Origin of the sequence: Lysinibacillus sp. PWR01 (assembly GCF_043359455.1) — a bacterium.
GTDB lineage: Bacteria > Bacillota > Bacilli > Bacillales_A > Planococcaceae > Lysinibacillus > Lysinibacillus fusiformis_F.
The window spans coordinates 57,672-99,313 of the sequence record NZ_JBHERJ010000033.1 but is presented as its reverse complement, the minus strand read 5'-3'; the positions used below and the strand labels follow the sequence as shown (position 1 = coordinate 99,313).

The following is a 41,642-nucleotide window of genomic DNA, read 5'->3' as shown; positions in this document are numbered from 1 at the left end:
AATTGACTGTTTTGTTTTTCAACACTAAGAAAACTTTACTGACGGAGAATGTCAGTAAAGTTTTTTTATACTAAGGATAGTTTCATTTAAAGGAGTGTTTATTATGCAGACAAGAAAAGTATATCTTTATGTATTTGATACGATGGCAGATTGGGAGATAGGGTATTTAATGGCCGAATTAAATACAGGTAGGTATTTTAAAAAGGGGTTAGAGCCTTTAGAGGTGATGACTGTAGGGATTGATAGAAATCCTGTTACGACGATGGGTGGCATCACCATACTTCCGACGCTGGCCGTTGCTGAATGTCACTTGAATAGCATGGATGTCTTGATTCTTCCAGGAGGCAATACATGGCTAGAATCTATTCATGAGCCTGTATTGAATATAGTCTCAAAAGCGTTGAACGAAAATGTTTTCGTAGCTGCAATTTGTGGTGCAACGTTTGGTCTCGCAAAGGTTGGTTTGCTTGATACAAGACAACATACGAGCAACGATCTCGAATACTTGAAGATGCTTTGTCCACATTATATTGGGGATGAACATTTTAAACAGAAGCCAGCCGTAACTGAAAGGAATTTAGTAACGGCATCTGGCATTGCACCGTTGGGATTTGCCTACCATGTTTTGAGGCTACTCGATGTTTTTACACCAGAAACATTACATGCTTGGTTTAAGCTTTATGAGACGCAGGAGAAAAAATATTTTTATGAATTAATGTCATCCATTGAATAATAATTAGTCTAAGAAGAGCATGTTCATTGTTAAAACATGCTCTCTTTTTTTACATTAACTTTTTTTATTCAACAAAATGCCTCGCACAATCCCCATCATGAAGATGCCACATAACAGCAGCAAAAATAGGTAAGCATGCCATTGCTGTAAAATACGTTCACGTCCTAGAGCCACAGTGAGATCATTGAACAGGGAGTAGGTGAAATACAATAGAATACTATTTTTGATGAGACAAAAGGTAAGGATGCCATTTTGTCGTTGTCTATGGGACAGTGGGGCTTTATTTTTGCGCATCACAGGATAAGCGGCTTTTATCTCTAAATAGTGTAAAAGTAAAAAGAGCATGAGTGCGACAAAGGGTAAATAAAAAATAGCGATTTTTGGTCCGAACTGGGCTTGGTCACTTGTGAAGCTTTGTAAGACAGGAATCGTGGCAGGGAGCTTGCCATATTGAATGAGTGTTGCTGTAATACCAGCTAGAAAAATAGTAGACACGATAACAGTTAGCTGGTGACAAAAGCGTGGTGTGGGTGTTTTTTGTTGTATATGCATCCTTGCTCCTCATTTCCATCATCATTGATAATAACAATCTGTTATACTGTATCATAGAATGATTGCTTTTTGTGTTAGAGAAAGAAGGATATTATGGAATACTTGTTGTTTTTACTAATTGGCATCATAGGGAATGTCATTGGCACGTTAGTTGGGGGCGGTGGTTTAATTACCTTGCCAACGATGATGCTTATGGGTGTACCCGTCCATTCGGCTATTGGCGCGAATAAAGTGTCCAATATGGTAAGTGCTTTTTCAAGCTTTTATACGATTTATCAACGTAAGGAATTAGCCTGGACCGAAATGCGTTCGGTGTTACTTGTCTCTTTGATTGGTGGTACATTGGGGGGACTTTTCGCTTCATTCATGAGCAGTCAAACATTGACGTTCATTGCGATTATTTTACTTGGCTTTGCGCTTGTCATGTCCTTTATGGGTGGTGCTGATTTTGGCGACAAGGAACGCTTTACGATGAATCGAAAAAACGGTCCTATCCTTCTTGGGGTAGGCTTTTATGACGGCATGTTTGGCCCTGGCAGTAGTACATTGGCGCTTTATACATATGCACATGAGAAGATTTCCTATATTAAAGCAGTGGGGCTATCACGGGTAGGGGTATTTGCAATGTGCTCAGGAGCAGCGATTACCTATATTGCTACGGGGAAAATTGAATGGCCATTAACGCTTATTTTAATGATTGGCTCGACGATTGGTGCACAAATTGGGCTCGTGCTCGCGAGAAAAGTGAAAGCAAATCAGGTAAAGCTTTTACTGCGTATTGTAACGATTGTGCTGATCGTACAGCTTGTTTATGATTTCATCCATCAGCTTTAGGAGGTGATTGTCCTGTTTGAAATTTCACCCTATCCAACCTTTTCCTGGTCGCTCTCGCGTCATAAAACATTGACAAGCTGCGCCCGCAAATATGGCTTTGAATATTACTTTTCACATAACGGGTGGCTCAGCTACAATGTGGAGCCCTATCATCAACAGGTGTATCGCTTAAAAAAGCTGCAATCGATGCCTATTTTATTTGGGCAAATTGTCCATCGATACATTGAGCAGGCCATTAATGATTATCTACAAACAGGTAAAGCTCCTACTGTAGAGGAGTTGATTCAATTGGCACGCGGGCAGCTTAATGCAGCCTTTATTGACTCCACTCGTCGTCTTGAATTTTGGAGACAAAAACCGAATAAATACTATATGATGCAGGAAATTTATTATCAAGGCACACTTTCTCCTGAGCTTGTGCAGGACTATAAAGAACGTTTACGACTTGTTTTTAACCATTTTTTGATGAGCGAAACATTCCAGCAAATCACCTCGCAAAAAGGCTCTCTCCGTATAGGGGAACCAGAGCAATTCCGCTCCATGAAAGTGGATGACGTCCAGGTATTCGTTGTTATGGACTTTCATTATTATGATGAAGTTGCGGATAAATGGATTATTGTAGACTGGAAAACGGGCGGAGAGTCTGATGATGACCGTCAACAATTAGCGCTCTACGCTTACTATGTTCAGCAGAAATACCGTGTGTCTCTGGCACAAATCGAGGTATATAATGAATATTTATTAACAGGAAAACGCAAGAAATATAGTTTTACTGACTTCGATATGGAGAATATTTTGTATACATTTCAGCGCAGTGTCTTAGAAATGAAAAAGTATCAGGCAGATATTTTCTCCAACGAGCCCGTAGACATCGAGGATTTTGAACAAACACAGGAAAAATGGCATTGTCGCGGCTGTAATTTCAGGGAGTTATGCGCGCCAATGTGAGTTCGAAAAAGAAGCGATTGCTAAAATAGCCACTCGCTTCTTTTTAAGTGATTTTAGTTAAATGAGCTTTGTGCTTTTTTAATAAAGTAAAGAAAAATTAATTGCACAAGTACAACTATTAGAAACATGAGGCCCAAAATAACGAATGAAACCATTTTACTTTCAGGTGTTTGCGCAATCCCTGCACCATCAACATTTATTGCCCCAATAAATACGGCGATGCCAGAAAAAATCAATAACCATACAATATTTACAGCCCACCAAATTATTTTCATACCCGACATAAACATCCTCTTTCTTCTTGTAATTCCCTCTTATTTCTTTATTATATCAATTTACCTTAATTTCGTAAATTTTCCACATCCTTCAGACGGATTGACGATAAAATAGATGTTTTTCACAGGCTTCATTCCTTCTTCAGGGGATATATGGTAAATTTGGTATGTACATATTTTTGTATGTCACCTAGCCATTTTCTAGAAAGGAGGCAGCATATGATTAACAATAAAAAGGCGTTTATTGGGTCAATCGTTATTTTGGGTATATGTATGTGTCTATTTTTTCCGTATCCCTACAATGAAGCGATGATTGCACATACTACATTCATGTCAATTCCCATCGAAACACAGGATGGATACGTGTTACTCGGCATTTTTTGCTCGATTTTATTTATAATCGCCATGATTATACTACTTAGGAGCATAAACAAATATCTTTTTCGAACATTTGTCATCGTAGTATTACTCTATTCATTTTTACCCCATTTGCTCATTATGGCATATCAAGAAACCTTTGCTAGTGGCATTATGGCCATTTCATATAAAGGAGACGGTAACTGTCATTTTGATATGGTGAGAAAAGACTTAATGAATGGGGAATGTACCCTTGTATTACATAATCGAAGCAATGAAGCAGTGTCCTTTGATTTACAATTTATCGATACGAGTTTTTTTAAAGATGATGAGCGTATGAATTCGCTTATGAATATTGCAGGGCCATATCATGTGACAATCGAGGCCAATCGTGAAAAATCTATTCATCTAAAGGAATTACTCGATGTAACAAATGTTCCTAATCATATATATAGTGGGGGCTCCTCCAAGGTGCATGTTCAATTAAGGGACGGAGACAATGAAAGAACCTTATAGATAGGCGATGAGGGGAAAACATTTTGCGTCTCCTACATCGTTTCAACGTTGGATTTGCTTTTATGGGAGACTTGTATTAAATTATAATAAGCTATGAATTGATTTTGAGAGAGGAGGCAAAAAGTCATGGAAACGATTTTTAGAAGAACGGCGATTGAGGTAAAGACATTCTTACAATTAGATGATTTATGCTCAAAGGGACCAGTCTGTGGTTTTTTAAGGAAACAGCATATTGAGATTAGTAACCGGAAGCTTTTTGCCTTTGTCAGTCATGTGTGAAAAATGACTTTTTAACGATACAAAGTAATTTCTAGACGCCGGTTTTATGGCGTCTTTTTTGTTGTGATTCAACTGAGAGAGGGTGAGCTAATTGCTAAAAAAACTAAGGCAATTAAGGAATGTTGCAGTGTTCCTAGCGCTTCTAATTTAGAAAAAACAATTAGAAGCGAGGAATTATACGATGAAAAAACAACCAATTTTTACTTCATCATTTCTTTTTCTATTTATAAGTAATTTTTTTATTTTTATAGGATTTGAAATGCTACTGCCTATTTTACCAGCCTATTTATTAAGCATAAACGCCAATCCGATGCAAGTAGGCTTGGTGACGACGGTATTTACACTAGGCGCCATTACGATAAGACCTTTTATAGGATACTATTTAATCGATCATAAGCGAAAAAAACTAGCCATTGTTGCAAGTATCATGTTACTAATCATTACAATGCTGTATCCACTGCTTAATACGATTTGGATTTTCCTGTTGTTGCGACTTTTCCATGGAACGGCGTGGGGGGTATCGACGACAGCCAATAGTACAATGGCTGTAGATAGTATTCCTAAAGCTCGATTAGGAGAGGGAATGGGTTATTTCTCGGTGTCAACAACAGTCGGAGCGATTGTTGCACCAAGTCTCGGGATCCTTATTTATAGTTCCTTTTCTTTTCATACTTTGATTTGGTCATCTGCCTTACTAAGTTTATTTGCGATCCTAATGCTTTCATTTGTGCATTCTACGGCACCTACTCAAAATGACAAGCAGCCATTTCGATTTATGGAAGCGTTATTTGAAAAAGAGGTAAGGTTTCAGGCATTATTGACAGTCGTGACGACGCTTGGTTTTGGCGCCATCATTACATTTTTAGTTCTTTTTGGTGAACAAAAGGGATTAGCACATATTTTTCTATTCTTTCTGATCAACGCAATTGTTTCCACTTTAATACGTCCATTTACAGGGAAATGGTTTGATAAGCATGGACCATGGTCGATCATCATTGTGTCAGCCATCTTCGGTTTCCTATCATTAATCGTGTTGTCCTATATGACAAATAGTCTCACACTGATTATCGCAGCGATTTTATTCGGTGCAGGCTATGGCACCGTTATGCCGTGCTTACAAACATGGGCTGTTCAAAAAGTAAGTGAAGCCAAAAGTGGTGCAGCCAATGCCACTTTCCTTTCCAGTTTTGATGTTGGAGTTGGTTTGAGCGCATTCATCTTGGGGATGTTAGCTGAATGGATAAGTATAGAAATGATTTTCCGACTTGTTAGCCTAAGCTTTCTTCTTGTCGCCCTGTTAGTCTACCGAGATTATATTGTTAATAAGAAAACAAACCATTAATCCAGTAAGAAGGACCCGTATCCGTTAATTGCCCCTTAAAGAAGGACTTTAATTTTACACGTCTTATTTAAAGGGGATTTTTATATGAACAACATCATTAGACTTCTTCACTCAGTACAACCAAAAAATACCATCAATAGCACTTAGATAGGATTGGAAGCCACTTGCGTGATAACAAATAGTTGGAAAATTCAATCCAAATTATTTAGGTTTGAGGTATGATAGGGAGTAGGCAAGCTTTGGAGGATTTTAAATGGGAAATGAACAATTATTAAAGCATGTTAGAACCTTATTGGAGATGTATGAAGAAGGAGACCTTGGTGGGGAAGTAATGCCTGAAGATGTGTTAAAGGGTGTTGTAGAAGATGCAGATTTACTTCAGGTGCTAACGCTAGCAATGGCTTTGAATTATCAACGAAATTCTTATGCGTTGTGGGAATCTGTTGTCAAGGCTTATCAAGATGAAAAAACAGCATGGATTTTTCAGCCTGAAATCGTCTCAAATTGTGATATTCATGATTTACGCGAGGCATTATTGCTTCATCGTGTTGCTTTACAACCTAATCGACATCCTGAGATTTGGCAACGGGTAGCGAAAGGTATTGTAAATTCCTCTGCAAATGGAGATGTACAGGGGCTGATAGCATCTACTCACTTTGATATTGCTATCTTAAAAGAGCTGATGCAACATACTCGCAAAGCGGAATTCCCCTATTTATCTGGACCTAAAATTTTCAATTACTGGCTATATGTTTTGGAGAGCTACGCATCTATTAAGTGGCGTTCTCGCGAGCTTATAACAATCGCTCCAGATACACATATAATGAAAGCAACTGTTAAATTAGGGTTATGTATGGAAGAGGTGTTAGATGGGGGAGCGAATGATCGTAAAGTTGTAGCGAATGCCTGGGAGCGAGCGCTCAAAGGAACTGGAATAGCCCCAATCGATATCCATACGCCATTATGGTTGTGGTCTCGAGCTGGATTCCCTTCGCTCCAAGAGAAAAGGCAAAGGGTGTAGCCGTGCAGCTTTTAAAACCTAAAGAGCATGTTTTGATTATATGTTTTCAAAACATGCTCTTACTTATTGTGGGTGTATTTAGTAAAGATTAAAAACTATTTCTCCCAAAGCTCGATCAGTCGACCTTCTGGATCTTTAATCCAAATAAACTTTCCGAATTCGCTACTTTCTTGAGGCTTTGCAAGGGGAACAGCAAGATGTTCAAGATGCTTTATCATCTCGTTTAAATCATGTACTTGGAAATTCAACATTACTTGTTGTTCTGTGGGAAAATAACTGTCCTGTTCAGTGAAGAAAGAAAAGATCGTTTCATTGCCTTCTTGGGGTTTCATGATTGTCCCATTCCAATCGTCTATTTCCAACATCAAGACTTCGTTGTACCATTTTTTTACAGAATCTAGATTCTTTGTTCGCCAAAAAATGCCACCAAAACCTTTTATCATCGTATCGAACTCCTGTCTATTTAAAGTTTCCTCATCTTTACCATTAATATAGCATGACAAGTTGGGCATAAGAAAGAGACCATGCCAATTTGAATGGTCTCTACCTATTATTCGGTAACCGTCTCTGCAAATGTTTTACGGCCAGGGCTTACTTTATTAATATGAATATCGATTTTACTAATGGAGTCTTTGCTTAATGGAATTTTGCCATCCTTCTCTAATTTTTTCCACGTTTTTACATTACCACGATAAAGATATTCGGATAGGCGAAAGACATCTGCATCCAGCTTTAGCCCTTCCTCAAAGGTAGTCATGATTTCTTCTCTGACTGCTTTTTCTACTTTTTTTCTTACCTGATTGGGTGTGAGCTTCCCTTTAAATCCATTTAAAATCGTATCGAATTTTAAATAGACCTCAAATGTTACGTCATTCCCTTTGACAATTGGTTTGACCTTAACATCTAGCTTTTTAATATCAACGGTTAAGTAATCACTTTTTTCATTATTTTCTAATTCAACGGTGATTTCACCTTGCTTTGTTTCATCATTCATCCACTCGATTCCACGAGCCGTTTTGCCTTTAATATAGCCTTTGAAACTATCCTTTGACAGAATACCAACACCAGCAAAAACGGTTTCTGTTTTGGATCCATCTGTTGTTTCCCAGTTTTCGTTGACGGTTACGTAAGGAATTTTCATTTCGTGGTTTGGCTCATTTAAGCCAATGACTAGCTGTCTTAAATTGACAGGCTCTACAAATGACTCCTGCTTAGCTGTATTTTTAGGATTACTTAATTTGGCTGCAGTTGGTGATTTCTCTAACAATGGAGAAACTAATAAAACATCCTTAATAGGATCTTGGGTACAGTAAACCCAAATATGATATCTGGTCTCGCGAAAGCGTAAAAAAGTATCAATAACCGCAATAGCACGCTCATCTTTCATAGCACTCTCGGAGAAGAGAAGAAAGGTCATATGTCCCCAAAATACTTCTTGGTCCATTGAACGATACAATTTGTAAATGGCTTCTTCTATTGTTTTTCCCTTCGCTTGGCCAATTTCGGTAGGTGCCGCTTCTGGATTAGCGGATTCTGTTTTCGCTACATTAGCAAAGTTGATAATTTGTAAGTATGCTGTATATTCATTATCCTTATAGTCAACCCCTACACCTTGTACGTAATACATTCGTTGTGGCTCTGTGACATCCCAACAGCCTGACATCAGTAGTGTAGTCGTAAGCATGACAATAATAATCGCAATCTTTTTTTGGCTCATATGTCTCCCTACTTTTTAAAGTTCGTGTATATTAGTTTGTACAAGAACGCAAGGTATTATAAGTAGAGACCATTTAGTATGTAGAAAAGTGCTGCTCTTGTCAAAAATGACATGGAGACAGCACTAGTGGTTTTAGTGGAAATATTTTTGGACGCGTTGAACGACCTCGTTTGCCGAAAGTCCATCTGCATCAATGACAGGGCCTGCCATGACTGGATCACTAATTCCCATAACATCGCGGTCCTGACCTGTAATGATACAAGCATCACATTTTTTCGCATCCTCTTCATTGCGAAGCTGGATGACTTCATAGCCTTGTGCCTTTAAAGCATCCTCAATATTTGATAATGATTGTTCAACACCAATAATTCTAGACATTTCTTGTCCACCTCCTACAAATAATGTGCCATTTCAGGTAGCTCATTATTCATATTATTTTTTTAGAGGAGATGGATAATTTTTAGAGATCTGTCCGTAATAGTGGTTGTGTACTACATCTAAAAGAACCGCCAAAGCTTCGAGAGATTGTAAAATCAACATATTCTACTGTGATACCTCTCTGTGCTAGTTGCTCGCCAATCCATGTAAATTCTTTATCTGTAATATAGACTTCTTCATTAATTGGTAAACCGTTAGTAGCCAGTCTTGCGGCATCCTCTAGAGAAACGTGAATTTTATCCCAATCCTGTAGCTGTTCGGGAATGCCGTCTACGAGCGCTTCCTCACAAACAATCATCAGACCCTCTCTAACCAAGCTTAGCGCACAGTCGAGATGGAGAATAGTTGGATGAAGCGGCACTTCGACCACCTTATAATCAACGTTACTTGCCAGATTACGCAGCCATTGCACTCCGTTTTTATTGGAGGCTAATCCTGAATTTCCGACGAAAATCGTTTTATCTAACACTAACACATCGCCACCCTCTAAAAATGGGCCAGCCTCAGAATCCAAACCATCTGCCATATCAGGCTTTGGAATGGAGACATAGAAACATTGATTTTCGTTTGCTTCCTGTGCTAAAAGATTGCGCACTGGCAAAACTTCGTTGCGTCTATGTGGGAATCGAAGGGAACCCTCGATTAAGAAATGGCCGATGGTGAAAAAGGGATCGCGAACGAAGAAATTGCTATAGCCATCTTCTTTTCCTGTCTGTTTTTCATAGTCTGTTAAACGTCTTGGTACTTGTACTTCTACATCGTATTTTTCTAATACCTTCTTTAAATTGGCTCTTTCCAATTCCCATTGCTGCTGTCTTTCTGGAAAGACGTCTTTGAAATTTTTACCGAGTGTATCTGCGTTTGCGTAAAGTGCTAATGTTTCTTCTGTTAAAAATGCATCATCTGTTAGATCATCCTTCGCTGGAAAAGCAAATTCCGATTGCGCCATGACAACTCGTTTTAAAGGAGCAAACTCACTTTTTACAAAAATATTCGTCATCGTACTTCCTCCTGTTGTATGATTTAGAAAAAATAGTGAAAACTTTTCCTTCGATGTTCCTTATCGTAAGGTATATAGTTACTATATAGTCAAGAATGGGTTGTAAGGTGGTGAAAAGATGGGCATTGAAGAAGTGTTGACCATTGTCTTTGTCGTATTAAAGCTAACAGATGTCATTACATGGTCGTGGTGGCTGGTATTATTACCAGCGATTCTTTCATTTAGTCTGTATGCCATGATTGGGCTGGTGAAGCTCGGGATGGTATTGATTACTGTGGTAGCAGTGAAAAGGAGGCGGGTTGATAAAATCGATTGAAAAATGAAGTGTATGATTTCCTACATAAAAATCAGGAGAGGATCGAGCAAATTCGAATCCCTCCTGATTAGTTTAAGAAACTTTGAACAAATAAAAATAAATCAGCATTGTCCGCAAGAATGTATTGCTTCATATTTTTAGGATGCACGTTAATACCGATGACATTTCTGTCATAATCCACTTGAATTGTATACGATTCTTCTGCATTGGCAGAATTGAAAATTATATAAGCATCCGTATTAAATGCGGGTATATTCGGTATGAATTTCTTTTTCATCACTAGATTATCTAGTATCGAGATCAGTTGCTCTGTTTCCTCTGCGTCCAGATAATACGATTTTTCTCTCGTATCTGAAATCAAAACAAGTTGGATATTAGCTGTATTTAATTCAGGTACAGCATCATGAAAGGAAATGAGCGGTTTGCGAAAAAATACGAGTAGCAAAATGATCGCTAGTAATCCGAACGACCAGATCCATCTTTTGTTTCGCATAGTCATCGCCTCCTAGCTCTTCGACCAAATTTTGGATATTGAAAAAGGTGAGGTTAGTCCAACTAGGTCCAACCTCATCACTTGATTATTTGCTTAATTCATAGGTTTTCACAGCTGGAGGAACAAAGCTTTCGCATTTATCTAATAGGGCTGCTGCGTCCTCATCGACAATAAGTGCCTCACGATATTGGGCTTTTAAAAATTGTTCATTTTGCATATGGTCAAAGAATGAAATTAATAAATCAAAATAGCGTTCCATATTGAAAATAGCACAGGGTTTTTGAAGCAGACCGATTTGATTCCACGTAAATACTTCAAAAAATTCCTCTAATGTTCCAGGTCCACCAGGAAGGGCGATAAAGCCATCTGCTAATTCCATCATTTTACTTTTACGTTCATGCATCGTGTTCACAACAATTAGCTCTGTCAGCTGTTGATGCGCAATTTCACGTTCTTCTAATAATGTCGGAATCACCCCAATGACCTTGCCGCCTTCTTCTAGCACTGTATTCGCTACTGTTGCCATGATGCCTACAGAAGCACCACCATAAATAAGGGTAATTTGTCTTTTGGCTAATTCTTTTCCTAGTAAAATGGCTCCTTGACGATAAGCGTCAGAAGCGCCTAGACTGGATCCGCAAAATACGGCAATACTTTTCATAGTTGATTTCCTCCATATCTGATCAAATTCTTTTATAGTATAATTTATTTTGAAGAGGAAGGAAATGGAGGAAACGGAATTGCAACTAAATGAATTTCAACGCTGGGTAAAGGATTATTATGAAGCACGTGGCTGGTCAGAGCTCAATATTTTTACACGTATTGGCTTTTTGGCAGAGGAAACAGGTGAGGTAGCAAGGGCGATTCGAGCAATCGAGATTGGTAGAGATCGACCAGATGAAAAAACACAATCCTTTGAGGAAAATAAACAGGAGCTGATTGAAGAGCTAGGGGATGTCCTAGGGAATCTTATAGTCATTGCCAATCAATATGATATTCCACTAGAAGAGATATTTGCGGCTCATCAAGACAAGCTTATAAAACGCTACCAAGAGTAGGAGGAGCAGGATGGAGTATCAAGTAGAGGTTGTACGTGAACAGCATAAGGATTTTACGAATTTTTTAAGCGAAAAAATTCGTGCCTACAATAATGAGCATTCCTCTTATCATCGTGAAAGTAGACAGAAGGGGGCGGTTCGTCCTTTACAGTTGATTGTCACAGATCAACAGCAGCAATGGATAGGTGGTCTAACGGCTGAGATCTACTGGGGATGGGTGGAAATACATAAATTTTGGTTCAGTGAAGAATATCGTGGAAAGGGTATTGGCAAAAAGCTCTTAGCACAAGCAGAGTTGGTGGCGAAGGACATGGGGGCAACAAAAGCCTTGCTGACAACCTACGCGTTTCAAGCGCGTACATTTTACGAGGCACATGGCTATCAAGTAGTGGGAGAAATTCAAGATTACCCTCCAGGCAGTAGCTACTATACGATGGTGAAAGTGTTAGCTTAAGAATTGACAGAACTCGATTATTTTGAAAAATAGCAAAAATGGATATTAATTTTTCTGCCTCACTGAGTTAAATACTCCTTCCTAAATCAAAAAAATACTAGACTGAATGTATCTTGGTCTAGTATTTTTTCTTTTTGTCCCAGCCTCTGTTTTTAATTGACATCGCCCAAATAAATAGCTGTTTGTTGTCCTTGAATAAATTGTTGTAGGGGTTGGATAAGCGCTTTAGGGTAAAGTCTATAAGTATGAAGCTTTTCAATGGGAATCCATTGTGTCCCGACTTGATGACTATCTGGATTTGTTGGCTGAATGGTTTGCTCCTGTACCTGACATAGGAAATAATATTCTACTTGATGTACATCTGCGTCGAAGGCGGCATGCTCATGATTTTGTCCGATGTATTCTCGGATAAATTGTAGCTCTCCAATCTGAACGGAGGAGCCAATTTCTTCAAGGCATTCTCTTTGTAGCGTTTTGTGGAAGGTCTCTCCATGCTCCTGTCCGCCACCTGGGCAAAGATAAAAGTAGCCCTCGTCATCTTGATTTTTTGTTAGCAATAGCTTCCCATCCACGATGATGATTGCTTTGACAGAATTTCTAATCATCGACTTCTCCTTTTAATTGTTATTTTTTGTGATTATGACTAAAACGCATCATGAATGTCTACCTTAGTAAAAAGGGGAGATGAAGCGTGTATTCAATGTCCAATTTTAAATTACTTGTAGACAAACAGACTGAAATTGATACCATTTATCAGAATTGTAATGATTTAATTCAATCCAATGTTACACCGAAACTAGATGCAGAGGTGGAGCAGTTTTTAAAGCTAGTTGAACAGCATTTGACACAACAAGGCTTTACGATTACGAATACCTCAACGGGGTTAATCGCCAATTATCAAGAGGCTGTTATTAATGTAGATAAACATTCAAAGCATTTGGAAGAATGCTTTTTTATCAATTTAAATAGTTACGCCGAGGATCAAGTCTCTATTGTACTCGATATCTCACCAACGATGCTACCGAAAATTTCAAATCAGCTTGATGGCTATACAGATATTATCGAGCAAATGACGGATAAGCTAAAGCAAGCAAAAAGTCTGGAGAAAGCCTGTACGAATCCCAAATTTCTTTATAAAACGCAAAGCAATAAAGTTTTCCATTCCGCTCAGGAAGTTTTGGATTATTATTTTCAAGGATAGGAGAAGCACCTGGGACAAAACTAGCTGATATTCAAGAAAAGAGGAAACTTGATTCTGAGGACTGATTTCAACAGTATAGACAAATAAAAAATGCATCTTCGATTGAATAGGAGTTTAGAAACCTAAATTTCAATTGGGATGAGCGAATATAAGAGTGAGTTATCCATATGAAAAAATGAAAGCCTTTGAGACAGGTTTTAAATGAATTAATTGATACCTTGTGCGGAATATAAATACGAAAAGGATGATGATTCAATTACAATCACCATCTTTTTTAGTGTATAAAATAACTAAAAAATACTTAATCGGTAAATGAAATCATTCTTTAATCCGTTTCAAAGGGCTTTTCTTTATACTTGGAAACATCATAACGCCCAATTACTTGATAATTACTAGACGTTTCATCGTCAGCCTTGAATTTATTGAAATCAGGTACATCCAGTGCATCTGTCATCATCTTCAATAAATATTGTGGTTCCGAAGCTTCTTCTACTGCGGCAAGGACTAGTGCATTTCGTAAATATCCTGCATGCTGTGAGAGCAATTGAGCATTGAAGTCTAGCCTATTTGCTTCAGCAAAAAGCTTCATGAAAATCGATACTGTTCGTGTATTTCCTTCTCGGAAAGGATGAACACGCCAAAGCTTTGTCATAAATGAAGAAAAGTCCTCCACAAGGCGAGGATTAGAATACTTCCATTGCTTAGATTTAGACCAACTGAAAATAGTTTTTAAATCAGATACAATGTGATCTTTATCACTATAAGCAACAGATAATCCATTTAAAACATGTTCACTTTTATAAATATTGACTGTGCGGAATTCTCCTGCCCATGAATATAGCTCATGAAAAAGGAAGTGATGAATCTTTTGGAGACTTTCATATTTTTGAAAGTCAATCTCATACGTAATAGAAGAAATATCTATAATCCCAGCGATTAACAGTTGTGCTTCAACGTCAATCAATTGTTGTCCATCTCGAATATTTAATTTGTTGATTAAGACGTTTGTATTAGGATAAATATATGGGTCCATAAACTACTGTGAAGCCCTTGTATATTTTTCAACAATCGCTTGTTTCAATTGGCTGGATGATACTTGACCATTTTCATATTGGTTTAAGAGGTTTTGTGTAAATGCGCTCGGTTTTCCACCGTCAATGGCAGCCATACCCACTGCGAATTGCACTTGCTTTTTACGTTCCAAGGATGAATTTTCTTTCATAAATAACACCCCTCACTTTAATGGTATATCTATTATATCAGTTTTATGCATCAGGAGATAGTTAGATCACTACACGATTCCTACTGATATAGTTCAATCTTTGTCATTAGCATTTACAGTTTGAGTGAAAAAATTTAGAGCTAGGCAAGCCTATAATCAAAGTGGGTGAAATTTTACGAAGAGTAAAATTTCACCCACTTTTTCTATTCGGAGAAGAGGTTTTGTTCTTAGTCTTTCATCAATCTAAAAGCCATAGGATTGGAAGCCCGCTTTCTTCCATTATCGAATAAACTTTCTCCCAAAAAGCCACATCATGAAGGATAGACCTAAGAAATAAAGTGGCATTGTTAGTAAAGAACCGTTGTGTAGCAAGCTCATACCAGATGTGATGGCACTGACAAGTAAGTAATAGCCGAGACTAAAGATAGCGCCTGCTGTACCAATGACATCCTGAAAGTCTACTAATGCTAGACTTAGACAGTTCGGAAGTGCAATGCCTGAACCTAACAGCATGATAAAAACAGTAATCATCATACCGATGGCCATCATGTTCGCATGCAATGGCAGCGTACAGACAATGGTCAAAAGTAGAGTGCCACCAAGCATCACTAAACAACCAACATGAATGATTTTTTGTGGTGGCTGGATGATGACGAGCCGTTTTGAAATCATGGCCCCTATAATGGAAGCAAGGGCAACAATGATACCAAGAAAGCCGTACAGACCTGGTGACAGCTGAAAATGTTCGATGAAAATAAAGGGTGCTTCGGCATAGTAGCTAAATAGGACACCATTGATGCCTCCAATTAGCAATCCATAGACAAGCACGATGGGTGAAGCAAAAATGCGTTTGACGACAGGCCAAATCGCCGTTCTTTGTCTTGTTGCAGGATCGGTTGTTTCTGGAAGTCTGCAATAAGCATAGATAAACAACAAGAGACTCATGATGACAAGGACAAAAAACACAGCTCGAAAGCCAAACGCTTGATCCACCCAACCACCAATCAACGGCCCTACCGCTGGGGTAAAGGCAATGACAGCTGAAATTTGAGCAAACATGGCGTGGCGTTGATACCCCGTCATGCTTTCACGCAAAATGGTCTGCGTAATAATGGAGCCAGTTGCGGCACCGAACGCTTGGATCAACCGACTAGCTAGCAGAAAAGGGATTGTCTCTGCGTAAAAACAGAGTAGGCTACCTATTCCATAAAAAATTAAACCGGCTAGCATGGCAGGTCGACGGCCAATAAAATCAGAAATCCATCCCCAGCAGAAAACGCCGAATGCAAAGCCAATAAAATAGATGCTCAAGGTTAATTGGACTGAGCTAAAGTCTACACCAAGTGCAGCTGCAATATCCGGTAGAGATGGTGTGTATATCGTTTCACTAATTTGTGGAAAAGCCACAAGAACAATCATTAATAATAAAGATGGTACTGCCTGTTTTTTCAACATATTGCCCTCCTACAAGCAAAATTCTACTTTGTCAGTTACAAGTAGATTGCGTAGCTAGGGAAACGGCGGGACCATTATAAGAATACGTTCATAAGAAGTCATGTTGAAATCACCTTTATATGCTTGAAGTAGGAGTGCATAGTCTAGTAGCTATTATAGGCTATTTTACAATATTTATATAGTAATAATTGCTAAACCTATCAATTATTAAGAGAAATTGCTTGTACATAGCAGGTGAATTTTGTAAAATGGAACAAATGTTCTTTTTAATTTGAATGATAGAGGGTGAACCTAATTGAATTTTGAGCTAACATTATTTACTTCTACCGATATTCAGGGATTAGTTGAGCTATCAGCTTCAGTTGGATGGGATTACGATGCCCATGAAATTGAAACGATCATGGCAGCAGGTCGAATAGTAGGACATAAAAATATGGAAGGAAAAATTGTTTCCAGTGCAGCCATTATTCCCTATGATACAAATGTAGCTTCCATTGGCATGGTGATTGTGCATGAACAATGCAGAGGTTTTGGCTTAGGTAGAATCGTTACACAAGCCTGTATCGATAGTGTTTCAGAGGACACAGCCATTATGCTCGTAGCTACGAAAGAAGGAGAACCATTATATCAAAAAATGGGCTTCACGACTGTTGAGCATGTACATAAATATTTGACGGACAAATTTGTAGAGACGACAAGGGAAGCAAATTGTTTTGGCACCATCAATGAATTGCAAGAACAGGATTTTGAACAGCTTGTTAAACTGGATGCAGCAGCCTTTGGGGATAGTAGAAGCGTCTTTTTGCGTAAAAGAATTCAGCAGTCACAGCGCTGTGTTGTCGTGAAAAATCAACACAACCAAATGATTGGCTATGGCTTAACAATCGCAGGGCCAATTTATCTTCTTTTAGGACCAATCGTAGCGCCAGATAAGGAAGTAGCGCATTATATTATCAATGAATTGGCTAAGGGCTACCAGGGGAAATTACGTATCGATTGTCCGTCTGTCCACAAGGAGCTGAGTCCAATTTTACAACAAAGTGGTTTTACGCTGGCTGCCACACCGCCTGTCATGATCCGCAATGCCAAAAAAATGCCTACTCGAAATCAAACATTATTTGCTCTAGCAGCACAAGCTTTCGGCTAAGCAAACGTGCGAGCCTACTTTTATGTTGTCAAAAAAAGGATTTTGAAGGAAGAGTAGAGAATGTTATGGATGGTAGAGGAGGGGAACAGGATGTTTCCAGCGTTAGAAACAGCAAGACTTAGGTTAAGAGAACTCACAGAGGAGGATGTTCCTGCGATTTTTCGTTGCTTTTCCAATGAGGCTTTAACACGCTATTATGGGCAGGAACCCTTTGTCGACACACAGCAGGCAGAACAGTTAATCAAGCAATTTGCCAAAACCTTTGAGGAAAAGCGTGGGATTCGTTGGGGAATCGAACGAAAAGATTCGAATGAAGTGATTGGTACAGTTGGCTTTCATTTATGGTCGGCTGCACATCAGCGAGCAGAAATTGGCTATGAAATTCATCCCGATTACTGGCGACAAGGTTTTACAAAAGAAGCTGTGCAGAAAGTGATTGCCTATGGTTTTGAGAATATGAAGTTAAATCGTATCGGAGCCGTAGTTTTTTTAGAAAATGAGTCATCCACTCAGCTATTGATTAAACTTGGATTCCAACAGGAAGGCATATTGAGGGACTATATGTATCAAAAGGGACAAGCACATGATACATTTATCTATTCTTTATTAAAAAAAGATGAATAACGTAGCTTTAGCGCTTTTATAGAATAATAATTTACTTGGAAATGGATAATAAATAATAATTTAGATGGAGTTTTGAGGTTACTTTTTTCGGTTATAGTTCTTATATGAACAACAATTCATAAGTTCGTGCAAAAAAGTAACAGATGAGGGGCTGGGTGTTATGGAGCAATATAGCACAGCTTATTTTCAAAAGCTAGATTTACTGTCAAGCTTATACGCAGGACAGGCCGCTCTAAAGGGTTCCATTCCAACAGAGAAGGTCAAGCGAATGGAGCGCTATCAACAAATTGAAGCGGCGATTACAAAACTAAATAACGAAATTAGAATCATTGAACGGACCATATTAAAGTCCTCCCATTCTACTAGAAATGGTTAATAGTAGCTCAACCCATGCAGAGATATGCATGGGTTTTTATATTGATTAGTAAAACTAAAAGCTTCCTTTACACTAAAAATAGATGGAAGGATACGTTAGCAACACAGAGCTATCCTTCAATGTCCGCGATCTATCCGCTACATTCAAAGTGCTATCCGCCACTTTAGGATTGCTATCCACCACATAGCTTGATTTATCCGCTTTCACAAGGCTATCCTTCAATCTCCACGATCTATCCGCTACATTCAAAGTGCTATCCGCTACTTTAGGATTGCTATCCACCACATAGCTTGATTTATCCACTTTCACAAGGTTATCCTTCAAAGTCCGCGTTCTATCCGCTACATTCAATGTGCTATCCGCCACATTGCTTGATTTATCCACTTTTACAAGGCTATCCTTCAATTTACGCGATCTATCCGTCACTTTCAAAGTGCTATCCGCCACTTTAGGATTGCTATCCACCACATACCTTGATTTATCCGCTTTCACAAGGCTATCCTTCAATGTCCGCGATCTATCCGCTACTTTCAAAGTGCTATCCGCTACTTTAGGATTGCAATCCACCACATTGCTTGATATATCCACTTTCACAAGGCTATCCTTCAATTTACGCGATCTATCCGTCACTTTCAAAGTGCTATCCGCTACTTTAGGATTGCTATCCACCACATAGCTTGATTTATCCGCTATCACAAGGCTATCCTTCAATCTCCACGATCTATCCACCACATACCTCATTCTATCCGCTTCCATCCTTCTTCCACAAAAAAACCCTCATAGCTTCACTATAAGGGTCTACATACCATTCATTATTGAGCAAGTGCTAGTAAAAATTGATCGCGGTCTGCTTCTTCCTGCATTTTACTATCGACAAGCATTGCACCTGATTGGACACTTGTGATGTCGTTGTCTACAAGAAATTGTACATTGATCTTGGCTACTTCATTGTTAACTGTACAATCGCCCTCGAACTCTACTACATCCTGTCCCTTTTGTGTTTCAAAATAAACCCAATATGGATTTTCGCAGGCAGAGGCAAAGGCACTCTCTAATGTTTTTGTACTATTTTCATAGGAATAGTTTTTTACATATGTAATGTATTCGTTGTCCGTAATATCCTTTTGTGGGCCATAAAAGTACCAAAATACCCCTAAGATACCGATTGGCACAATCCACAATATATTTCTTTTACTTAATTTCCCCATGTGTTACATCCCCCTTTATGTGAATATTTTAACATCTTCTTTTGCATTTTTGCTAGCTTACGATAATATTTTCTATAGAAGGCCGTGATTCTGTTCATAGCGTGAGCTTTGAATTCAGGTGGCAGTTATGATAACGTTAGTTGATAGATTTGTTCGAAGTCGCGATATTGCTTGGTAAAGGAGGTTTTTGCATGCATAAAAAAAGACGTGGTTTGCTGCTAGTTCTAGTGCTGATGTTAATGGGTCTGGTCTTTTTTCTCGGCATGAAAATGAGGCCAGTCACACAACCGACTAGAAATCCTGAGACAACGCCCGTTCAAGAGGATGCGTCCGAACAAGAAAGTGGTTCAGAAAATATGGAGGTCCTCATACAGGACATTGCTCAATTCGCGCAAGAAGGAAAAATACCAGATGTGCCATTTACAGTAGGAGATACTGAACAACAAACGGTTCATGAGCAATGGGGAGAACCTCAGCAAGTCACTGAATCAGCCAATGGACAATATGAAGATTATGAGGATGTGACGATTGGTTATCGAGGTTCACAGGCCTTCGATATCCGTTCATCGAAAGAAAATATTAAAAGCATTCGTTTAGCAGATATTAAAAATAAGTTGGGTGAACCTGATGAAGTTCGTTACTATCAGGATCCGACGACCAATCAAATTATTCTTGTCTACCAAGTCAATACCAGCTATCAATTAAAGTGGATCTTACCGAAGCCGACTGACAGCGATACCAATCCTGCCGTTCATCATATTTCGGTTTATACGGAACTTAAACCACAAGCACCTGATACAGTGGAACAGATGACATTGGACGAGAAAATCGGTCAAATGATGTTTGCAGGTGTGTCAGGTACGACGCTCCAGCAGGAGACAGCAAGCCTCATTCAAAAGGCTAAAGTAGGTGGTTTGATTCTTTATGGCAATAATCTTGAAACACCCCAGCAAACGGTCACATTGATGAATGACTTAATGGCTGCCAATGCGAATAATCAGCTACCCCTTTTCCTTGGCACTGACCAAGAGGGTGGCAAAGTAGTCAGATTACCAGGCGCTTTAAAAAATTTCCCAACGAACAAAAAAATTGGGGACATTAACCAATCCAAGTTTTCATTTGAAGTAGGCCAATTATTAGGGGAACAATTAAAGGCATTTGGCTTCAATTTGGACTTTGCGCCTGTATTAGATGTCAATAGCAATCCGAATAATCCGATTATCGGGGATCGCTCGTTTTCCAATGATCCTGCTATCGTCAGCAAATTAGGCATTCAGACAATGAAGGGTCTGGAGTCCGAGCAGGTTATTCCTGTCGTCAAGCATTTCCCTGGGCATGGTGACACGTCAGTGGATTCCCATTTAGAATTGCCAAAGGTGGCAAAAAGCTTGAACGACTTGAATCAGCTAGAGCTTGTCCCATTTAAAGACGCCATTAACAATGGTGCAGATGTCGTTATGGTCGCTCATATTTTATTGCCAAAGATTGACCCACAGTACCCTTCCTCGATGTCGAAGGAAATTATTACGGGTATGCTAAGAAAGCAATTAGGCTTTGATGGCGTTATTATGACAGATGATATGACGATGAAAGCTATCACCAATCATTATGCGATCGGGCAAGCAGCTGTCGATTCGATCAAGGCTGGTAGTGATATTATTTTAATTGCCCATGAGTATGCCAATATTACAGCAGCTATAGAAGCGGTGAAAGCAGCCGTCAGCAATGGGGAAATAACAGTGGAGCGCATAAATGATAGCGTCCGAAGAATAATAAAACTAAAAGAAAAATATCAGCTTGTCAATCAACCCGTGACAGCGGTCGATATCAACAAGCTTAATACAGACATCACAAAAGTATTGAATACGTATATGAAATAAAGGCGAAAAGGGACATACAGCAAGTGATGTATGTTCCTTTTTGTGAATGATGGATAAGGGTGAGAACGTGGATAAGGAATTCAAATTAGCTAGTCAATTATTAACGCTGCTAGATTCTGAACAAAGATGGTTTACCTTAGCAGAGGTTGAAAAAAGTTTACATATTTCAGATAAGACCATACGTAAGCTCGTTGAGGAGATTAATCAGCAATTACCAGCAGCGATGACTATTGAAGTATCTAGAGGAAAGGGAATTTTTCTACAACGCGATGGGCGAAGTACAACCGTTAGTGAAGTGCTTTCTAGCATGTTCAGGCAAACCATCTTCTATCGACTAATGCATGTATTGTTTACAAATAGGAAACCATTGTCAATGGAGGAGCTGGCAGAAGCCATGTTTATGAGCACCTCCTCGATGAAGAAGCTGATTATGCAACTAAATAATCATGATTTGAAGCCGTATAAGCTACGCATCACATACTCGACGCCAGCCGTAAAGGGAAATGAATTGAATATCCGTTACTTTTATTGGAAATTATATGGTGATGCCTATGAGTTTACAGGATGGCCATTTACCAATAGTGACTTTGATTTTATCAATCAATACATCACGCATATAGAGCATGAGCAAAGCATTGTTTATTTTATCAATTCCAAAAGGAAATTATCCTTTTTAGTGGCCATTGTCTTGGAAAGAGTAAGAAAGGGCAACTATGTCAAAATTACGGAGGGTGATTACGCCTGGGAAAGTGGGATGTTCTATTTGCCAGTAAAAGACTTTGCACAGGCACTGGAAGAAAAATTTTCGATTGAATTACCAAAGAGTGAACGGTTTTTTATGCAATCTCTATTTAGTCTAAGCCAATATCATTATTATGAAGGGTCAGACATGACGCCGATGAAGGAAATCAAATTATATAAGAATAAAGAAATCGATCAAATGGCGCAGCAGCTGTTTATCTTATTGGCAAAGGCTTACCCTAATCTAGATATGAATGAGCGGTTTAGCTTGGAGGTTTATGAGTTCCTGGACAAGCTTTTCATCGATAATGCCATTCCTGAATGGTTGATGATTTCAAAAAGTAATTTAACAAACTATGTTCAAATCGAATGTCAGCAAATTTACCAAGATATGCAGACCTGTATGCAAACGTGGCAAAATGCGTACCCTTCTGTCCTGTATAATGACTTTCATTTAACCAAGCTTACCTTGCTTGTTCGTTCAGGGCTACGTTATAAAAGTAAACGAGCCTTCTTGGTCATTGGTGAGGAGTTTTCAATCCGCCATTATATAGCCAATTTGATTAAAAATGAAATTGGGGACCAGTTGATTATTAATACCTCTATTATGAAAGGGCTAACGGATGAAATGGTGCAGCAGCATGACATTGATTTTGTTATAAGTAATTTTCCAGTTGCTTTAACGACAGTGCCGGTTGTTATTATATCTACGATTCCCTCCAAAAGAGATTTAGATAATATTCGTCAAGAATTGCTTCGGTAATTTGGTCAATTATTTCCCGTACACTACGTAACAATCTGGTCTAGTTTGTTATGATCATTAAATCTTATACTCATAGTAGTTTCTGAACGGATTTCTTGTAGAAGAAATCGGTTTGGAAATGGCTATGGGTATTTTTTTATTGGTAAATGAAAACGGTTACCTAATGAATTTGAGATAAATAACAAGTTTTTGGAGGAATGAAAATGAGTAGACATCTAGGAGCAAAAAAGGGAGAAATAGCTGAGCGTGTTTTATTACCTGGAGACCCTTTACGTGCAAGATTTGTAGCAGAGCATTTTTTAGAGAATGTCTATTGCTATAACGAAGTAAGAGGAATGTATGGTTACACAGGATCGTTCAAAGGCGTGCCAATTTCAGTGCAGGGGACGGGCATGGGAAATCCTTCGATGAGTATATACGGTACTGAATTGGTTAACGATTATGGCGTGAAAAAATTGATTCGTATCGGCACATGTGGCGCGATGCAAAAGGACATTCAAATCCGCGATATCATTCTAGCCCAAGCCGTGTCTTCAGACAGCAATTTGACGGAGAAAATTTTCTACGGCAATAATTACGCACCAATAGCGGATTTTTCCTTATTAATGAAAGCGTTTCAACTAGCGCAAGGGAAAAAAGGAAATGTTTTTGTTGGCAATATTTATAATTCAGATGAATTTTATCGTGAAACATTAGACAGGCTTCATAAGTTTATGGAATTCGGTGTGCTAGGGGTAGAAATGGAAAGCACAGCCCTCTATACGTTAGCCGCAAAATATGGGGTAAAGGCATTATCTATTTTGACGGTAGGTAGTCAATTATTAACAAATGAAAGCTTAACGCACGAGGAAAGTGAAAAGTCCTTTTTTGATATGGTGGACATTTCTCTTCACACAATTATCGAGGAGTAAGGGATGGGAAGAGAAAACATTTGAAAACATTGTTCGTAACGGAGGGGACAACATGCATTATATTATTTCGATAGTAGGTCTACTACTCGTGCTATTTTTAGCATGGCTTGCAAGCAATAATAAGAAAAAGATTAAATACCGCCCAATCATTGTGATGATTGTTATCCAGCTTGTTTTAGGGTTTCTTCTACTGAAAACAGGTATCGGGGAATTTTTAATTAAAGGTTTTGCTGATAGCTTTGCAAAACTACTTGAATATGCCAACGAGGGTACGAATTTTGTATTTGGTGGGATGGCGAATGAGGGCGCACATACATTTTTCCTGTATGTTTTAATGCCAATCGTTTTTATGTCAGCCATCATCGGCATATTGCAACATTATAGAATTCTGCCGTTTATTATTAAATATATAGGTTTAGTATTAAGTAAAATCAATGGGATGGGTAAATTAGAATCCTATAATGCGGTTGCAGCGGCAATAGTGGGGCAAAATGAAGTATTTATTTCAGTGAAAAACCAAATTGGCTTTTTACCAAAGCATCGACTCTATACCTTATGTGCTTCTGCGATGTCAACGGTATCTATGTCCATTGTGGGCTCCTATATGACGATGCTAGAGCCTAAGTATGTAGTGGCAGCCTTAATATTAAACTTGTTTGGTGGTTTTATCGTAGCCTCGATCATTAATCCGTATGAAGTGAAAGCGGAGGAAGATATAATTGAAGTGCAGGAAGGCGAAAAGCAAACATTTTTTGAAATGCTAGGCGAATACATTATGGATGGTTTTAAAGTAGCCATCATTGTCGGGGTAATGTTAGTAGGCTTTGTTGGGTTAATTGCCCTCATTAATGGTGTGTTTAATGGCATTTTCGGCATCTCGTTCCAAGGCTTCCTAGGGTATGTCTTTGCCCCAATTGCCTTTGTCATGGGTGTACCTTGGCATGAAGCTGTGAATGCTGGTAGTATTATGGCAACAAAGCTTGTGGCAAATGAATTCGTTGCCATGCTGGACTTCGTTAAAATCCAAGATAGCTTCAGTGAGCGTACAGCAGCCATTGTCTCTGTTTTCCTCATATCCTTTGCTAACTTTGGCTCGATTGGTACCATCGTAGGTGCAGTAAAAGGGTTAAATGAAAAGCAAGGCAATGTGGTAGCACGCTTTGGATTAAAACTGCTATACGGTGCCTCCCTTGTAAGTGTTCTATCAGCGATTATTATTGGGATTGTGTTTTAAATAGAACCGATACGTGATTAAAAAAAGAAAGAGACTACCATATTATTTCGGTAGCCTCTTTTATTTTATGGAAAGTAAGTAGCTTACGATTTTTGGAGAACGGTATTAGTTTAATCTACAGCGCAATCGGGCCATGTTTTAGAAATAATCCGATAAAGATCAACTTCTACCTACAGTGACATGGTATAGGAATATCAAGTACCCCTTTTAGATATTCTTTTTAAAGGAGGATGACTACATTCTTTACAAGAAATTAATTATTGGTTTTTTTGAGGAAACCCATAAACATTTGCACGAAATGCTACTAGGAATCCAAGAAGAATGAGGATAAATACCCATGGAAAAGAACTCACATCAAATGATTCGATCAGAACTGCTCCAATTGCACTCCCGCCACCAATAGCGAGATTCCAAACAGTAACTAACATAGATTGGGCAATATCCGCACCTTTTTTAGCGTTATCTGCTATGGCTGTTTGCGTCAGTGTTGCTGCTCCACCAAAGGTTAAGCCCCATACAGTTACAGCACTATAAATGATAATAGGATGACTAATTCCGATACCTAATGCGAATGATGCTAATCCAAATCCGACCAGACTCATTAAAACTAAAGTACGTAGTCTACGCTCAATGAATATACCTATAACCCAGATTCCAACTAAAGATGCCATACCGAAAACAAGTAAAATCAAATCAATTCGTTTGGCAAGTCCTGCTTCGGAAAGGTATGGTGCGATATAAGTATAAAGCATGTTATGCGAAAGTATCCAAGCTAATACAACAAACAAGATTGGACGAACTCCAGGCGTAATAAAAACCTCTAGAAGAGTCATTCGTTTTGAAGATGTTTGTCCAGGGAAGTTTGGGACTTTCCAAATAATCCATAAAATCAGTAATGCTGCTAAAAGTGACATTATGCCAAAGACATTTCTCCAGCCAACAAGGGAACCGAGAAATGTCCCAGTAGGAACACCCAAAGCTAATGCAAGAGGCGTACCAATCATGGCTACGGCCATTGCCCTTCCCTTTAGTGATTCTGGCGCCATCAGTCGTGCATATCCCGCAGTCAGCCCCCACAGGACTCCAGCCGTTACACCTGCAAAGAAGCGAGCGATTAAAGTTAAGGTCAAACTAGAAGATAAGGCTGTAATAGTATTAAATACAAGGAATCCAATAATACACAAAAGCAGTAAGGGCTTCCTATGCCATCCTTGTGTTGCAGTGGTTATAGGAATAGCTGCAATGAGTGAACCAAGAGCATAAGCTGTAACAAGTTGACCTGCAAGGGATTCTGACACACCGAGTCCTTTGCTTATTTCTATTAGTAAACCAGCAGGTATAGTTTCGGTAAGGATACATATAAACCCAGCCATAGCGAGCGCCATTAAACCTGCCCAAGGAAGACGTTCTGAGGGTATTGCATAAGAATTTTGTTTACTTAAATCACTATTATTATCCATTTATAAAAGGCCTCCTGATTAGTTGATAGGATTAATTATACTAATCAGATTTTGAATTTTACATTTGATAATAAAGGAATAAATTTATATTTGGTTATAAAAACAATGTAATTTGATGCTATCAAGTTTAAATTATAATATAATGATTTCAGGGTCATATACGTCCTACAATTTGATGTCACTATCGTAAATGATATGAAGGGGTGCTTAAATGGATAGTATTGATAGAGATATACTCATGCATTTACAATCAGATGCTCGGTTGTCAATGACTGCCCTCGGAAAACTTATAGGATTATCTCAACCAGCAATAACAGAGAGGGTAAAAAGACTAGAAGAACAAGGCGTGATAAAAAGCTACAGGGCTAAAGTATCGAATGAAAAAGTCGGAAAATCCATTGTTGCTTTTATCCTTTTCCGGACTACAAAGTGCAACAATTTCGTTGATTATTGTATGCAAGCTTCACAAGTAGTAGAGTGTCATCGAATTAGCGGAGAATACAATTATCTAATTAAGGTAGTAGTGGAATCAACAAAGGAACTTGAATTATTTGAAAATGATAGCATGAGGTATGGCGATTCTACTACATTGATTTCCTTATCATCACCTATTGAAGACAAACCATTGCTACCAAATTTAAATGTTGATTATTAATTTTTTTTATAACCTTTTATAAAAAGATCGATTTAAATACAGTTATTTATGTAAAAACGGCTAAGCATTGAATGAAAAATTGGGTTCTCTCTATTTAGGAGAGATAGACAAATATTTAATGAGTAAGTTTTACAGCTACCTTAATGAATAAATCAAGTATGAAAAGTTCACTGTTTATAGGCAGTGAACTTTTCAATTATCGGGCGCTTTTCATCAATGTGGAGAGTGTCTTTCTTCATTTAAGCATGAACTTGTACTGTATAGTGAATATGAAAATCAGAAACGTATAAAAGAGAAAATAAAAGGATTGAGCTCGGTACTATACCGATTTCAATCCTTCTTAGCTACTTAACTTCATATAGTGTCTAAATTTTGTGTCATTTAAGGGTCATAATTCGGTAGGGAAAGTAGTTATACTTGCAAAATAAACACCTACATTTTTTCTAGGATATTTTTTATGGGCTTTTGAAGTACGTCTATAATGGCAGCGATGATAGCTGTTACAAAAATCGCTATTAGACCAAGTGCTATCGGACCTGCTGCATCTTCACCTGTGAACATAGCAAAAATCCTTAAGTAAACGATTAACAACAAAATGAAGAAAATAATTGTAAAAGCACATTTTTTTATAGCCTTCAAGGATTTAAGGGATAACTCAGAAAAAGCATTGTTTATATGGATATAACTCAATAGTTTATATGCTTGATACAACGCAACAGAAAACGTAATGCATACGCCATAGGCACATATTAACAATGGATATACCGAGTAATCACCTGGACGCACTTGTGCATCTTGTATAGCTGCTTGAGGTAACCAATATATACATACAGCAAGTACCGCAATGCCCATTAGAAAAGCAACGATTTTTAAGAAAAAAGTTGAACTTAGTTTAACATTCATGTGAAGCACCTCATTGATTTTATGATAATATGATATTAGTCTATTTATTATCGTTTATCAATATATTTATTTCGTTTTTTATTATATTATTGTTGTTATTCAAATAATTACTTGATAATCATGTGGGAATCATACTTCAGTTATTGTCAGTTTTATCATGAAGTAACTGAACAAGTAGGCGCAATTTTTAAAATGGAGAATGCGCCTTTTTGTTTAAGTCGCTTTAGAATCTATTCTTGGAGCGGTGTTACTTGCTAAAAATCACCCAGTAAATCATAAAAGCTAAATTGATGAAATTTAATTTTTAACTAGTTACTAAGATTTCGTAAAGATATCAATATCTTAGATTATTGAATAATCTCTGTATGAAAAGGGCTCCCCCTGGATATATTCTGAAAAATCCTGCTGTTAATTTTATTTGAACACGCTAAGATTCCAAACTCTCGTATTGAGATAATTGCTGAAAGACTTCAGTAAAGTTATATAAAAAGAATTTATTGAAAAGTTTCTTCTTGCAACAATCAGGCACATTTCTTTAGGAAGGAATATGTCTTTTTTTCATCTACAGGGCCAGAATGTGGAAAAATATATTGATACTCATTTCAGTCTAATTACCGATAGCATATTAACTGATTATCCTTTATTGTTAATAGGTCGTAAAAGACACTATCAGGAATATCCTGCAAATATTGAAATGATAGGTGGAAAACAATGAAATATCAAGTATTATTATATTACCATTACACGAAGATTGAAGATCCAGCTGTGTTTTCAGCAACGCACTTAGAAATGTGTAAAGAGATCGGTTTAAAAGGTCGTATTTTAGTAGCCAATGAGGGTATTAACGGTACTGTTTCGGGTACGATTGAGCAAACAGAGCAATACATGGCAAACATGCAAGCTGACCCATTATTTGAAGGCATTGTCTTCAAAATTGATGCGGCAGATGATCATGCATTCAAAAAAATGCATGTACGCCCACGTCCTGAGTTAGTAAACTTAGGCTTAGAAGAAGACGTAAACCCACATGAATTAACAGGTCGTTACCTGTCACCCGAACAATTCCTTGCTGAAATGCAAGATGAAAATACAGTAGTATTAGATGTGCGTAACACGTATGAATACGATGTCGGCCATTTTCGTGGCGCGATTCGACCAGATGTAAAAAACTTCCGTGATACACCAGAATGGGTACGTGAAAACCGCGAGCTATTCGAAGGGAAAAATGTGTTAACCTATTGCACGGGCGGGATTCGTTGTGAGAAGTTTTCCGGCTGGATGAAACGTGAAGGCTTTGGCGATGTCGGTCAATTACATGGCGGTGTGGCAACATACGGAAAAGACCCTGTTGCGAAAGGCCAATTATGGGACGGTCAAATGTACGTATTTGATGAGCGTTTAACGGTGCCAATCAATCAAGTAGAGCATGTGATTATCGGTCGTGATCACTATGACGGTGAAGCTTGTGAACGTTACATTAACTGTGCAAACCCAGAATGTAACAAGCAAATCATCGCATCTGAGGAAAATGAAGCCAAGCATTTAGGTGGCTGTACAATCGAATGTACAAAGCATGCGCGCAACCGCTACATCGTGCGTCACAATTTAACAGAAGAGCAAGTAGCTCAAGCAATTGAGGCGTTACAAGCATAAGCATGTGAGCTGTCTAAACATACAAAACGTTATTCAATATCTTTCATAACCCACTATTTAGAGGTACTTAAAACACTCGATGTAAGTGTTCAAACGATCCATTTTAACATTGGACTAGTTTGCTCGCTTATATAGAGTGTTTTTTCTTATGTAAGGAAAAGGTAAATGACTCAATCATAGGGTGAAGAGGGGGATAAATCTGAAGCTGTTTAAAGTAAATGATCACAGGGTATTCAGAAAAATGTAACAGGCTTTAATTAGCGCAAGCTCGCAAAAGGTGGACACACGGCTTGCGAGAGATAATGAAAACGAGCCCCCTACAGTTGGTAGTTTGTCTCTAACTTTAGGAGGCATCTGCTTTTAAATCGCTTATTGTGTGCAATATGCAAGTCGTTTTAATCTTCGTTTATAAGTATGAGCGCTTAGCTGGCCATGAACCTTGTAGTTTACGAAGTTGGACAATTTGCCCTGTATGATATGCATCGTGCAACAGGATATTTAGATATTGTTGCCAAACTGGAAGAGCAGGACTAGGTTGATCTAATGCCTCTTCTTGAAGGGATGCTAATGAAGATTGTAAGGCATCATGTACTTGAAGCGTTCGCGTCACGGTTTCTTGCCAAGCATCTTCATCATGAGCGCCACCTTGGACAAACGTTTCATCATTATTTTGTGGAGCAACAAATGTGTCATCTTTATGTAAGCGAGAAACTAAGCGCTCTTTAAAGATTAGTAAATGGTTTACATTTTCCCAAATCGTATTCGCGGCATTTCCTTCTGGTTGCCAACATGCTTGTGCAGCAGTGAGATTCTTTAATGCTTCTGATAACGGTGGGTACCATTCCTCTTCGTAAAAAACTTGATTGACTCCATTTTGCAAAAGTTCTTTTTTACTCATTTGGATAGCCTCCTTTTTTTGTAACGCACAACACATTCCTTTCTCTTAATTTATCAAATTTTCCGAAAATAGTATATAGGAGTGAAAATATACATGGTCATGTGATTGAAAAAAATACTAAATTGGTGTTAGTAAAGAAAAGTACTTAAAATAACGGAGCACTTTAGTTTAAATTTTTGTGAATTTAGATGGATAATTTATTTAATTTTGGAACTTCTGTTCATTTCAGACGTATTAAAGTTGAGGGACTATGGCAGTTCAAAGTGATACATAATAAAAAAAAGGAGAAAATGAAATGAATATTTATATAGTAATATTACCAATGATTAGTATGTTGTTAGGTTTGTATTTAGTATGTCTGGGACTCTGGGAATTAAGAGTTGGTATAGATAGAAAAAGATTTATAACCTACTCGTTTACAGGGCTATTTTTGATCTTTATATTACCGAACATGTTTGGTTTTTTACAATTTAATTATTAATAACTTATTTGAACTAAGCAGTTTAGTTGAAGAGCTGCAGTTGCAAGCAAACAACAAAGATCTTAGTGAGAAATTAAAAGATGGTTGTTTATAACAAGTATGTTTAAGAAACCTCTTCTTGGATGCCCGTAAACTAAATATTGTTTTATATGCTATAATTGACCAAATAATTAAAACAAAAGTGACGTAATGTACTATAAAAAGCCACTTTCATAAACGGGTCATTTGGTTGAATACATAGGTAAAATTTATAAAAATAACTGCTCATAAAAAGGGAGGACAAAAGTAATGGGAATGGAAATGGGAATCGGCCTAGTTTTCGGTGTCTTTGTAATTTGGGCCGGCAATATTGTTCGGACAAAACAGGCATTTGCATTTCTTGCAGGTTTTAGGGAAACGTGGCAACCGGTTAATAAAGAAAGACTAGGAAGTAGAGTTGGTATTCTCTTAATGATGATAGGTGTTATAGCCATTTTTGCGTCTATTTTTACCATATGGTTTGGGGATACAGTCGGAAAAATCTCTGGGGTCTTGGCTATGATTGATGTGATTTTGATTATTATAGTCATCGGATTAGATCAAATAGGCTATTGAAAGGAGTGTATACGTGGGAAACTGGAGAATAAAACTAGTCCTGTTATTTACAATATTAAATATAATAGGAATATTCGCTATCATTCCATATTCGATAACTTTAATGGGCAATCAATCGGTACCGGGAGATAGTCCAATTTCATTAATCATTATTATCAATTCAACTATTCAAGTTTTTTATATGTTTGTATTGATATTGGTTGGTTTAAGACTTCAAAATCGTACAGGGTTAAACGCTCCACTATTAAATGGAATTGTTTATCCTAAGACACGAGTACATATTTCAAAAAAGTGGTTAATCAATAGTATTGTTGGGGCATTCATTGGAAGCCTTATGATCATTCTTCTTGATTTATTCGTATTTAGCCCTCTGATAGGGGCTCCAATGGATCAACTTCCCTCACCAAATTGGTGGCAAGGTTTACTTGCTTCACTATACGGAGGAATTACAGAAGAACTAATGCTGCGATTGTTTGGCATGACGTTCATTGTATGGTTATTGGCCAGGATAACAAAAAAAGAAAAGGATAACATTCCTACTAGTTTTTACTATGTTGCAATTTTTCTTGTAGCAATACTATTTGGATTAGGGCATTTGCCAGCGACAATACAAGTATTCGGCGATCTATCTACCATTATTGTCATACGGGCATTGGTGTTAAATGGGCTCTTAGGCTTGTGGTTTGGTTACTTATACTGGAGAAAGGGCTTAGAATATGCAATGATTGCACATATCTCAGCAGATATCTTTCTTCACGTTCTATTTGCGTCAATACTCTATTAAACAATCGGGCGCTTTCCTTGAATAGGAGAGTGTCCTTTTTCATGAAAAGGGCCATTTATTGGAGTAATGCGTATTGCAAAAAAATGGATAAGAAATAATTTAATGAAACATTCATTAATTGGGGGAGCGAATATGCGTTATTTTAAAAACTATTGCTTGTTTATAGTTATCACATTGTTGTTAACAGGGTGTGCAGGAGTAGAAACAAAAAAATCTCCATCAAATTCGAAATTAACCATTGAGTCTTACAACATGAGTGAAAAAGAAACCTTATTAATTAGTAAAACAGGTGTAGAGCAAATCGAATTTTTTAAGTTGAATGGCACTTTGAAAGAAGATGATGATTTGCAATTTTCAGTGGAAGTGTTTGAAAACGGTAAGTTTAAAGAGGAGTTACTAAAGACTTGGGATGAACTCGAAACAAAATATAATGACAGCCTTATTTCTTTTGGAATAATTGACAATAGAGACGAAGATCATTCTTTAAAACTTTTAAATGGTATACCTTCTGGGCTTGCTACAACGTTTTATTCAAATAACATGACAACATCATCTTTCGGTTTGCTAATCGACGAAAAAATGACTTTAGAAAAAAATAAACCTATTTATTTAACAGCATGGCTAGGCACTACTAAAAACGAACTGCGTTCTGGAGGTGGCACAACTGGGGAACTGCCCTTAGGTATTGAAGAAGCTGAACTAGCATTTATATACAAAGTTTTATGGACCGACAAAGAAAAGAAATAATTTTTACCTAAGTTATTCAACAATCAGGCGCTATTCTTGAATAACATAGTGGAAAATAAACAAACTTATTATAAAAACCTCATATTTTTTTAAAAGGGCAACTCCACTTACGGCACTTTTCTTAAATGTGAGAAGTGTCTTTCTTCATAAATAGGGCCATATAAAATCAGTTTAATAGAAGAACGCTATTTGACTAACACTGTTAAAATAAGATTTATTACAAAATTTAGGAGGTGTTTACTTGCATACAAATTACGCTCTATATAATATTGTTCCTTTAGGATTTTTAGTTTTGTTGTTATATATTTTTATCGATGTATTTCTTGATTACTTTAGAAAAGAAAGCAAGCGTAATCAAAGACGAGTTATCCTATACAGCTTTATCTTTTATTTAATATGCTTAATTCAAATAAAAGTAGGGGGATTAACACTTATACCTCAAAATCCAGCAGACAATAGTAGAAGTTTTATTACAGCTAATGACTGGTTTGGAATTTTTGATGCGATCCACTTCAATATTTATTTATGGAGCTATTCAGCTATATTTTATCATTTTTTATTATTACTCCCTTTAGGTATATTTTTATTCGTTCTTTCCAATTTAAAAAATGTAAAGAAAGCCGTTTTTATAGTGATATTGTGTTGTTTATGTATTGAGTTTTTACGTCTCCTATTGGGGTCGTTTAATTTAACTACAAGAAACCTTGGTCCTGTAGATGCTATCTACTTGTTATTTAATATGCTAGGTGGAGTATTTGGGTTATTAATAGTGAAATTTTCTCTAAAAAATATCTCCATCAATAAATATGCACGTGAAGCTAAAATATAAAATTTATAATGGCAGTTTTAATAGAATCATAATCTTCTGCAATCGGGCGCGTTTATTTTCGAACGCGTCTTTTTCTTTTAAAGGGCGATATTGTATATAGGCTAAATACAGTTAGTGTTTATAATTGAAACCTTTCCCACAATTTACCGTTAAGTATTGTTAAACAACAATACAAAAATAGAAAGAGGGATTCGATATGATTGGTTGGCTTAATATTGGCAGTCTCTTACTTGGACTAATCGCTTGGATACTGCCAATTATTTATCTCATGGGAAATAAAAAACATGAACATAATAATTGGGGCATCCTTTCCGTTCTCAGCATCAGTGCCTGTGCTATTTCAATTAGTTTTCAGATTTTCTATAATTATCATTTAGTAAAAGTTGAGGATTGGACGGCACTAATGGACACCACACGTGCAGTAGTGATCGCCACAGCCGTCCTTCTCATTTTTACATTGCTATTAAATGGACTTACTTTTATTGTATATCGACAGAGCAAAAAGTAGGATAGTAGTTTCCTGTTCCTGATTGAAATATATTTTAGGTTTTAAGAGGGTGTAATGAAGCGAACGGCGACTTTCGGGTCTTTTAATATTTAACAATCGGGCGCTTTATTTAGCGAAAATCTACTCTTTCTCGTGAGATTGCTAAAAGAATCAACCACGCTATAGTAAAATATCATAGGAAATGTAAGCGGGTTAGGAAGAAATTTTGGGAATTATATTGACAAAATAATTTTTTTCTGTAAAATGAGAAACAATTCAAAAATATTTGTATAGAACAAAGGCTATGAAAAGAAATAGTATCAATTATTTTTACGAACAGAAAGTTACCGGTTGATGAGAGGTGCATGTAAAACGATTGAGAATTCATCTTGGAGCTGTGTACCGAAAAGATCATGCTAAGTAGGCTACAACGGTAAGCATCCGTAATCATGTGCGAGAGTATCGTCAAATGACCGTACTTCTTAAGGTAAGTAATGTGAATTGCTTATAAATTAAAGGTGGTAACACGAGTTGAATCGTCCTTTTGGTTAATCCAAAAGGGCGTTTTTTTTATTCCTTTTTTGAGCAAATTATTTGAAAATCTAAACGTAGTAGGAGTTAGACATTATGAAAGACAATCATCAAGATTCACAGCTAAAGCGCGGATTAAGTACGCGTCACATGCAATTAATTGCACTTGGCGGATCCATTGGGGTCGGTTTATTTTATGGCTCTAGTTCAACCATTCAAATGGCTGGGCCATCTATTTTACTAGGTTATTTAATTGGCGGATTAGTTATTTTCACCATTATGCGTGCATTAGGTGAAATGGCAGTAGAGGAACCTGTGTCAGGCTCGTTCAGTACGTACGCGAATAAATATTTAGGACGTTTTGCTGGGTTCTTATCTGGTTGGACGTATTGGTTCATGTGGATTGTCGTGGGCATGGCAGAATTAACAGTTGTCGGTGTATACATTAACTACTGGTTCCCCGATATTCCACAATGGGTAACTGCCCTTGTCGTACTTATCATGATGATGCTTGTAAACTTAGCAAATGTAAAAGCTTACGGGGAATTCGAATTCTGGTTTGCGATGATTAAAGTGGTTGCGATTATCGGTATGATCGTTCTAGGATTAGGCATTATTTTCTTCGGTATTGGCAACCACGGTGAAGCAATGGGCTTCGATAATTTATGGGCACACGGTGGCTTCATGCCAAATGGTTTCCATGGTATTTTAATGTCACTAGTATTGGTTATGTTCTCATTTGGTGGGGTTGAATTAGTTGGTATTTCTGCAGGAGAAGCAAAGAATCCTAGCAAGTCCATTCCTTCAGCTATTAACAACATCGTTTGGCGTATTTTAATTTTCTACATTGGTGCATTAGGCGTTATGATGGTGATTTATCCTTGGAACGAAGTTGGTTCAGAAGGTAGCCCGTTCGTTCAAATTTTCGATTACGTCGGCATCCCTGCAGCGGCTCACATTATTAACTTTGTTGTCATTACAGCAGCAATGTCTGCATTTAATAGTGGTTTATACGGTTCAGGACGTATGCTACACAACTTATCGGTACAAAAAGATGGTCCAAAATATTTTAAAACAGTAAGCAAAAACGGTAGTCCGCGTAGAGGGATTTTATTTTCTTCAGCGGTGTTATTAATGGCAGTTGTCTTAAACTATGTAGTACCTGAAAAAGTGTTCATCTATATTTCTGCTGTTGCGACGGTTGCAGTTATTACAAGCTGGATGATTATTTTATTAGCCCAATTGAAATTTAGAAAGGCAAAAACGAAAGAGGAAGTAGCCCAACTGAGATTCAAAATTCCGCTTTATCCACTTTCTACGTATATGGCCATTGCATTCTTATTAATGGTGATTGTGTTAATGGCGTTTATTCCAGATATGCGTGTTGCCCTATATGTCGCACCCGTTTGGTTTTTCATCTTATTTATTGGATACAAAGTAATAAATGTTAAAAAGTAGTCATTTAATCGATACTTCTTCAGCTATATGTTAAAAAATCCTTTTGATTAACTCAATTGGTTATACCTTTCTCAAGATTAATAATTTTTCTACACTTGTAAATGGTAATACTGCTCCCAAATGAAGTTTAGTTATGCCGTTAAAGGATTCTATTTCCATTCAATTTGCGGCACAAGGATTAGAACTCAGTTTACATTGATGAAAATTTTCTATATAATTTTTGTAAATTATGGGAATTCCATTCGGGGTGTTTTTGGACATATGTGGAAGTGGTTGTCTTAGGAGAGGGGATAAAAAATGATTGAATTACGAAAAATAACTGGAGATAATATAGAGGAAGTAATAGCACTTGAAGTTGGAGAAAACCAGAAAGACTTTATCGAAACGACGAACCTTAGAAGCTTTGCAGACGCTCATGCGTTGAACGCCGACGGTATACCAGCGACTCCCTTGGCCATTTATGTCGATGAAGTTGCGGTTGGATTTTTGATGTATATTTATGATACGTTGGATCATGAATCATTTGAAAATGAAGTCTTTTACGGGAAAAAGAGCTATTTTATTTGGCATATTATGATCGATAAGCGTCACCAGGGGAAAGGGTACGGCAAACTTTCTTTTGAAAAAATGCTGATGGATATTGAAACGATGCCAAATGGAGAAGCAGAATATATAACCCTCTTTTATCGAACAAGTAATGTCATAGCAAAAACATTATACGCTTCATTTGGTTTCGTAGATACAGGAATCATTCAGGACAATTCAATGTTGGCAATTAAAAAGATAGGAAAATAACAAAATCCTTAGTAGAATAGGATTTCTCTGAAAGAAATGTAAGCTATCAACGTCTCAGCCTACAAATATCCACAAGTAAAAACCGATTTTGTTAACGCTGTCTTAGTAAAAATATAATATTTATACCGCATTCAGGCACTTTCTGTAAAAAGGAAAGTGTCTTTTTTCGTGAATTTGAAGGTCTCTAATAGTGAGCATACGTCTAACAAGGCATGTCCTTTATTTATTCGGCTATAAAAACGTAAAAATTGGATAATTTATGATATAGTTTACATATCATCTGTAACTCGTTAATTAACTTATTTAGACGGGAGATCGCTGTTATGGAACAAAAAATACTAGAATTGCTTAATGACATATATCCAGTGGATTTTATTAAGGTGGAAGCAGTAACAAATGAAATGTTTCGGTGTTCCGCAAAACAAGGTGAATACTTTGCAAGAATGACAAACTACAAAGGTTATGATGAGCAATTAGAAGAGGTTACCTATACAAACTACCTACATAAAGAAGGGCTAGGTGTATCACCTGCAATCGTTTCAATCAATGGTAAAGAGGTAGAAAAGATAGCCTTTAATCACAAGGAAGTATTAACGGTTCTTTATGAATCTGCTGCAGGTAAACACTTACCAAGAAACCAATGGCAGGCAAATGTTTTAAAAGAGTTAGGCAGGCAAATTGGTAAATTACATCGCCTCTCTAGAAAATTTGAAGAGATACATCCGACTAGACATATCAAGGATTGGTATCAAAATGAGGAATATGCTTTCCTGAAATATATTCCTGAGGAAGAGACTACGATTAGAGCTGTTGCACAAGAAATTTTAACAAAGATTAAAAGCATGCCAAAAGACAAGTCCAATTATGGATTGTTACACGGTGACCTGTGGTTAGAGAATATATTGGTAGATCGTGATGTAAAACTGTCAATGGTTGATTTTCAAGATTGTGAGAAGAATTTTTATATCTTTGATTTAGCTGTTCCCATATATAGTGCGATAGAGTATTCATTTGTCGGTGGTGGGAACATCATTGAATATGGCAGAGGTATTACAAAAGCAATCATCGAGGGATACCAAGAGGAAAACGATCTCCCGAAGGAAATGTTAGAAAAACTGCCCTTATTTATAAAACTAAAAGAAGTCTTTGAGTACAGCTTAATGCATATGTACTGGAATAAAGAAAGGTTAACGGAAGAACAGATAAGAATAATGAACCATTTTAGAATGAGAATCGAAAAAGATCATTCTTTCCTAGACACAAACGGTTTGTTTTTTGGTTAACCTTATATTACGATCGGGCGCAACTCTTAAAAAGATACGTGCTCCTTTTCATTTAAGGGTCAGATTGTTGAGTCAAGCAAATACATATTACATTTGCGTTTTTATCTTAACATGAGTTTTCTTTATTGAGGAATCGCTTTATTAGAGTAGCGCAGTTTAGTTCATGATTTACGTTACATTATCGAAAAGTCAAACAAATCGAGGAGACAATAATGGATGAGATTTTATTAAGAAGAATGTCTAAAGATGAATTTGAGAGTTACTTCCAAAATAAGATTGAAAGATATTCGGATGTATTATCTGAAAATATACATGAACAGGGAGATGACCCTTCTACCAAAGCACTTAAACAATTAAAAGGTTTACTCCCTAATGGAATTAAAACGCCTAACCATCACCTTTTTAATATCCAAAGAGGAGATAAGGTAATAGGCTTTGTTTGGTTGAAAATGGAGGAAGAGAAAAAAAAGTGCTTTTCTCTATGAAATCTATATTTTTGAAAATTTCAGAGGTAAAGGCTTTGGAACAGAAACTATGAATTGTATAGAGAATTTCTTAATCCAAAAAGAAATCTATTATTTTAAACTTCATGTTTTCGGTAGTAACACAGGAGCACGTAAACTGTATGAAGAGCTTGGATTTGAAATTGCTGGAATTAATATGCTGAAGCCATTATCTAAAAAGTAAGGATAGCATGTTCAACTAACAGGGAGCTTTAGTGAAAGAAAAAGTAGATTTCAATTGAGAATCGGCTTTTTTATATATTAGGAAATTATAACAATTCTATTAACTTAAGTAACAGTCCTTATTCAGCAATCGGGTCCTATTGTTGAATAAGGTTCTTTTGGAAAAGCTTTTCAAATAAAGCTTTTGGCACTTTAAGTTTCAGTATTTTAATAGGTGATTATGTATTATTTTCACAGGGTATTTTATATACTAAAACGCACTTGAATTAACACAAGGGTTATTGTTATCTTTGTAGCATCTAATTACTATAATAAATTGCGGTGAAATTCAATGTTATAAAGGGAGTGTAAAGATGGACCTATTACTTTGGCTAACTATTGGTTTCATAATAATTGGATTTGTTGTGCTCATTTCTATGAAAAAAGATATGGAAAGTAAGGTTGCTTTTATAAAAGCAAATATGGAAGAAGAGGAAAATTCATCAAAAGCTAAATCTGTAGTTTTGTGGATATGGAGTACCACTGCTTGGGGGATAGCGAGTATGTTTCTTGTTGTTTGGTGTTTTCATCATTACTTGGGATAACTGTTGCTTCAACTGTGCTTAAAAAAACAGGTATTTTTATATGAATAGTCTGAAGTATTACTATACTGTCTATTCTTGAATACTAAATACATTATAAATTCAATTAACGTTTCCAAGTGAAAGTTTGGAAACACACTTAAGGACGCATTTCCCTAATAAGGAATGCGTCTATTTGCATTCAAGGGCCATTTAATTAAATGAGTAAATTGCTTGAATTTGGAACTTTTACCATTCTATATTTAATGTCTATAAATAGACTTTGGAGTGGGGCATCCTTTATAGATTAATAATATGTAAAGTGGATGAGAGCACATATACTACCATATTTTTTTAATCACGATTTGATTACTATAAGGTGTTCGCATCCGTTTTTTAGGGTCAAACTACCGCAAAAAGTCATGACGTCCGTTTGGTTCATGCGTGTTTTTATTGTTTTTCCTTTATACGGAAGTGACGAGTTTGTATAAAGCCAGTCGTAGAGAATGTGTATTGATTATGTAAACCAATTTGGGGTACTATCTACTCAGGCTAAACGATAATGATTATCATTATAAATAATCGAATTGTTTTGCTACTATACATAAATTATGGGAGTGAATTTAATCATGGCAAGATTGATGCTTATGAAAACAGGATGGATATCGCTTATAACTGCAGGAATGATTACGATGTCAGGTTGCGCCTCGACAGGCAATCAAGCTGTGGGGACGACCGATCAGCCTGCAAACGCAACGGCAGTTTCAAGCGAAGGCACGCCTCAGACCGAAACACGTGTCGTAACAGATGGCTTCGGAGAGGTGGAGATTCCGAAAAATCCGAAGCGAGTCTCAGCTCTTTATCGGGAAGATTATTTAGTTGCACTTGGGGTAACGCCCATTGTGCAATACTATAACCCGATGTGGGGCAAACAGGATTATTTGAAACTGGATGTGCCATTGTTTGACGTGACTGGGAACATCGAAGCTTTGCTTGTATCCGAGCCAGACTTGATTATCGGCGCTGGAGAGGTAGATGTTGAACAATACGAGCTCTATTCTAAGGTTGCACCGACGTTCCGCTTGCCGGATGATGTACTTGTGGATACGCGCAAAACTTTGACTTTAATCGCCGATTTGCTTGGACTAAGCGATAAGGCGAAGCAGGTTCTTGCTGATTACGATGCACGTATTGCAGATGTGAAAACGAAGCTGAACGCGGCGATCGGCGATGAGAAGGTTGTTGTTCTGCGAATGAACGTCGTAGACAAATCGATTAATATTTTCGGCATTCATAACACGTTTGTTGGACAAATTTTGTATGAGGATCTTGGACTGAAGGCTCCGGGGTTCGCCGAGGCAATGACGGAGGGCAATATCGTCTTGTCGAAGGAGGTCATTCCTGAACTTGACGCGGACCATATAATTTTACTTCCATCCAATGGGACGTGGGAGGAAGAGAGCAACGCGAAAGCTCTTGAGGAGATGAAGGCAGATCGGTTATGGCAGACCGTTCCTGCATTTAAGAACGGCCATGTATATCCAGTTGAGAGATCCTATTGGCAGACGGGAGCCATTACGGCTAACGAGTTGAAGCTGGACGATTTACTTCGATTACTGGCTCCTTAATACGAGATAGGGTGATTACGTTCCTTGGCATGACTTATCACCATAGTCGGAAATTTAACTGATCCCTTTATAAAGGACAATTTTAAGAAAGGCTAGACACTTTTTTGAAGCTGCC

Annotated in this window: 50 protein-coding genes and 1 other annotated feature; of the genes, 33 read left to right on the top strand and 17 right to left on the bottom strand. The window is 37.4% G+C overall.

Annotated features, from left to right (window positions below; all coding sequences use genetic code 11):
- The first annotated feature begins 103 nt into the window (after positions 1 to 103).
- Positions 104 to 733, top strand: a complete 630-nt coding sequence (locus ACEVFT_RS04940) for a type 1 glutamine amidotransferase family protein (protein WP_393948471.1) — start codon at positions 104 to 106, stop codon at positions 731 to 733.
- 54 nt (positions 734 to 787) lie between these two features.
- Here ACEVFT_RS04940 and ACEVFT_RS04935 read toward each other — a convergent pair whose 3' ends face one another.
- Positions 788 to 1,285 (bottom strand): DUF1648 domain-containing protein, encoded by a 498-nt coding sequence (locus tag ACEVFT_RS04935; RefSeq protein ID WP_393948469.1) that lies wholly within the window; start codon positions 1,283 to 1,285, stop codon positions 788 to 790.
- Between the two features lie 93 nt (positions 1,286 to 1,378).
- On the opposite strand from ACEVFT_RS04935, the gene ACEVFT_RS04930 reads away from it, so the two are divergent.
- Together ACEVFT_RS04930 and ACEVFT_RS04925 are read left to right on the top strand one after the other, a co-directional pair.
- Positions 1,379 to 2,119: a sulfite exporter TauE/SafE family protein gene (locus ACEVFT_RS04930; RefSeq protein WP_393948466.1), complete on the top strand. Its 741-nt coding sequence runs from the start codon at positions 1,379 to 1,381 to the stop codon at positions 2,117 to 2,119.
- A 12-nt stretch (positions 2,120 to 2,131) separates the two neighbouring features.
- Positions 2,132 to 3,067, top strand: a complete 936-nt coding sequence (locus tag ACEVFT_RS04925; protein WP_393948480.1) for a PD-(D/E)XK nuclease family protein — start codon at positions 2,132 to 2,134, stop codon at positions 3,065 to 3,067.
- Positions 3,068 to 3,120: 53 nt separating this feature from the next.
- On the opposite strand, the gene ACEVFT_RS04920 is transcribed toward ACEVFT_RS04925, so the two are convergent.
- Positions 3,121 to 3,342: a DUF3923 family protein gene (locus ACEVFT_RS04920; protein ID WP_342534438.1), complete on the bottom strand. Its 222-nt coding sequence runs from the start codon at positions 3,340 to 3,342 to the stop codon at positions 3,121 to 3,123.
- A 219-nt stretch (positions 3,343 to 3,561) separates the two neighbouring features.
- Between ACEVFT_RS04920 and ACEVFT_RS04915 the strand changes: the two genes are divergently transcribed.
- The 4 genes from ACEVFT_RS04915 to ACEVFT_RS04900 all read left to right on the top strand — a co-directional run bounded on the left by ACEVFT_RS04915 (position 3,562) and on the right by ACEVFT_RS04900 (position 6,857).
- Positions 3,562 to 4,215, top strand: coding sequence for a hypothetical protein (locus tag ACEVFT_RS04915; protein WP_342534439.1), 654 nt, complete (start codon positions 3,562 to 3,564; stop codon positions 4,213 to 4,215).
- 126 nt (positions 4,216 to 4,341) lie between these two features.
- Positions 4,342 to 4,494, top strand: coding sequence for a hypothetical protein (locus tag ACEVFT_RS04910; protein ID WP_205442913.1), 153 nt, complete (start codon positions 4,342 to 4,344; stop codon positions 4,492 to 4,494).
- A 181-nt stretch (positions 4,495 to 4,675) separates the two neighbouring features.
- Positions 4,676 to 5,836, top strand: a complete 1,161-nt coding sequence (locus ACEVFT_RS04905) for an MFS transporter (protein ID WP_393948463.1) — start codon at positions 4,676 to 4,678, stop codon at positions 5,834 to 5,836.
- Between the two features lie 253 nt (positions 5,837 to 6,089).
- A complete protein-coding gene (locus ACEVFT_RS04900) occupies positions 6,090 to 6,857 on the top strand; it encodes a hypothetical protein (RefSeq protein WP_393948461.1) in 768 nt (255 codons plus the stop codon).
- 95 nt (positions 6,858 to 6,952) lie between these two features.
- On the opposite strand, the gene ACEVFT_RS04895 is transcribed toward ACEVFT_RS04900, so the two are convergent.
- From ACEVFT_RS04895 to ACEVFT_RS04880, 4 genes are all read right to left on the bottom strand, one after another.
- Positions 6,953 to 7,300 (bottom strand): VOC family protein, encoded by a 348-nt coding sequence (locus ACEVFT_RS04895; RefSeq protein WP_393948479.1) that lies wholly within the window; start codon positions 7,298 to 7,300, stop codon positions 6,953 to 6,955.
- A gap of 107 nt (positions 7,301 to 7,407) precedes the next feature.
- Positions 7,408 to 8,574, bottom strand: coding sequence for a Ger(x)C family spore germination protein (locus ACEVFT_RS04890; RefSeq protein ID WP_205442922.1), 1,167 nt, complete (start codon positions 8,572 to 8,574; stop codon positions 7,408 to 7,410).
- A gap of 132 nt (positions 8,575 to 8,706) precedes the next feature.
- Entirely contained in the window at positions 8,707 to 8,952 is a 246-nt protein-coding gene (locus tag ACEVFT_RS04885) for a YkuS family protein (protein ID WP_205442923.1), read from the bottom strand.
- Between the two features lie 82 nt (positions 8,953 to 9,034).
- A complete protein-coding gene (locus ACEVFT_RS04880; protein ID WP_393948458.1) occupies positions 9,035 to 10,012 on the bottom strand; it encodes a dimethylarginine dimethylaminohydrolase family protein in 978 nt (325 codons plus the stop codon).
- Positions 10,013 to 10,130: 118 nt separating this feature from the next.
- Here ACEVFT_RS04880 and ACEVFT_RS04875 point away from each other — a divergent pair, with 118 nt between their 5' ends.
- On the top strand, positions 10,131 to 10,328 hold the full coding sequence (locus ACEVFT_RS04875; protein ID WP_393948455.1) for a transmembrane Fragile-X-F protein: 198 nt from the start codon (positions 10,131 to 10,133) through the stop codon (positions 10,326 to 10,328).
- 67 nt (positions 10,329 to 10,395) lie between these two features.
- Here the strand turns inward: ACEVFT_RS04875 and ACEVFT_RS04870 are convergent, their stop codons facing one another.
- Positions 10,396 to 10,821, bottom strand: coding sequence for a hypothetical protein (locus ACEVFT_RS04870; RefSeq protein WP_393948453.1), 426 nt, complete (start codon positions 10,819 to 10,821; stop codon positions 10,396 to 10,398).
- 85 nt (positions 10,822 to 10,906) lie between these two features.
- On the bottom strand, positions 10,907 to 11,482 hold the full coding sequence (locus ACEVFT_RS04865; RefSeq protein WP_205442932.1) for an LOG family protein: 576 nt from the start codon (positions 11,480 to 11,482) through the stop codon (positions 10,907 to 10,909).
- 79 nt (positions 11,483 to 11,561) lie between these two features.
- On the opposite strand from ACEVFT_RS04865, the gene ACEVFT_RS04860 reads away from it, so the two are divergent.
- Positions 11,562 to 11,879 (top strand): MazG nucleotide pyrophosphohydrolase domain-containing protein, encoded by a 318-nt coding sequence (locus tag ACEVFT_RS04860; RefSeq protein WP_205447417.1) that lies wholly within the window; start codon positions 11,562 to 11,564, stop codon positions 11,877 to 11,879.
- A 10-nt stretch (positions 11,880 to 11,889) separates the two neighbouring features.
- The gene (locus tag ACEVFT_RS04855; RefSeq protein WP_393948449.1) at positions 11,890 to 12,333 is read left to right on the top strand and encodes a GNAT family N-acetyltransferase; all 444 of its coding nucleotides are present in this window, start codon (positions 11,890 to 11,892) and stop codon (positions 12,331 to 12,333) included.
- A 152-nt stretch (positions 12,334 to 12,485) separates the two neighbouring features.
- Here the strand turns inward: ACEVFT_RS04855 and ACEVFT_RS04850 are convergent, their stop codons facing one another.
- Complete coding sequence (locus ACEVFT_RS04850) at positions 12,486 to 12,938, bottom strand: NUDIX domain-containing protein (RefSeq protein ID WP_393948448.1); 453 nt, start codon at positions 12,936 to 12,938, stop codon at positions 12,486 to 12,488.
- A 95-nt stretch (positions 12,939 to 13,033) separates the two neighbouring features.
- On the opposite strand from ACEVFT_RS04850, the gene ACEVFT_RS04845 reads away from it, so the two are divergent.
- Positions 13,034 to 13,534: a hypothetical protein gene (locus tag ACEVFT_RS04845; protein WP_243456428.1), complete on the top strand. Its 501-nt coding sequence runs from the start codon at positions 13,034 to 13,036 to the stop codon at positions 13,532 to 13,534.
- Between the two features lie 325 nt (positions 13,535 to 13,859).
- Here ACEVFT_RS04845 and ACEVFT_RS04840 read toward each other — a convergent pair whose 3' ends face one another.
- From ACEVFT_RS04840 to ACEVFT_RS04830, 3 genes are all read right to left on the bottom strand, one after another.
- Positions 13,860 to 14,567, bottom strand: a complete 708-nt coding sequence (locus ACEVFT_RS04840) for a Fic/DOC family protein (protein WP_393948446.1) — start codon at positions 14,565 to 14,567, stop codon at positions 13,860 to 13,862.
- Between the two features lie 3 nt (positions 14,568 to 14,570).
- Positions 14,571 to 14,756, bottom strand: coding sequence for an antitoxin VbhA family protein (locus ACEVFT_RS04835; RefSeq protein WP_048390572.1), 186 nt, complete (start codon positions 14,754 to 14,756; stop codon positions 14,571 to 14,573).
- Positions 14,757 to 15,035: 279 nt separating this feature from the next.
- A complete protein-coding gene (locus ACEVFT_RS04830; RefSeq protein ID WP_393948444.1) occupies positions 15,036 to 16,208 on the bottom strand; it encodes a multidrug effflux MFS transporter in 1,173 nt (390 codons plus the stop codon).
- Between the two features lie 298 nt (positions 16,209 to 16,506).
- On the opposite strand from ACEVFT_RS04830, the gene ACEVFT_RS04825 reads away from it, so the two are divergent.
- The 3 genes from ACEVFT_RS04825 to ACEVFT_RS04815 all read left to right on the top strand — a co-directional run bounded on the left by ACEVFT_RS04825 (position 16,507) and on the right by ACEVFT_RS04815 (position 18,358).
- Complete coding sequence (locus tag ACEVFT_RS04825; protein WP_393948443.1) at positions 16,507 to 17,358, top strand: GNAT family N-acetyltransferase; 852 nt, start codon at positions 16,507 to 16,509, stop codon at positions 17,356 to 17,358.
- 90 nt (positions 17,359 to 17,448) lie between these two features.
- Complete coding sequence (locus ACEVFT_RS04820; protein ID WP_393948441.1) at positions 17,449 to 17,982, top strand: GNAT family N-acetyltransferase; 534 nt, start codon at positions 17,449 to 17,451, stop codon at positions 17,980 to 17,982.
- Positions 17,983 to 18,142: 160 nt separating this feature from the next.
- Positions 18,143 to 18,358 carry a hypothetical protein gene (locus ACEVFT_RS04815; protein WP_205442941.1) on the top strand — a complete coding sequence of 72 codons (216 nt, stop codon included), beginning with the start codon at positions 18,143 to 18,145 and terminating at the stop codon, positions 18,356 to 18,358.
- A 72-nt stretch (positions 18,359 to 18,430) separates the two neighbouring features.
- On the opposite strand, the gene ACEVFT_RS04810 is transcribed toward ACEVFT_RS04815, so the two are convergent.
- Positions 18,431 to 19,087, bottom strand: a complete 657-nt coding sequence (locus ACEVFT_RS04810; protein ID WP_393948438.1) for a hypothetical protein — start codon at positions 19,085 to 19,087, stop codon at positions 18,431 to 18,433.
- Between the two features lie 83 nt (positions 19,088 to 19,170).
- Positions 19,171 to 19,566, bottom strand: coding sequence for a glucosamine 6-phosphate synthetase (locus ACEVFT_RS04805; RefSeq protein WP_205442943.1), 396 nt, complete (start codon positions 19,564 to 19,566; stop codon positions 19,171 to 19,173).
- Positions 19,567 to 19,757: 191 nt separating this feature from the next.
- On the opposite strand from ACEVFT_RS04805, the gene nagZ reads away from it, so the two are divergent.
- The 4 genes from nagZ to ACEVFT_RS04785 all read left to right on the top strand — a co-directional run bounded on the left by nagZ (position 19,758) and on the right by ACEVFT_RS04785 (position 25,095).
- Entirely contained in the window at positions 19,758 to 21,446 is a 1,689-nt protein-coding gene (nagZ, locus tag ACEVFT_RS04800; RefSeq protein WP_393948436.1) for a beta-N-acetylhexosaminidase, read from the top strand.
- A gap of 49 nt (positions 21,447 to 21,495) precedes the next feature.
- The gene (locus ACEVFT_RS04795) at positions 21,496 to 22,950 is read left to right on the top strand and encodes an AcpB/EbpR/MafR family transcriptional regulator (protein ID WP_393948434.1); all 1,455 of its coding nucleotides are present in this window, start codon (positions 21,496 to 21,498) and stop codon (positions 22,948 to 22,950) included.
- 203 nt (positions 22,951 to 23,153) lie between these two features.
- Complete coding sequence (gene deoD, locus ACEVFT_RS04790; RefSeq protein WP_393948432.1) at positions 23,154 to 23,861, top strand: purine-nucleoside phosphorylase; 708 nt, start codon at positions 23,154 to 23,156, stop codon at positions 23,859 to 23,861.
- Positions 23,862 to 23,913: 52 nt separating this feature from the next.
- Complete coding sequence (locus ACEVFT_RS04785) at positions 23,914 to 25,095, top strand: NupC/NupG family nucleoside CNT transporter (protein WP_393948429.1); 1,182 nt, start codon at positions 23,914 to 23,916, stop codon at positions 25,093 to 25,095.
- Between the two features lie 257 nt (positions 25,096 to 25,352).
- Here ACEVFT_RS04785 and ACEVFT_RS04780 read toward each other — a convergent pair whose 3' ends face one another.
- Complete coding sequence (locus ACEVFT_RS04780; protein WP_393948426.1) at positions 25,353 to 26,555, bottom strand: MFS transporter; 1,203 nt, start codon at positions 26,553 to 26,555, stop codon at positions 25,353 to 25,355.
- A 211-nt stretch (positions 26,556 to 26,766) separates the two neighbouring features.
- Here ACEVFT_RS04780 and ACEVFT_RS04775 point away from each other — a divergent pair, with 211 nt between their 5' ends.
- The gene (locus tag ACEVFT_RS04775; protein ID WP_205442953.1) at positions 26,767 to 27,210 is read left to right on the top strand and encodes an Lrp/AsnC family transcriptional regulator; all 444 of its coding nucleotides are present in this window, start codon (positions 26,767 to 26,769) and stop codon (positions 27,208 to 27,210) included.
- Positions 27,211 to 27,642: 432 nt separating this feature from the next.
- Here the strand turns inward: ACEVFT_RS04775 and ACEVFT_RS04765 are convergent, their stop codons facing one another.
- The gene (locus tag ACEVFT_RS04765) at positions 27,643 to 28,113 is read right to left on the bottom strand and encodes a DUF2975 domain-containing protein (protein WP_393948424.1); all 471 of its coding nucleotides are present in this window, start codon (positions 28,111 to 28,113) and stop codon (positions 27,643 to 27,645) included.
- Positions 28,114 to 28,690: 577 nt separating this feature from the next.
- Between ACEVFT_RS04765 and ACEVFT_RS04760 the strand changes: the two genes are divergently transcribed.
- Together ACEVFT_RS04760 and trhO are read left to right on the top strand one after the other, a co-directional pair.
- The gene (locus ACEVFT_RS04760; protein ID WP_393948421.1) at positions 28,691 to 28,828 is read left to right on the top strand and encodes a hypothetical protein; all 138 of its coding nucleotides are present in this window, start codon (positions 28,691 to 28,693) and stop codon (positions 28,826 to 28,828) included.
- The gene (trhO, locus tag ACEVFT_RS04755; RefSeq protein ID WP_393948420.1) at positions 28,825 to 29,766 is read left to right on the top strand and encodes an oxygen-dependent tRNA uridine(34) hydroxylase TrhO; all 942 of its coding nucleotides are present in this window, start codon (positions 28,825 to 28,827) and stop codon (positions 29,764 to 29,766) included. Before ACEVFT_RS04760 ends, trhO begins: the two co-directional genes overlap by 4 nt.
- Positions 29,767 to 30,172: 406 nt before the next feature.
- Here trhO and ACEVFT_RS04750 read toward each other — a convergent pair whose 3' ends face one another.
- Positions 30,173 to 30,664 carry a DinB family protein gene (locus ACEVFT_RS04750; protein WP_205442958.1) on the bottom strand — a complete coding sequence of 164 codons (492 nt, stop codon included), beginning with the start codon at positions 30,662 to 30,664 and terminating at the stop codon, positions 30,173 to 30,175.
- 769 nt (positions 30,665 to 31,433) lie between these two features.
- Between ACEVFT_RS04750 and ACEVFT_RS04745 the strand changes: the two genes are divergently transcribed.
- The 12 genes from ACEVFT_RS04745 to ACEVFT_RS04690 all read left to right on the top strand — a co-directional run bounded on the left by ACEVFT_RS04745 (position 31,434) and on the right by ACEVFT_RS04690 (position 41,527).
- On the top strand, positions 31,434 to 31,739 hold the full coding sequence (locus ACEVFT_RS04745) for a DUF3784 domain-containing protein (protein WP_393948418.1): 306 nt from the start codon (positions 31,434 to 31,436) through the stop codon (positions 31,737 to 31,739).
- A 103-nt stretch (positions 31,740 to 31,842) separates the two neighbouring features.
- Positions 31,843 to 32,523, top strand: a complete 681-nt coding sequence (locus ACEVFT_RS04740; RefSeq protein ID WP_393948415.1) for a CPBP family intramembrane glutamic endopeptidase — start codon at positions 31,843 to 31,845, stop codon at positions 32,521 to 32,523.
- 66 nt (positions 32,524 to 32,589) lie between these two features.
- Positions 32,590 to 33,270, top strand: a complete 681-nt coding sequence (locus tag ACEVFT_RS04735) for a hypothetical protein (protein ID WP_393948414.1) — start codon at positions 32,590 to 32,592, stop codon at positions 33,268 to 33,270.
- A gap of 241 nt (positions 33,271 to 33,511) precedes the next feature.
- The gene (locus ACEVFT_RS04730) at positions 33,512 to 34,099 is read left to right on the top strand and encodes a hypothetical protein (RefSeq protein ID WP_393948411.1); all 588 of its coding nucleotides are present in this window, start codon (positions 33,512 to 33,514) and stop codon (positions 34,097 to 34,099) included.
- Positions 34,100 to 34,295: 196 nt separating this feature from the next.
- Positions 34,296 to 34,607, top strand: a complete 312-nt coding sequence (locus ACEVFT_RS04725) for a hypothetical protein (RefSeq protein ID WP_393948409.1) — start codon at positions 34,296 to 34,298, stop codon at positions 34,605 to 34,607.
- A 274-nt stretch (positions 34,608 to 34,881) separates the two neighbouring features.
- Positions 34,882 to 35,133 (top strand) — a binding site (T-box leader).
- Positions 35,134 to 35,213: 80 nt separating this feature from the next.
- The gene (locus ACEVFT_RS04720) at positions 35,214 to 36,575 is read left to right on the top strand and encodes an amino acid permease (protein ID WP_393948407.1); all 1,362 of its coding nucleotides are present in this window, start codon (positions 35,214 to 35,216) and stop codon (positions 36,573 to 36,575) included.
- A 297-nt stretch (positions 36,576 to 36,872) separates the two neighbouring features.
- On the top strand, positions 36,873 to 37,370 hold the full coding sequence (locus ACEVFT_RS04715; protein ID WP_393948404.1) for a GNAT family N-acetyltransferase: 498 nt from the start codon (positions 36,873 to 36,875) through the stop codon (positions 37,368 to 37,370).
- A gap of 323 nt (positions 37,371 to 37,693) precedes the next feature.
- On the top strand, positions 37,694 to 38,653 hold the full coding sequence (locus ACEVFT_RS04710; protein WP_393948401.1) for a phosphotransferase enzyme family protein: 960 nt from the start codon (positions 37,694 to 37,696) through the stop codon (positions 38,651 to 38,653).
- Positions 38,654 to 38,865: 212 nt separating this feature from the next.
- Positions 38,866 to 39,138 carry a hypothetical protein gene (locus ACEVFT_RS04705; RefSeq protein ID WP_393948399.1) on the top strand — a complete coding sequence of 91 codons (273 nt, stop codon included), beginning with the start codon at positions 38,866 to 38,868 and terminating at the stop codon, positions 39,136 to 39,138.
- 1 nt (position 39,139) lies between these two features.
- Entirely contained in the window at positions 39,140 to 39,340 is a 201-nt protein-coding gene (locus ACEVFT_RS04700) for a GNAT family N-acetyltransferase (protein WP_393948476.1), read from the top strand.
- Between the two features lie 352 nt (positions 39,341 to 39,692).
- Complete coding sequence (locus tag ACEVFT_RS04695; protein WP_393948397.1) at positions 39,693 to 39,923, top strand: hypothetical protein; 231 nt, start codon at positions 39,693 to 39,695, stop codon at positions 39,921 to 39,923.
- Positions 39,924 to 40,528: 605 nt separating this feature from the next.
- The gene (locus tag ACEVFT_RS04690) at positions 40,529 to 41,527 is read left to right on the top strand and encodes an ABC transporter substrate-binding protein (RefSeq protein ID WP_393948395.1); all 999 of its coding nucleotides are present in this window, start codon (positions 40,529 to 40,531) and stop codon (positions 41,525 to 41,527) included.
- Positions 41,528 to 41,642: the final 115 nt, after the last annotated feature.

Coding starts and splice junctions, on each gene's coding strand:
- ACEVFT_RS04905 (WP_393948463.1), top strand. CDS start 4,676: ATGAAAAAACAACCAATTTTTACTTCATCATTTCTTTTTCTATTTATA.
- ACEVFT_RS04865 (WP_205442932.1), bottom strand. CDS start 11,482: ATGAAAAGTATTGCCGTATTTTGCGGATCCAGTCTAGGCGCTTCTGAC.
- ACEVFT_RS04880 (WP_393948458.1), bottom strand. CDS start 10,012: ATGACGAATATTTTTGTAAAAAGTGAGTTTGCTCCTTTAAAACGAGTT.
- ACEVFT_RS04765 (WP_393948424.1), bottom strand. CDS start 28,113: ATGAATGTTAAACTAAGTTCAACTTTTTTCTTAAAAATCGTTGCTTTT.
- ACEVFT_RS04735 (WP_393948414.1), top strand. CDS start 32,590: ATGCGTATTGCAAAAAAATGGATAAGAAATAATTTAATGAAACATTCA.
- ACEVFT_RS04895 (WP_393948479.1), bottom strand. CDS start 7,300: ATGATAAAAGGTTTTGGTGGCATTTTTTGGCGAACAAAGAATCTAGAT.
- ACEVFT_RS04890 (WP_205442922.1), bottom strand. CDS start 8,574: ATGAGCCAAAAAAAGATTGCGATTATTATTGTCATGCTTACGACTACA.
- ACEVFT_RS04885 (WP_205442923.1), bottom strand. CDS start 8,952: ATGTCTAGAATTATTGGTGTTGAACAATCATTATCAAATATTGAGGAT.
- ACEVFT_RS04815 (WP_205442941.1), top strand. CDS start 18,143: ATGGAGCAATATAGCACAGCTTATTTTCAAAAGCTAGATTTACTGTCA.
- ACEVFT_RS04715 (WP_393948404.1), top strand. CDS start 36,873: ATGATTGAATTACGAAAAATAACTGGAGATAATATAGAGGAAGTAATA.
- ACEVFT_RS04915 (WP_342534439.1), top strand. CDS start 3,562: ATGATTAACAATAAAAAGGCGTTTATTGGGTCAATCGTTATTTTGGGT.
- deoD (WP_393948432.1), top strand. CDS start 23,154: ATGAGTAGACATCTAGGAGCAAAAAAGGGAGAAATAGCTGAGCGTGTT.
- ACEVFT_RS04785 (WP_393948429.1), top strand. CDS start 23,914: ATGCATTATATTATTTCGATAGTAGGTCTACTACTCGTGCTATTTTTA.
- ACEVFT_RS04780 (WP_393948426.1), bottom strand. CDS start 26,555: ATGGATAATAATAGTGATTTAAGTAAACAAAATTCTTATGCAATACCC.
- ACEVFT_RS04820 (WP_393948441.1), top strand. CDS start 17,449: ATGTTTCCAGCGTTAGAAACAGCAAGACTTAGGTTAAGAGAACTCACA.
- ACEVFT_RS04690 (WP_393948395.1), top strand. CDS start 40,529: ATGGCAAGATTGATGCTTATGAAAACAGGATGGATATCGCTTATAACT.
- ACEVFT_RS04745 (WP_393948418.1), top strand. CDS start 31,434: ATGGGAATGGAAATGGGAATCGGCCTAGTTTTCGGTGTCTTTGTAATT.
- ACEVFT_RS04850 (WP_393948448.1), bottom strand. CDS start 12,938: ATGATTAGAAATTCTGTCAAAGCAATCATCATCGTGGATGGGAAGCTA.
- ACEVFT_RS04940 (WP_393948471.1), top strand. CDS start 104: ATGCAGACAAGAAAAGTATATCTTTATGTATTTGATACGATGGCAGAT.
- ACEVFT_RS04725 (WP_393948409.1), top strand. CDS start 34,296: ATGATTGGTTGGCTTAATATTGGCAGTCTCTTACTTGGACTAATCGCT.
- ACEVFT_RS04710 (WP_393948401.1), top strand. CDS start 37,694: ATGGAACAAAAAATACTAGAATTGCTTAATGACATATATCCAGTGGAT.
- trhO (WP_393948420.1), top strand. CDS start 28,825: ATGAAATATCAAGTATTATTATATTACCATTACACGAAGATTGAAGAT.
- ACEVFT_RS04935 (WP_393948469.1), bottom strand. CDS start 1,285: ATGCATATACAACAAAAAACACCCACACCACGCTTTTGTCACCAGCTA.
- ACEVFT_RS04910 (WP_205442913.1), top strand. CDS start 4,342: ATGGAAACGATTTTTAGAAGAACGGCGATTGAGGTAAAGACATTCTTA.
- ACEVFT_RS04720 (WP_393948407.1), top strand. CDS start 35,214: ATGAAAGACAATCATCAAGATTCACAGCTAAAGCGCGGATTAAGTACG.
- nagZ (WP_393948436.1), top strand. CDS start 19,758: ATGCATAAAAAAAGACGTGGTTTGCTGCTAGTTCTAGTGCTGATGTTA.
- ACEVFT_RS04775 (WP_205442953.1), top strand. CDS start 26,767: ATGGATAGTATTGATAGAGATATACTCATGCATTTACAATCAGATGCT.
- ACEVFT_RS04870 (WP_393948453.1), bottom strand. CDS start 10,821: ATGCGAAACAAAAGATGGATCTGGTCGTTCGGATTACTAGCGATCATT.
- ACEVFT_RS04805 (WP_205442943.1), bottom strand. CDS start 19,566: ATGGGGAAATTAAGTAAAAGAAATATATTGTGGATTGTGCCAATCGGT.
- ACEVFT_RS04920 (WP_342534438.1), bottom strand. CDS start 3,342: ATGAAAATAATTTGGTGGGCTGTAAATATTGTATGGTTATTGATTTTT.
- ACEVFT_RS04750 (WP_205442958.1), bottom strand. CDS start 30,664: ATGAGTAAAAAAGAACTTTTGCAAAATGGAGTCAATCAAGTTTTTTAC.
- ACEVFT_RS04855 (WP_393948449.1), top strand. CDS start 11,890: ATGGAGTATCAAGTAGAGGTTGTACGTGAACAGCATAAGGATTTTACG.
- ACEVFT_RS04795 (WP_393948434.1), top strand. CDS start 21,496: ATGGATAAGGGTGAGAACGTGGATAAGGAATTCAAATTAGCTAGTCAA.
- ACEVFT_RS04835 (WP_048390572.1), bottom strand. CDS start 14,756: ATGAAAGAAAATTCATCCTTGGAACGTAAAAAGCAAGTGCAATTCGCA.
- ACEVFT_RS04840 (WP_393948446.1), bottom strand. CDS start 14,567: ATGGACCCATATATTTATCCTAATACAAACGTCTTAATCAACAAATTA.
- ACEVFT_RS04695 (WP_393948397.1), top strand. CDS start 39,693: ATGGACCTATTACTTTGGCTAACTATTGGTTTCATAATAATTGGATTT.
- ACEVFT_RS04740 (WP_393948415.1), top strand. CDS start 31,843: ATGGGCAATCAATCGGTACCGGGAGATAGTCCAATTTCATTAATCATT.
- ACEVFT_RS04705 (WP_393948399.1), top strand. CDS start 38,866: ATGGATGAGATTTTATTAAGAAGAATGTCTAAAGATGAATTTGAGAGT.
- ACEVFT_RS04845 (WP_243456428.1), top strand. CDS start 13,034: ATGTCCAATTTTAAATTACTTGTAGACAAACAGACTGAAATTGATACC.
- ACEVFT_RS04900 (WP_393948461.1), top strand. CDS start 6,090: ATGGGAAATGAACAATTATTAAAGCATGTTAGAACCTTATTGGAGATG.
- ACEVFT_RS04875 (WP_393948455.1), top strand. CDS start 10,131: ATGGGCATTGAAGAAGTGTTGACCATTGTCTTTGTCGTATTAAAGCTA.
- ACEVFT_RS04930 (WP_393948466.1), top strand. CDS start 1,379: ATGGAATACTTGTTGTTTTTACTAATTGGCATCATAGGGAATGTCATT.